The organism is Mesorhizobium sp. B3-1-9, assembly GCF_006439595.1.
In the GTDB taxonomy this organism is placed as follows: Bacteria; Pseudomonadota; Alphaproteobacteria; order Rhizobiales; family Rhizobiaceae; genus Mesorhizobium.
In genome coordinates this window covers 227,280-283,468 of sequence record NZ_VFTJ01000008.1, presented here as the reverse complement: position 1 = coordinate 283,468, position 56,189 = coordinate 227,280, and the positions used below count along the sequence as shown (strand labels likewise).

53 protein-coding genes (2 of these 53 cut by a window edge) are annotated in these 56,189 nt (G+C 62.7%); 31 read left to right on the top strand and 22 right to left on the bottom strand.

Annotation, left to right across the window (positions count from 1 at the left end; all coding sequences use genetic code 11):
- Positions 1 to 1,302, top strand: partial view of a sugar ABC transporter ATP-binding protein gene (locus tag FJW07_RS17455; protein ID WP_140857796.1) — the 3' portion only. 219 nt of this gene lie to the left of the window's left edge; 1,302 of the gene's 1,521 nt are visible here — the last part of the coding sequence; its start codon lies off the left edge, out of view; it ends in the stop codon at positions 1,300 to 1,302.
- Positions 1,299 to 2,318: an ABC transporter permease gene (locus FJW07_RS17450; protein WP_140857794.1), complete on the top strand. Its 1,020-nt coding sequence runs from the start codon at positions 1,299 to 1,301 to the stop codon at positions 2,316 to 2,318. Before FJW07_RS17455 ends, FJW07_RS17450 begins: the two co-directional genes overlap by 4 nt.
- 58 nt (positions 2,319 to 2,376) lie before the next feature.
- Here the strand turns inward: FJW07_RS17450 and FJW07_RS17445 are convergent, their stop codons facing one another.
- Positions 2,377 to 3,222: a helix-turn-helix transcriptional regulator gene (locus tag FJW07_RS17445; protein ID WP_181181490.1), complete on the bottom strand. Its 846-nt coding sequence runs from the start codon at positions 3,220 to 3,222 to the stop codon at positions 2,377 to 2,379.
- A gap of 189 nt (positions 3,223 to 3,411) precedes the next feature.
- On the opposite strand from FJW07_RS17445, the gene FJW07_RS17440 reads away from it, so the two are divergent.
- The 9 genes from FJW07_RS17440 to FJW07_RS17395 all read left to right on the top strand — a co-directional run bounded on the left by FJW07_RS17440 (position 3,412) and on the right by FJW07_RS17395 (position 10,876).
- Complete coding sequence (locus FJW07_RS17440; protein WP_140640604.1) at positions 3,412 to 3,819, top strand: nuclear transport factor 2 family protein; 408 nt, start codon at positions 3,412 to 3,414, stop codon at positions 3,817 to 3,819.
- Between the two features lie 47 nt (positions 3,820 to 3,866).
- The gene (locus tag FJW07_RS17435) at positions 3,867 to 5,363 is read left to right on the top strand and encodes a nuclear transport factor 2 family protein (protein ID WP_140857792.1); all 1,497 of its coding nucleotides are present in this window, start codon (positions 3,867 to 3,869) and stop codon (positions 5,361 to 5,363) included.
- Between the two features lie 30 nt (positions 5,364 to 5,393).
- A complete protein-coding gene (locus tag FJW07_RS17430) occupies positions 5,394 to 6,800 on the top strand; it encodes an aldehyde dehydrogenase family protein (protein ID WP_140857790.1) in 1,407 nt (468 codons plus the stop codon).
- 483 nt (positions 6,801 to 7,283) lie between these two features.
- Positions 7,284 to 7,790 (top strand): ferritin-like domain-containing protein, encoded by a 507-nt coding sequence (locus FJW07_RS17425; RefSeq protein WP_140703688.1) that lies wholly within the window; start codon positions 7,284 to 7,286, stop codon positions 7,788 to 7,790.
- Positions 7,791 to 7,896: 106 nt separating this feature from the next.
- Entirely contained in the window at positions 7,897 to 8,085 is a 189-nt protein-coding gene (locus FJW07_RS17420) for a hypothetical protein (RefSeq protein ID WP_140703686.1), read from the top strand.
- 367 nt (positions 8,086 to 8,452) lie between these two features.
- Positions 8,453 to 9,019 (top strand): sigma-70 family RNA polymerase sigma factor, encoded by a 567-nt coding sequence (locus tag FJW07_RS17415; protein WP_226892236.1) that lies wholly within the window; start codon positions 8,453 to 8,455, stop codon positions 9,017 to 9,019.
- Positions 9,020 to 9,199: 180 nt separating this feature from the next.
- Complete coding sequence (locus tag FJW07_RS17405) at positions 9,200 to 9,415, top strand: hypothetical protein (protein ID WP_140857785.1); 216 nt, start codon at positions 9,200 to 9,202, stop codon at positions 9,413 to 9,415.
- A gap of 10 nt (positions 9,416 to 9,425) precedes the next feature.
- The gene (locus tag FJW07_RS17400) at positions 9,426 to 10,022 is read left to right on the top strand and encodes an isochorismatase family cysteine hydrolase (protein WP_226892177.1); all 597 of its coding nucleotides are present in this window, start codon (positions 9,426 to 9,428) and stop codon (positions 10,020 to 10,022) included.
- Between the two features lie 194 nt (positions 10,023 to 10,216).
- Positions 10,217 to 10,876: a DUF6766 family protein gene (locus tag FJW07_RS17395; protein ID WP_140784335.1), complete on the top strand. Its 660-nt coding sequence runs from the start codon at positions 10,217 to 10,219 to the stop codon at positions 10,874 to 10,876.
- Positions 10,877 to 11,118: 242 nt separating this feature from the next.
- Here the strand turns inward: FJW07_RS17395 and FJW07_RS17390 are convergent, their stop codons facing one another.
- Positions 11,119 to 13,425 carry an FdhF/YdeP family oxidoreductase gene (locus tag FJW07_RS17390; protein ID WP_140857783.1) on the bottom strand — a complete coding sequence of 769 codons (2,307 nt, stop codon included), beginning with the start codon at positions 13,423 to 13,425 and terminating at the stop codon, positions 11,119 to 11,121.
- Between the two features lie 160 nt (positions 13,426 to 13,585).
- Here FJW07_RS17390 and FJW07_RS17385 point away from each other — a divergent pair, with 160 nt between their 5' ends.
- Positions 13,586 to 14,392: a nucleotidyltransferase family protein gene (locus FJW07_RS17385; protein WP_140857781.1), complete on the top strand. Its 807-nt coding sequence runs from the start codon at positions 13,586 to 13,588 to the stop codon at positions 14,390 to 14,392.
- Positions 14,385 to 15,134 carry a metallophosphoesterase gene (locus FJW07_RS17380; protein WP_140640592.1) on the top strand — a complete coding sequence of 250 codons (750 nt, stop codon included), beginning with the start codon at positions 14,385 to 14,387 and terminating at the stop codon, positions 15,132 to 15,134. The genes FJW07_RS17385 and FJW07_RS17380 overlap by 8 nt, the downstream gene beginning before the upstream one ends.
- Positions 15,135 to 15,152: 18 nt before the next feature.
- Here the strand turns inward: FJW07_RS17380 and FJW07_RS17375 are convergent, their stop codons facing one another.
- Positions 15,153 to 15,434: a hypothetical protein gene (locus FJW07_RS17375; protein WP_140640590.1), complete on the bottom strand. Its 282-nt coding sequence runs from the start codon at positions 15,432 to 15,434 to the stop codon at positions 15,153 to 15,155.
- 136 nt (positions 15,435 to 15,570) lie between these two features.
- On the opposite strand from FJW07_RS17375, the gene FJW07_RS17370 reads away from it, so the two are divergent.
- On the top strand, positions 15,571 to 16,782 hold the full coding sequence (locus FJW07_RS17370) for an FAD-binding oxidoreductase (RefSeq protein WP_140640588.1): 1,212 nt from the start codon (positions 15,571 to 15,573) through the stop codon (positions 16,780 to 16,782).
- 33 nt (positions 16,783 to 16,815) lie between these two features.
- Here the strand turns inward: FJW07_RS17370 and FJW07_RS17365 are convergent, their stop codons facing one another.
- The 3 genes from FJW07_RS17365 to FJW07_RS17355 are packed head-to-tail and all read right to left on the bottom strand — an operon-like array spanning position 16,816 to position 18,745.
- The gene (locus FJW07_RS17365) at positions 16,816 to 17,829 is read right to left on the bottom strand and encodes an ATP-dependent DNA ligase (RefSeq protein WP_140857779.1); all 1,014 of its coding nucleotides are present in this window, start codon (positions 17,827 to 17,829) and stop codon (positions 16,816 to 16,818) included.
- Positions 17,823 to 18,254, bottom strand: coding sequence for a GFA family protein (locus FJW07_RS17360; RefSeq protein ID WP_140857777.1), 432 nt, complete (start codon positions 18,252 to 18,254; stop codon positions 17,823 to 17,825). Before FJW07_RS17360 ends, FJW07_RS17365 begins: the two co-directional genes overlap by 7 nt.
- 47 nt (positions 18,255 to 18,301) lie before the next feature.
- Positions 18,302 to 18,745, bottom strand: coding sequence for a PPC domain-containing DNA-binding protein (locus tag FJW07_RS17355; protein ID WP_140857775.1), 444 nt, complete (start codon positions 18,743 to 18,745; stop codon positions 18,302 to 18,304).
- A gap of 258 nt (positions 18,746 to 19,003) precedes the next feature.
- Here FJW07_RS17355 and FJW07_RS17350 point away from each other — a divergent pair, with 258 nt between their 5' ends.
- From FJW07_RS17350 to FJW07_RS17340, 3 genes are read left to right on the top strand one after another with little or no spacing between them, the layout of a single operon-like run.
- Entirely contained in the window at positions 19,004 to 19,573 is a 570-nt protein-coding gene (locus FJW07_RS17350) for a (2Fe-2S)-binding protein (RefSeq protein WP_181175250.1), read from the top strand.
- A gap of 1 nt (position 19,574) precedes the next feature.
- Positions 19,575 to 20,597, top strand: a complete 1,023-nt coding sequence (locus tag FJW07_RS17345; protein ID WP_140857773.1) for a xanthine dehydrogenase family protein subunit M — start codon at positions 19,575 to 19,577, stop codon at positions 20,595 to 20,597.
- Between the two features lie 2 nt (positions 20,598 to 20,599).
- Positions 20,600 to 22,879 (top strand): xanthine dehydrogenase family protein molybdopterin-binding subunit, encoded by a 2,280-nt coding sequence (locus FJW07_RS17340; protein ID WP_140703674.1) that lies wholly within the window; start codon positions 20,600 to 20,602, stop codon positions 22,877 to 22,879.
- 223 nt (positions 22,880 to 23,102) lie between these two features.
- Here the strand turns inward: FJW07_RS17340 and FJW07_RS17335 are convergent, their stop codons facing one another.
- Entirely contained in the window at positions 23,103 to 25,556 is a 2,454-nt protein-coding gene (locus FJW07_RS17335; protein ID WP_140857771.1) for a membrane-bound PQQ-dependent dehydrogenase, glucose/quinate/shikimate family, read from the bottom strand.
- Positions 25,557 to 25,752: 196 nt separating this feature from the next.
- Between FJW07_RS17335 and FJW07_RS17330 the strand changes: the two genes are divergently transcribed.
- Genes FJW07_RS17330 through FJW07_RS17275 form a run of 12 tightly spaced genes read left to right on the top strand, consistent with a single transcriptional unit; the run spans position 25,753 to position 37,558 of the window.
- Entirely contained in the window at positions 25,753 to 26,409 is a 657-nt protein-coding gene (locus FJW07_RS17330) for a cytochrome c3 family protein (RefSeq protein WP_210239889.1), read from the top strand.
- Positions 26,393 to 29,383 carry a TAT-variant-translocated molybdopterin oxidoreductase gene (locus FJW07_RS17325; RefSeq protein WP_140857769.1) on the top strand — a complete coding sequence of 997 codons (2,991 nt, stop codon included), beginning with the start codon at positions 26,393 to 26,395 and terminating at the stop codon, positions 29,381 to 29,383. Before FJW07_RS17330 ends, FJW07_RS17325 begins: the two co-directional genes overlap by 17 nt.
- Positions 29,376 to 30,734, top strand: a complete 1,359-nt coding sequence (nrfD, locus tag FJW07_RS17320) for an NrfD/PsrC family molybdoenzyme membrane anchor subunit (protein WP_140857767.1) — start codon at positions 29,376 to 29,378, stop codon at positions 30,732 to 30,734. The genes FJW07_RS17325 and nrfD overlap by 8 nt, the downstream gene beginning before the upstream one ends.
- On the top strand, positions 30,731 to 31,258 hold the full coding sequence (locus FJW07_RS17315) for a DUF3341 domain-containing protein (protein WP_140857765.1): 528 nt from the start codon (positions 30,731 to 30,733) through the stop codon (positions 31,256 to 31,258). Before nrfD ends, FJW07_RS17315 begins: the two co-directional genes overlap by 4 nt.
- Positions 31,255 to 31,797, top strand: a complete 543-nt coding sequence (locus tag FJW07_RS17310) for a cytochrome c (protein ID WP_140857763.1) — start codon at positions 31,255 to 31,257, stop codon at positions 31,795 to 31,797. The genes FJW07_RS17315 and FJW07_RS17310 overlap by 4 nt, the downstream gene beginning before the upstream one ends.
- Positions 31,794 to 32,906, top strand: a complete 1,113-nt coding sequence (locus tag FJW07_RS17305; RefSeq protein WP_140857761.1) for a hypothetical protein — start codon at positions 31,794 to 31,796, stop codon at positions 32,904 to 32,906. The genes FJW07_RS17310 and FJW07_RS17305 overlap by 4 nt, the downstream gene beginning before the upstream one ends.
- Positions 32,899 to 33,345 (top strand): hypothetical protein, encoded by a 447-nt coding sequence (locus FJW07_RS17300; protein WP_140857759.1) that lies wholly within the window; start codon positions 32,899 to 32,901, stop codon positions 33,343 to 33,345. The genes FJW07_RS17305 and FJW07_RS17300 overlap by 8 nt, the downstream gene beginning before the upstream one ends.
- Entirely contained in the window at positions 33,342 to 34,094 is a 753-nt protein-coding gene (locus FJW07_RS17295; RefSeq protein ID WP_140857757.1) for an SCO family protein, read from the top strand. Before FJW07_RS17300 ends, FJW07_RS17295 begins: the two co-directional genes overlap by 4 nt.
- Entirely contained in the window at positions 34,091 to 35,044 is a 954-nt protein-coding gene (gene coxB / locus FJW07_RS17290) for a cytochrome c oxidase subunit II (protein WP_140857755.1), read from the top strand. The genes FJW07_RS17295 and coxB overlap by 4 nt, the downstream gene beginning before the upstream one ends.
- On the top strand, positions 35,041 to 36,681 hold the full coding sequence (gene ctaD / locus FJW07_RS17285; RefSeq protein ID WP_140857753.1) for a cytochrome c oxidase subunit I: 1,641 nt from the start codon (positions 35,041 to 35,043) through the stop codon (positions 36,679 to 36,681). The genes coxB and ctaD overlap by 4 nt, the downstream gene beginning before the upstream one ends.
- Positions 36,678 to 37,313 (top strand): cytochrome c oxidase subunit 3, encoded by a 636-nt coding sequence (locus FJW07_RS17280; protein WP_140857751.1) that lies wholly within the window; start codon positions 36,678 to 36,680, stop codon positions 37,311 to 37,313. Before ctaD ends, FJW07_RS17280 begins: the two co-directional genes overlap by 4 nt.
- Positions 37,310 to 37,558, top strand: coding sequence for a cytochrome C oxidase subunit IV family protein (locus FJW07_RS17275; protein ID WP_140640549.1), 249 nt, complete (start codon positions 37,310 to 37,312; stop codon positions 37,556 to 37,558). Before FJW07_RS17280 ends, FJW07_RS17275 begins: the two co-directional genes overlap by 4 nt.
- 10 nt (positions 37,559 to 37,568) lie before the next feature.
- Here FJW07_RS17275 and FJW07_RS17270 read toward each other — a convergent pair whose 3' ends face one another.
- Together FJW07_RS17270 and FJW07_RS17265 are read right to left on the bottom strand one after the other, a co-directional pair.
- A complete protein-coding gene (locus tag FJW07_RS17270; RefSeq protein WP_140857835.1) occupies positions 37,569 to 38,192 on the bottom strand; it encodes an NAD(P)H-dependent oxidoreductase in 624 nt (207 codons plus the stop codon).
- A 607-nt stretch (positions 38,193 to 38,799) separates the two neighbouring features.
- Positions 38,800 to 39,117 carry a hypothetical protein gene (locus FJW07_RS17265; protein WP_140784278.1) on the bottom strand — a complete coding sequence of 106 codons (318 nt, stop codon included), beginning with the start codon at positions 39,115 to 39,117 and terminating at the stop codon, positions 38,800 to 38,802.
- Positions 39,118 to 39,323: 206 nt separating this feature from the next.
- Here FJW07_RS17265 and FJW07_RS17260 point away from each other — a divergent pair, with 206 nt between their 5' ends.
- Entirely contained in the window at positions 39,324 to 39,818 is a 495-nt protein-coding gene (locus FJW07_RS17260) for a hypothetical protein (RefSeq protein WP_140857749.1), read from the top strand.
- An 854-nt stretch (positions 39,819 to 40,672) separates the two neighbouring features.
- Here FJW07_RS17260 and FJW07_RS17255 read toward each other — a convergent pair.
- The 6 genes from FJW07_RS17255 to FJW07_RS17230 form a co-directional block, all read right to left on the bottom strand.
- A complete protein-coding gene (locus FJW07_RS17255; protein ID WP_140652681.1) occupies positions 40,673 to 40,876 on the bottom strand; it encodes a DUF2934 domain-containing protein in 204 nt (67 codons plus the stop codon).
- Between the two features lie 178 nt (positions 40,877 to 41,054).
- On the bottom strand, positions 41,055 to 41,258 hold the full coding sequence (locus FJW07_RS17250; protein WP_140640539.1) for a hypothetical protein: 204 nt from the start codon (positions 41,256 to 41,258) through the stop codon (positions 41,055 to 41,057).
- Between the two features lie 153 nt (positions 41,259 to 41,411).
- Positions 41,412 to 43,403, bottom strand: a complete 1,992-nt coding sequence (locus tag FJW07_RS17245; protein WP_140857747.1) for a protein-L-isoaspartate(D-aspartate) O-methyltransferase — start codon at positions 43,401 to 43,403, stop codon at positions 41,412 to 41,414.
- Positions 43,404 to 43,415: 12 nt separating this feature from the next.
- Entirely contained in the window at positions 43,416 to 45,176 is a 1,761-nt protein-coding gene (locus FJW07_RS17240; RefSeq protein WP_140857745.1) for a thiamine pyrophosphate-dependent enzyme, read from the bottom strand.
- Between the two features lie 412 nt (positions 45,177 to 45,588).
- The gene (locus tag FJW07_RS17235) at positions 45,589 to 46,554 is read right to left on the bottom strand and encodes a complex I NDUFA9 subunit family protein (protein WP_140857743.1); all 966 of its coding nucleotides are present in this window, start codon (positions 46,552 to 46,554) and stop codon (positions 45,589 to 45,591) included.
- Between the two features lie 62 nt (positions 46,555 to 46,616).
- On the bottom strand, positions 46,617 to 47,165 hold the full coding sequence (locus FJW07_RS17230) for a DUF6496 domain-containing protein (protein ID WP_140857741.1): 549 nt from the start codon (positions 47,163 to 47,165) through the stop codon (positions 46,617 to 46,619).
- 276 nt (positions 47,166 to 47,441) lie between these two features.
- Between FJW07_RS17230 and FJW07_RS17225 the strand changes: the two genes are divergently transcribed.
- Positions 47,442 to 47,879, top strand: a complete 438-nt coding sequence (locus FJW07_RS17225; RefSeq protein WP_140640531.1) for a DUF2267 domain-containing protein — start codon at positions 47,442 to 47,444, stop codon at positions 47,877 to 47,879.
- 46 nt (positions 47,880 to 47,925) lie between these two features.
- On the opposite strand, the gene FJW07_RS17220 is transcribed toward FJW07_RS17225, so the two are convergent.
- The 7 genes from FJW07_RS17220 to FJW07_RS17190 form a co-directional block, all read right to left on the bottom strand.
- The gene (locus tag FJW07_RS17220; RefSeq protein WP_140652691.1) at positions 47,926 to 48,366 is read right to left on the bottom strand and encodes a CBS domain-containing protein; all 441 of its coding nucleotides are present in this window, start codon (positions 48,364 to 48,366) and stop codon (positions 47,926 to 47,928) included.
- A 644-nt stretch (positions 48,367 to 49,010) separates the two neighbouring features.
- Positions 49,011 to 49,553, bottom strand: coding sequence for a sarcosine oxidase subunit gamma (locus FJW07_RS17215; protein ID WP_246680789.1), 543 nt, complete (start codon positions 49,551 to 49,553; stop codon positions 49,011 to 49,013).
- Positions 49,546 to 52,494, bottom strand: a complete 2,949-nt coding sequence (locus FJW07_RS17210) for a sarcosine oxidase subunit alpha family protein (protein ID WP_140857739.1) — start codon at positions 52,492 to 52,494, stop codon at positions 49,546 to 49,548. Before FJW07_RS17210 ends, FJW07_RS17215 begins: the two co-directional genes overlap by 8 nt.
- Positions 52,495 to 52,498: 4 nt before the next feature.
- The gene (locus FJW07_RS17205; RefSeq protein WP_140857737.1) at positions 52,499 to 52,756 is read right to left on the bottom strand and encodes a sarcosine oxidase subunit delta; all 258 of its coding nucleotides are present in this window, start codon (positions 52,754 to 52,756) and stop codon (positions 52,499 to 52,501) included.
- An 11-nt stretch (positions 52,757 to 52,767) separates the two neighbouring features.
- Positions 52,768 to 54,030, bottom strand: a complete 1,263-nt coding sequence (locus FJW07_RS17200) for a sarcosine oxidase subunit beta family protein (RefSeq protein ID WP_140857735.1) — start codon at positions 54,028 to 54,030, stop codon at positions 52,768 to 52,770.
- Between the two features lie 3 nt (positions 54,031 to 54,033).
- On the bottom strand, positions 54,034 to 55,182 hold the full coding sequence (locus FJW07_RS17195; protein ID WP_140857733.1) for a Xaa-Pro peptidase family protein: 1,149 nt from the start codon (positions 55,180 to 55,182) through the stop codon (positions 54,034 to 54,036).
- Between the two features lie 37 nt (positions 55,183 to 55,219).
- On the bottom strand, positions 55,220 to 56,189 hold the 3' portion of the coding sequence (locus FJW07_RS17190) for a M24 family metallopeptidase (protein WP_140857731.1). The gene runs 212 nt beyond the window's last position; the window shows 970 of its 1,182 coding nt (coding positions 213-1,182); its start codon lies off the right edge, out of view — the gene reads right to left on this strand; it ends in the stop codon at positions 55,220 to 55,222.

Sequence of the window (56,189 nt, the reverse complement as noted above, 5' to 3'; positions counted from 1 at the left end):
TCCACTTTTTCGGCGGCAACGGCGAAGAAATGCTCGATCCACGTCGTGCACCAACATTCCTCGACATTCCCGCATCTGTCGGTGGCAGAAAATCTTTCAATAGGCAGGGGCTTCGAGACGGCCGGGTTTGGACGCATTTCCTGGTCGAGTGTCAGGCGGAGGGCCAACAAGGTGCTCGAGCGCTTCGGCATCGAGGCAGATCCGGATCAACTTCTCTCGAATTTGCGCCCGGCGGCCCAAATGATGGTGGCGATCGCCCGAGCCCTGCAGGATCAGGAGGGCGAATCGAGCGGATTGCTGGTTCTGGACGAGCCCACTTCGGCGCTGTCGGCGGCGGAAGCGGACAGGCTCGCCGCAGCACTCCGCCGCTTCTCGGCGGCCGGCCAGACCATCATCATCGTCACCCATCATCTTCAGGAGGTCATGGATCTTGCCGACCACGTCACGGTGCTGCGTGATGGAAAGGTCGCGGGGAATCTTTCCGGCGATTCAATAACCAAGGCGATGCTTGTCCAGCTCATCGCGGGCCCCAACCACACTGCTGCTAGCAGGCCGGCGGGTGTGGTCCCCGGCGCGATGCTGCTGGAGACAAGAGGGCTTAAGGGCGGGCCGCTTCGCGGCGTCGACCTGTCGGCACGAGCCGGCGAAATCATCGGTATCGCCGGACTGTTGGGCAGTGGCCGAAGCGCGCTGCTGCGTACCCTCTTCGGCATAATCAGGCCGACCGGGGGTGCAATACTGCTCGACGGACATCCGTATACCGCGGTCGATCCCAGGGCCGCTGTGCGTGCCGGCATGGCCTTCGTTCCCGAGGACCGGATGGCAGACGGAATATTTGCCAGCCTGTCGGTCATGAACAATTTCAGCGTTGCAAGTCTTGATCGATACTGGTCGGGATTGCGCCTGCGCTTCGACGCCGAAAAGCGGGAGGCGCTCCGCCTTGCCGATCTGGTCGGTCTCAAACCGCGTCGCGTCGATCTCGCCGTCGACAAACTATCCGGTGGCAATCAGCAAAAGGTAGCGATCGGACGATGGCTGTCGCGCAAACCCCGCTTGCTGCTTCTCGATGAGCCGACGCAGGGTGTCGACATCGGCGCCAGGGCGGAGATCCACCGACTGATCCGCGCCGCCGCGATGGAAGGCGCGGCGGCCATTGTCGTCTCATCGGATTTTTCTGAACTTGTCGACCTGTGCGATCGCGCCCTGGTGCTGAACGGTGGCAGGATCTGCGCCCATGTGTCCGGAAACGAACTCACGACACAACACCTCCATGAACTCACCCAACTGCGAGTGGCAGCATGACCGAACCAGCTCTCGCCGCAACCGGCACGAACAATGCAAAGCCCGCGCCGCGGGAGTATGGCGCCCGTAGGTTCTTCCGCCTTTATGGCGAGGCCTACGCTCTTGTGGCACTCCTGGCTCTGATCGCGATTTTCTTCACGCTCTTGCCGGCGACACGCGAGACCTTCCCGACGTCGGCCAATCTGCGCATCGTGATCGCCAATCAGGCGGTCTTGGCGATCGTAGCGCTGGCAGCCTTCGTCCCGCTGATCGTCAACGAGTTCGACGTCAGCGTGGGCGCAAATCTCGGGCTTTCTTCTATTTTTGCAGCGGTCGCGATGTCGGCAGGCATGCCCTGGTTCCTGGCGCTGTTGCTTGCGGTCGCGATCGGCACATCCATCGGTGTCGTAAACGGCGTCCTGGTCACACGCGCCGGAATCAACTCGTTGATTTCGACACTCGGCATATCGATCATTATCCATGGAATCGTGACCTGGAAGACTGGCGGCGTCAGCATCGTCAGCAACATTCCGCCGATCCTGTCCAAATTCGGATCAGGCACCCTGTTCGGGATTCCGCTGCCCTTCTTCGCTCTTCTCATCGTCGCGCTGCTTCTCGGATATGTGATCATCTTCACGCCGTTCGGCCGCTATCTCTATGCGATCGGCTCAAACATCTCGGCAGCCAAACTCGTCGGCATCAATACGACCCGCATGGTGATCCTCAGTTTCGTGATATCCGGTGCCCTGTCGGGCTTCGCCGGTTTCATCCAGATCGCCAGGACGGGCGGCGCAAACCCGCGTGTCGGCGAATCCTTCACCTTGCCGGCCCTCGCGGCGGCGTTTCTTAGCGCCTCCGCAATTCTGCCGGGCACCTACAACGTCGCCGGAGTTATCGTCGCCGTATTCTTCCTGGCGACCATCAACAGCGGTCTCAACCTTGCCGGCGCCGAGGTCTACGTCAACGATCTGGTCAACGGCTTTGCCCTCATCCTCGGTGTCGGTCTTTCCAAGTTCCTGGGTCGCAACCGCGCCTGAAGTGCCGCCGCCCTCAAGGGAGCTTGGCCGTCTGCGGCGCGACGCGGCTCAACTTGCCTCAAACGGCGTCCTCCCGAACGTCACTCATGATGTGGTCGAGAAAGAGCCGGAACAGTTCGCGCTCGGAGGTGATGTCCAGTTTGTCATAGACCATTCGCTTGCGGTTCTTGACCACCTGATGGCTGATGCCCATGGCCTTCGCGATGGCGGCATTGTGATAGCCTCGAAGGGATAGATGCACGATCTGGAGTTCACGCGGGGCAAGGTTAGCAGGACTGTAGGTTTCGACCGCGACATCGAACAGAAGCGAAGGCGGCGCGCCGCGCGTGGCGGACAAGCCGTCTGAGACTTGGTCTGTTTGAGCCGTCGGGTTCGCGTTGGGCGTACCGAGATGCGTCTGATGAATCGAGTTTGCCAGCGCCAGATAGGTGCGCAGCAAAAGCACCGTCCGCATGGAGAACTGCCCCTCGGCGCGATCCCAGCAGAGAACCAGGGTAGCGCCATTCGAATCCGGAAGCATGACGACGATATCGTCGGACACGCCTTCCGATGTCAGCAGGTCGTGATAGGTCTGAAATCCTCTTTCGGCAACGGTGTGGTCGCGGAACAGCTCAACGCCGAGTTGGGGGCCATTCAGGCACAGCCGGTAGAACGGATCGAACCGGTAGAAACCGCTCAGGTAAACATCGAACGAATGAAAATCGCCGCCTTCTCGAAACAGGCAAACTGGCGGCTCGTTGGGGCCATAGCGGAAAATATAGCGATAGTTCCAATGCAGCAGGGAGCTCAACGCTTCCAGGAGTTGGAACTGGAAGTCAGCCTCGCCCCGGTGGTCGAGTGCACGCGATAACAGTCCCAATGTGACTTCCGAGGATCGCGTCACCATTTCCCTGGCTTTCGCCAAGCGCTCCCGCCTGGATCGGCGTACACGCCCGCGTCTGAAAAAGCCTCCTTCCGCATAGGTCGTGGTTCCTCCGACAAACGGCGCATGGGTACTGGGGTCATCATGCATTTTGCCTGTCTTCTCCATAGCTTAGTCAAGACCCGAGAGCGTCGCAATTGCGCGCCGCAAGAAGATAGCGAGGAACGCTGGATGGCTGTGAAGACAGAAGCTTTTTCCAACCCCGGAGACGCGCTGCAAGCCTACGTGCGCGCCTTCGCGCGGAAGGATATTGGCGCGATCATGGAGCTGTTTTCCAATGGCGGACTCGTCGAGATTCCCATGCTGAAGCCGAACCGGCTGTTCGGACAGACAGAACTGCGCCGCGGTCATGAAGCGATTTTCGAGGCCGTCTCTTCGTCACGCTTCGAACTGTCTGAGCCAGCGGTCAACGATATCGTTGCCATTGCAAGCGGCAGGCTGAAAACGGAGCGGGGCGGCGTCCAGCACGTGCATCCCGTCGCCGTTGTTGCGGAAGTCGATTCGGAGCGCCTGATGCGTCTCAGTCTCTATATGGACGGCCGCAATCAGCGCCTCTGGTCAGACAAGGCGATCCTTTAGGCTCCCGCACTTTTCACGTCGAAAACGCATCGAAAGCACCAATAGCCATGACCCCCACACAAGCGTTCCGCAGATATTGCGACCATTTCATCGCCGGCGATGCCGAGGCGATCGCTTCAATGTTCACCGATGATGGGGAGTTCATCGTACCCATGGCCGACAAGCCGGCTAAAGGCCGCGCCAGCATCGAAAAGGAGATGCGGCAGGCGGCCCTCAGCCAAAAGAACATACAGGTGGAGGTCACTGCGGCGATCGACGCCGGTGCGACCGGTTTTGTTGAGGCCAACTACTCCGCAGAGGTTGTCGGGACCGGCGGCAAGCTTGATGGCACGCCGCATCGCGTCGATTTTCGCATGGTCGGCGAGATCACGCTCGTCGACGGCAAGATCAAGCGGCTTGCGGAGTACCTGGACCGCCGACCGATCTTCCCCGAAGAGCGCCAGCGGGTCTTCACCGTCAATCGACTCTCGCCCTATTTCGGTAAGTCCGTGGAAGAGGGCTGCATGGAGTGGATGGTCTACAACAACATGCATTTCCCGATGATCTACGGGCGAATGCCCTTCCAGGAATACGACACCCTTCTCAATGGCGTTACGCTGTGGGATGTCGGCCTTGAGCGGCAGACCCAGCTCAAGGGTCCCGACGCGCTGCGGTTCATGGACTATCTGTCATGCCGGGACATGTCCACCATGAAGGTCGGCCAATGCCGTTACACATTGCTGACCGACGAGAACGGTATCTGCTTGTGCGATCCGGTCGTGCTGCGTCCATCGGAAGACACGATCTGGATCTCGCACGGAAACACCGACATCACGCTTTGGGCGCGCGGCATCGTGATGGGCTCGGACTGGAAGGTGGAAGTGTCCGAACCGGACATCGCCCCCATGCAGATTCAGGGCCCGCTCTCCATCGAGGTCATGAAGGCGATATGCGCGGACCCGGTCTGGGAGTTGAAGAACTACACATGCATGCGGACAACGGTGCTCGGCAAGGATGTGGTCGTTTCGCGCACGGGCTGGAGCAGCGGCGAAGGCTTCGAAATCTATCCCCTGTCGTCCGTGGGCGCGACCGACATCTGGGACGCGGTCAAGAAAGCGGGCGAGCCTTACGATATCATGGTCATGGGCCCCAACATCTTCCGCGCGCTCGAGCGGGGCGTGACCGACATCAGCTACTACACCAATTCGGGCATGAACGCGCTTGAGGATCTTGGCAACAAATTCGTCCATCTCGACGTCGAGGCCGATTTCATAGGCAAGGATGCGCTGAAACGGATCAGGGCCGATGGCGTCAGGCGCAAGTCGGTTGGCCTGTTCATCGAAGGACCGGTTCCGCGCATGGAGTGGTTCTGGGATGCCAAGGACGCGAGAGGCAATCCCGGCGTCGTGCGATGGGCGGCGCACTCATTCGCGCTCGACCGCAGCCTCGGTATCGCGCTGGTCGATGCCTCGGTCGAAGTCGGCGATGTGATCGAAGTCAGCCACCCGCTCGGCGTCGTGAAGGCCGAGGTCACCACGGTTCCGTTCGTTGGCAAATCGTCCTGAGCGCACAGGCATCGTACCCGGGAGAGAGCGATGAACGATTTCTGTCACATCATAAACGGCGTGCAGGTCACGGCGCGCAACCATTTCAACGTGTACAACCCGTCGACGGCGGCGATCGCAGGCAGAGCTCCTGAGGCAGAGAAAACGGATATCGACAACGCAGTCTCGGCGGCGCGGGCGGCGTTCGAAGGCTGGAGCAGGACGTCGAATGAAGTCCGCAAGAAGGCCGTTCATGATGCCGCCAATGCCATCGAAAAGCATCTGGAAGAGCTCGCGACACTGCTGACCCTGGAACAGGGTAAGCCGCTTGGCGGGATGGGCTCACGCTTCGAACTCGCAGGCGCCATGGCCTGGACCCGTTACACCGCGGACCTCGAACTTCCGGTGCAAATCCTTCAGGACAACGATGAAGGCCGCGTCGAGCTCCATCGAAAGCCGCTCGGCGTGGTCGGCTCTATCACCCCCTGGAACTGGCCGCTGATGATTGCTTGCTGGCATATCATGCCGGCGATCCGCGCTGGCAATACCGTCGTCGTCAAGCCGTCGCCCTACACGCCGCTGTCAACCATCCGTATGGTCGAAATTCTTAACGGGTGCCTGCCGGCTGGCGTGGTCAACGTCGTCGCCGGCCAGGACAATGTCGGCCACCTGATCTCCGAACATGCCGGCATCAGCAAGCTTGTCTTCACGGGCTCGACATCGACCGGCAAGAAGGTGATGCGGTCGGCCTCTGATACGCTCAAGCGCCTGACTCTCGAGCTTGGAGGCAACGACGCGGGCATCGTCCTTCCAGATGTCGATCCGGCCGCGATTGCCGAAGGGCTTTTTTGGGGCGCCTTCATCAACAGCGGACAGACCTGCGCTGCCATGAAACGGCTTTATGTGCACGCCGACGTTCATGACGCAGTCTGCGAGAACCTGGTTTCCTTTGCCGCAAAGGTCACGATGGGCGACGGCATGGACGAGGCCAACTTGCTGGGACCAATCCAGAACAGGGCCCAGTTCGACAAGGTGACGCGGCTGGTGGAAGACGCCAAGACGCGTGGCGGGAAAGTTCTGCTCGGCGGAAGCGCCAAGGAAGGCCCAGGCCACTTCTATCCGATCACCCTTATCTCCGGCCTCGCCAATGGGGATCCATTGGTCGATGAGGAGCAGTTCGGCCCCGTCCTGCCGATCATCCGCTATGCCGACGTCAACGATGCGATCCGAGAGGCCAACAACAGTGTGAACGGCCTTGGTGGCTCGGTATGGTCCAGGGATGTCAGGGAAGCCAAACGGATCGCATCGCACCTCGAATGCGGCTCGGTCTGGATCAACAAGCACGGCGCCATCCAGCCGAACGCACCGTTCGGGGGCGTCAAATCTTCCGGCATCGGCGTCGAATTTGGCCAACTTGGACTTGAGGAGAACAGTTCGGTCCAAGTCATCTTTTCATGACTGCAGCTAAAGATAAATCAATAAAATACGAAGAGTAATCTCCCTATCAATTCAAACCAGCTGAAGCGTAATCGAATTGCCAAGTATAATGGCGGAATTTTTGGGATTTATGGCATTCCAGACCTCTGGTCGAGCGGGTAAAGTCAGGCTGAGAGCTTGTTTCGCTCGCTGGGCGGAGGCGCGGCGCCTTCACATTACGCCCACGACTCACCCGCGGATCAATCATGCCGAGCGTCGCTCGGCGGCGACCTTCCCCATAATTGCTCCATTGTCGTTATTTTATCAATCGTTACGAAGGGCTTGGCCAAGGCCCGCGCCGAGACATCTCATCCGCCTGCGAACCCGGCTTGTGACTCCTCACGGCCGAGCCAGTCGCTCAATCGAGCCTGGGGAACATTCAGCAGACCTCGTGATTAGGCGGCTTCCGGGCCCATCACGGTCTGGAAGTCCAGCAATTGCGGTCACAAACGAAAGGCGGCCATCATGGGTTTTTTCTCGAAGGACATCAAAACGTTGGACGACCTGTTCGTTCACACGCTTCAGGACATCTACTATGCGGAGCAGCAGATCCTAAAAGCGCTGCCAAAGATGATCGAGAAGGCTTCAGACGGCAATTTGAAGGCTGGGTTCGAGAAGCATCTTCGCGAAACGGAGGGCCATGTCGCGCGGGTCGAAGAGGTCTTCGAGATGCACGGCCAGAAGATTAAGGCGGTCGATTGCCCTGCGATCGACGGCATTCTCGAGGAGGCCGACGATGTCAGCGCCGATGTCGACGACAAGGAGGTTCTCGACGCTGCTTTGATCGCGTCGGCTCAAGCCGTCGAGCACTACGAAATGACGCGCTATGGAACGCTGATAGCGTGGGCCAAGCAACTCGGCCGAGACGACTGCGCCGCTGTCCTGGCCGAGACCCTCAAGGAAGAGAAAGCGGCTGACGACAAGCTGTCGGAAATTGCCGAGCGCAAGGTCAATGCCATGGCGGCGGAATGACAGGCCACGCGGCTCCGCCGCTCAACTCTCCGAGGAAGGCAGGAAGGGAACTTTGCTTTGATTGCCGGTTACGCCGGGTGTGTTAACATTTGTTATGAGCAGGCCCGTGCGTCGACACACCGTGATCCCGATAGAAACCCAAACCGCGGCTCCAAAGCGTTCAACGCTCGATGGGGAACTGCTTGCCGCGTTTGAGATCGTCGCAGACGAGCCAGCGCCTGAGCGGCTGGTTGAGTTGGCACGGGAATTGGAAGCGGCTGCTCGGATGGCGAAAGCCGACGGCAAGCTGCACTGACAAAACTTCAAGGTCGCACCGCCAGCCGGGTTAAATCCCGTCTGGCGGTGTTGGAGGCTTCTGGCGTCAAAGCTTGAGAGCATAGATGCCCGCTTTAAAAATCTGCTTGCCGAGCTCACGCCGAAATGGATGCGCAAACTGCGGCGGCCGGCTGGTGCTATGTCGCGCAAGCCGCGAGAGATTGCACACGGCGTCAAGCGCGATCCTGGCTTCGAGGGCGAAGATCGATCGCCAAGTAAAGACAGCCCTCGAAATTTTTACAGCGGCTGAACATCGATTGAGGCCGCAACAGGAACCTACCTGTTCGCGGCGCATTAGCCTTGATCATCCAATCCAAGCTATCCTCCAGGAGGCGTTTTTGCGGACGATGAATTCCGGCTCGTCAGCCCTCCAAAATGAGGCGACGATCCTCGATCTGATCCCAGCTTTGAGAGCTTTTGCGCGCACCTTCTGTAGAGACAAGACCGACGCAGACGATCTCGTGCAGGAAACTCTCCTCAAGGGCATAGCGCATATCGATCAGTTCGAACCCGGCACGCGAATGAAGTCCTGGCTGTTCACGATCATGCGCAACACCTTCTACACAAAGCACAAGGTCTATATGCGCGAGGCGCCAGGAGCGACCGACTGCGCATCGGCCCGTTCAATCAGCTATGGCGACCAGGAATGGCATATCCGCAGCCAGGAGGTTCACGCCGCCATCGGCAAATTGCCGCCCCAGCAGCGCGAGGTCCTGGTGCTGATCGCCATCCTGGGCGTGAGCTATGAGGAAACAGCGAGCATCTGCGGTTGCGCCATCGGCACGATCAAAAGTCGGTTGAACCGAGCACGCATGTCATTGATTGAAGACCTGGGGGAGACGTCTCCAGCCGCCGCCGTGGATACTTCGTCCAATGTTGCGGTGCCTTCCTGGTCGTCCTCCAGCCGGCGCTAGAGCAATTTCCAAGAAAAGTGCGCAGCGGTTTTCTGTCCGGAATTGCGTAAAAACAATGAGTTGGAGCAGTTCGGCGATTCTATCAAACGCTGAACTGCTCCAAGTGCAAGAATGCATTACGCTTTGTGGAACAGACCGCCTTCCATCGAGTTAGTCGCAGACACACGATTGGAAACCCCAATGGCATACGCTGCCGAAACTCCCTCACCGGAAATCGTCGAACGGGAACGGTGCGCGGCCATGGCCGAGGCACAGGCAATGGAATTCGAACGCATCAAGATGTACCCGGTGGCGCGCGCGATGCGTGCCTTGGCGCGTCGCATCAAGGAGTCCGGCTTGCCGATGCGCTTCCAGTCGCAAACTGCTTCCGGCAGCATCGAACGTGCCGCCATTTGATGGCCGTGACTTGAGCGACCTCGCACCGATTTCGGCGAAGGCCATACACATTTGCGTCGACATGCAGCGGATGTTCGCGCCGCCGGGTCCTTGGGCGGTCGAATGGCTGCCCGCGATCCTGCCGCAGGTGCAGAGGCTGGTTGGCAAGCGGCCCGAAGCCACCATCTTCACCAGGTTCATCCCCGCGAGAAATCCCGGCGACGGCCACGGCCAGTGGAAGCAGTATTATGAGCGTTGGGCGCAAATGACGATCGCAAGGGCAGGCAAGGAAATGATCGAACTGTTGCCCGAGCTTGCCGTTCATCTGCCGCCGGCGCGCTTGTTCGACAAGCCGATCTATTCGCCATGGCTAAGCGGCGAACTGTCGGGCGTGCTCCAGTCCGAAGGCGTCGAAGAGATCATCGTCAGCGGTGGCGAGGCCGATATGTGCGTTCTGGCCACGCTGCTGGGCTCGATCGATCTGGGTTACCGCACCATCCTTGCCGAGGACGCCATCTGCAGCACGTCGGACGAGGCGTATGAGAACATCCTCAAGCTTTTCACCAAGCGCTACTCGCATCATGTCGAGGTGGCGCCGGTGGAAGCCATCCTCGAATGCTGGCAGTAGGCGACCCATTGATAGGCCGCGCCGTCTGAACGGCAAGCTCCATTTCCACCCGGGAACATTTCGCGGCGACCTCAGTGGTCGGACTTGAGCATGCCGACCCGAAAGAGATTAAGGTGAAGCTCGACCGTTGGAAAAGGAGACGGGACTCGAGAGTTGAAGAGAGCAGGCGGCGAGAAATCAAGGAGTTATGGATGATGCGTTTTTTTCGAAATAACGGCCTGCTGATCACCGTCTTCGCCATCTTCGTTGCATGTCTGGTCGGCCAGGCAATCTCGGGCTATTTCGCCAGCCAACAGGACAGGGCGATGCATGGCTTGGCGAACCAGTCCTTTGCCTCGTTTCTCGGATCCGGTGAATTTCAGGAAAGCGTTTTCGAGAACTGGGAAAGCGAATTCCTGGAAAAATGGGCCTATGTTTTCCTCACCGCTTATCTGGTGCAGCGCGGTTCGGCAGAGTCCAGGGATCCCGATGCGGACTCACCGGAAAACGAAGATCCCGCCAGACATCGCGAAGAGCCTGATGCCCCCTGGCCGGTAAGGCGCGGTGGGATCATTCTCTGGCTCTATTCGCATTCGCTTGGAACAGCGCTCTTTCTGATCTTCGTCGCGACCTTCGTCTTCCATCTTTGGCAAAGCACGCGCCACGCGGCAGAAGAAGCCGCGCTGCATCACCAGCCGGCGGAGACCATTCTGGCGCATCTCGTTTCCGGGCAATTCTGGTTCGAAAGCTTTCAGAACTGGCAGAGCGAGTTTCTGTCGACGGGCGTCCTGGTGCTGCTGGCAATCTGGCTGAGGGAGCGCGGCTCCCCGGAGAGCAAGCCTGTGCACGCGCCGCATGCGAAAACTGGCCATTGACAGCAGCGACCATCACTCGCCCCGATCGGCTGGCTGTCTAAGCTGGCGACGGTCTTATCGACTGAATGGACATGCCGCTGGCCTCAACAACCTATGTCAAGGCAGGGCCTCAATTGCCGTGCAACATAGGCTGGCCTTTGTGCCCTCCCTTGGGATAGGCCCGGCCTGCATTCCTGTGTCACAAATGAGATCGCAGGCCGGGCTTTGCGCCAGCTTCATCCGCGTGGGCTCATGGGCGAGCGTCATCCCGGTATGACCACCCGAACCGGAACCGATTTCGCCGCTGGCACGTGCGCCTTTTCGGCCCGATGCCAGAGCGGGATGAGCGGATTGAGCTCGGGATAATAGCCGGCGCAATCGCCGCGCGGAATTGAGTAGGGCGTAACGCGAAGACCGCGCACCCGTCGTTCGACACCGTCATCGGCCGCGGACTCCAGGTCGATCACCTCGCCGTCATGGAGGCCCAGACGTTCGATATCGTGCGCGTTCATCAGCAGCACCATCCGCGTCCCGCTGATGCCGCGAAGGCGATCCCGGTAGCCGTAGATGGTGGTGTTGAACTGGTCGTTGGAGCGAACCGTGATCAGTGTCAGCGCATCCGACCGCGAGACGTCGATGTCGGGATCCGTTTCGAGCATCGTCGGCGGCTTGAAGTTCGCTTTCTTGTTGGGGGTCTGCCACACCCGCTTGGAGGCCTTGATGTCGCGATGAAAACCGCCCGGCACCAGGAAGCGTTTGTTGAAGTCCTTGAAGTGGTCTGGATAACAACGTTCGATTTCGTCGCGCACGCGCGAATAGTCGGCCACCCATTCATCCCAGGGAATTGAACTCCTTCCCGCGACCGTCGCCTTGGCGAGCTCGGCGACGATCTTTGGCTCGGAGAGCAGACTGGGTCCGGCCGGCGGGCGATAGCCGAAGGAACCGTGGATGCAGGCTGTGGAATCCTCCATCGAGACATGCTGCTCGCCGGTAGCCTGCAAATCCTTCTCGATGCGTGAGAGACAGGGCAGCAAATAGGTGACCGCTCCCGGTATCAGGTGACTGCGGTTCAGTTTCGTGGCGATCTGGACATGCAATCTCAGGTGCCGCCAGGCGTCTTCGACAAGTCCGGTTTCCGGAACGGCCCGCACGAAGTTGCCGCCCAGTCCGATGAACCCCTTCACCGAGCCGTCGATCACGCCTTCGCATGTTTCGACCGTGTCGCGCCCTTTCTCGCGCGGCGGCTCGAAATTGTAGAATTCGGCGAACTTGTCGAGGGGGACAAGTTCCGGCTTTTCGGAGATGCCGACGGTGCGTTGGCCCTGGACGTTGGAGTGGCCGCGAAGCGGCGACACGCCGGCGCCGGGCTTGCCGACATTGCCGCGCATCAGCAGCAGATTGCAAAGCATGTGGACGTTCTCGGTCCCGTGCCGGTGCTGCGTAAGGCCCATGCCGTAATTGCCGATGACCGCCGATGCCTTGCTGTAGATCTCAGCCACATGCTCCAGATCGGCGCGCGCAATGCCCGAACGCGCTTCGATCCTGTCCCAGGATGTGCGGCGCAGATAGGCTTCGAACGCATCGAAGCCGTGTGTATGTTCCTCGATGAAAGCCGTATCGAGGACACGCGGCGCGCCAGCATTCTTTGCCGCGTCGTCGAGCGCCAAAACGGCCTTCGCAATGCCCGTCATGGCGGCGATGTCGCCGCCGCCGCGAATCTGGAAGAAGTCGCTCGACATCCTGGTGCCGGCGCCCGGCGAAAGCATTTCAACCGGGCTCTGTGGATTCTTGAAGCGCTTCAGGCCGCGCTCCGGCAGCGGATTGAAGGTGATGACGGGTATGCCACGCTGGCGCGCCTCCTCGATCGGGTGAAGCAATCGCGGCGCGCTCACGCCGGTGTTGTGGCCAAAGAAGAACATCAGGTCGCAATGGCTGAAGTCCTCCAATTGCACGGTGCCGACCGGCGAGCCGATGGACTCGGGCAGGCCGACCGAAGTCGACTCGTGGCACATGTTGGAGGAGTCCGGCAGATTGCCTGAGCCGTAGATGCGCGCGAAAAGCTGATACATGAACGACGCCTCGAGCGAGGCGCGGCCCGAGGTGTAGAACACGACCGATCTCGGATCGAGCTTGCGGAGCTCCTCGCCGATGTCGCGGAACGCGGCCTCCCACCCGACCGGCTCATATTTGTCGGTGACCTCGTTGTAGCGCATCGGTTCGAGCAGCCGGCCCTGCTTCTCAAGGTCGTGATCGGGCCAATCGAGCAGCTCGTTGACGGAGTGGGCAGCGAAGAACTCCGGGCCGCAGTGCCGTTTCGTCTGGTCCCAGATCGTGGCCTTGGCGCCGTTCTCGCAGAATTCAAACGGGCGCGGCTCGGCGGGCTTCGCCCAGGAGCAGGAGACGCACATATAGCCGTCGGCCTTGTTCTGCTTGAGCAGCGTGCTCCAGATGCCCGACATCAGCAAGCCTTCGCCGCGTGCCTTGCGGATCAATGATTTGAGGGATCCCCATCCGCCGGTCGGATGGTTGTACTTGCGGATTTCGACATGATCGGTGGTGGAGGGATTCATGGTGGTGCTCGGCTCGTATTTGCTTTGATCTCCAACCCGCACGGTTTCACAATGTTCCAGCCTCCACCGCCATGAAGATGCCGCTGACGGCGGAACAACACCGGATCGCCGCTGTTTACCGAAACAGGTGGAAGAAGATAAAAAGCCGGAGCGACGGTTGATGGCCAATGACGAGTTGCCGGGAGTGCTGGCGACGCTGCCTGTGATCGACGCAAAGGCGGAGCCGACGCTGAAGAGCGCCGAAGCGGAAGCCTTCTATACGCACGCGATCCGCGAACTTGCTGCCACCGACATCCCTTTCCTGGTCGCCGGAACCTACGCCGTCAGCGCCTATACCGGCGTCGTGCGCCAGACCAAGGACCTCGATATCTTCTGCAAGGCCGGCGATTGTCCGCGTATCCTCGCCCATTTCAAGGATATCGGCTACGCGGTCGAGATCGAGGACGACCGCTGGCTGGGGAAGGTCTTCGAAGGCCCGCATTTCTTCGATGTGATCTTTGCTTCCGCCAACGGCACCATGCAGGTCGAGGACCAGTGGCTGGAGAATGCCCGCCAGGTCGAACTCTTGGGCAACCGGGTCCGCATCATCGGGCCGACCGAGCTCATCTGGTCGAAATGCTTCATCCAGGACAGGGGCCGGCACGACGGCGCCGACATCGCCCACACCATCCTCAAGGCGCATGAGCAGATCGACTGGCAAAGATTGCTGTCCTATCTCGACACCCACTGGGAGGTGCTCTTGATGCAGGCGCTGAATTTCCGGTGGATCTATCCCAGTGAACGCGACCACATTCCCGACTGGCTGCTGGACAATCTGGTCGAGCGGCTCGCCAGGCAGCGGCAATTGCCTCCGCCGAGGATGAAGATCTGCCGTGGCCGCCTGCTGTCGCAGGTCGACTATGAGATCGACGTCAAGGAATGGGGTTTTGCGGGCGTCGGCGGCGTTGGAGAATTCCGCGATGGCTGAACGAAGCAAGGCAGATCGCAAAGCGAGCGGCAACGGCAAAGTCAAAGTCGCTGCCGTGGGCGATCTGCATGTCCAGGAAGATGCGCAGACGTCCTACCGCGATCTGTTCGGCGAGGTTTCGCGCGAGGCCGACATTCTCGTGCTTACCGGCGATCTCACCAACCTCGGCAAGCCCAAAGAGGCCGAGCTTCTCGCCGAGGACCTGCGGGCCTGCTCGATCCCCGTCGTCGCCGTACTCGGCAACCACGATTACGAATCCGGCTGTGTCGACCAGATCGCGGCGACGCTCCGCCAGGCCGGCGTCTATCTCCTCGACGGGCAGGCGACGGAACTGATGGATGTCGGCTTTGTCGGCGTCAAGGGTTTTGTCGGCGGCTTCGGCTCGAGGATGCTCGGCTCTTTCGGCGAGCCGGCAATCAAGGCCATGGTGGCCGAGAGCGTCAATGAAGCGATGCGGCTGGAGAACGCCATGCGACAGGTCCGCGCCAAGCGCACGCTGGTGGTTCTTCACTATGCGCCGATCCCGGAGACGGTCGCCGGCGAGCCGCCGGAAATCTTCCCGTTCCTCGGATCATCCCGCCTTGCCGAAACGATCGACCGGTTCAAGGTGAGCGCCGTTGTGCATGGCCATGCGCATCGCGGCAGCTATGAGGGCCAGACCCCCGGCGGTGCCAAGGTCTACAATGTCGCCATGCACATCACGAAGCCGACGGGCCGGCCCTACGCGCTGCTCGAAATCTGAACTGGCTGGCGACCGCACCTAGACCTCGTCGAAACGACTGCCTTCCTTGGAAGGATCCTTCGACAGGACGCGTTCCTCCTCGTCGTCGGGCAAGGCTTCGTCGCTGTCCTGGAAGGGGTTGTCGTCATCTTCCTCGGGAAGATCTCCTTCCGCTTCGGCGTCATCCTGCGGGTCGCCGTTTACGGCAACGCTGTCCGGCAGGATTCTGCCACCCTCAAGAGCGTCCCAATCCTGCTGCTCGATGGTCGGGGCTTCGGTTTCTTCGGTCTTTGCCGGCCGCTGTTTGTCGCGCGGGTCCATGACGTTCTCCAATACTGAGCTTCGACTGGAGAACCCGCCGCAAGACGAGTTGTTCCGCTTCTTGTTCGCCGCGGAACGCCGTCGACCGGGAACGGCAGCGCGCCTTGTGACTTATCGTGCGGAACCGGGAACTTTCATGCCTCGCAAGCTCGATCTCAGAAGCGGCACACCTATCTGGGCTGCCTATCGCTCAACTGCGGTGCCGGCAGACCGCCTGACCCGAGATGTAAAAACCGACATCCTGATCGTCGGCATGGGCATCAGCGGCGCGATGATGGCCGAAGCGCTGACCCGCGATGGCCATTCCGTGATTTGCATCGACAGGCGCGGGCCGCTGAAAGGGTCGACGGCAGCCACGACGGCGCTTGTCCAGTTCGAGATCGATCAACCGCTCATCAGGCTGTCCCGGATGATCGGAGGCGATGCCGCTCGACAGGCTTGGCGACGCTCGCGACTGTCGTTGCTCAACCTGCGCGGACGCATCGCGGAACTCGATATCCGCTGCCGGGCGGCGGATACGCCATCGCTTTACCTGGCCGGCAATAGGCTCGATGCGTCGGACCTGCGCCGCGAGGCGGAGGCACGCCGCGAGGCGGGCATTGGAGCGTGCTTGCTAACGCGAAAAAAACTGAGAGAGGATTTCGGGATAGGTCGCGCCGCAGCAATTCTGAGCCATGGCAATCTGGCGCTCGATCCGCGCCAATTGACGTCCGGACTGCTGAGCGCGAGCCTGCAACGCAAGGCGCGGTTCTATGCGCAGGCGGAAGCGACTGCGATCAAGGACAATCGGCTCGGCGTGACGGTGGCGACCCGAGATGGCCCTGTGATCAAGGCGCGCCATCTTATTCTCACAACCGGATACGAACTGCTCGACATCGTGCCGAATACCGGCCATCGCATCATCTCCACATGGGCGATCGCGACGCGCCCGCAGCCGAAAAAACTCTGGCCGCTCGCGGCCATGATCTGGGAGGCTTCCGATCCGTACCTCTATCTCAGGGCCACATCCGACGGCCGCGTGATCTGCGGCGGCGAAGACGAGGAGTTCACCGACGAAGAACGGCGCGACGCCCTGACCGCGCAAAAGACGGATCGTCTTGAGCAGAAACTCGGGAAGATGTTCCCGCAACTGGACACAGCGGCGAACTTCGCCTGGGCAGGCTCATTCGGCGCCACCGGAACCGGACTGCCGATCATCGGCGGCGTGCCGGGGCATCCGCGCGTTCATGCGGTGATGGGCTATGGCGGAAACGGGATCATCTTTTCCCAGATCGCGTCCGAGATCATCTCGGCGTCCATCGCCGGCAAAGATGACGCGGACGCAAGTCTGTTCGCGTTCAAGACATGATCCTGCAGACTTTGTAGCCGCCGGCAGGTTAGGCTACTCGATCTGCTCGAACGTGCACTGGCGCGGCGCTTTGTCGGGCCGCCAGCGCAAGAGCCTGGTGCCGTGGCGGAAGCGGTCGCCGGTGACATGGTCGAAACGAACCTCGACCACCAGTTCCGGCTTCACCGCCTCCCATTCGCCGCTGCGCTCTGTGCTCCAGCGGCTCGGTCCGCCGGGGGCCTTGCCGGTGAAGCCCGGCCCTCCGCGCAACGCCTCGAGCTTCGTCGTGAGCGCGGCGCGGCTCTCATTGGCAATGGTCGATGTGAAGCCGACATGATCGAGCTGCCCTTGGTCGTTGTAGAGGCCGAGCAGCAACGATCCGACCTGCCGCTTGCCGTTCAGATAGCGGAAGCCGCCGACCACACAGTCCGCCGTGCGCAGCCGCTTGACCTTGACCATCGCGCGCTCGCCTGGCCGATAAGGCTCGTCGAGCATCTTGGCGACGACACCGTCGGTCGAGCCGTGGCCGGCGCCTTGCAGCCATTGCCTGGCGGTGGCGACACTGGTGGTGGATGGCGACAGCCGGAGCCTGGCAGAGGGTACTTTGGCCAGGAAGGCCGCCAAAGCGTTACGCCGATCGCCCAAGGGGCGTTCGAGCGTGATCTTGCCGCCCGGGGCGACGAGCATATCGAAGAGGATCAACTGCGCCGGTGTCTCGATGCTCAGCTTGCGGATGCGGCTCTCGGCCGGGTGCAGCCGCATCTGCAACGCGTCGAAGGAAGCGCGACTGTCGATCTCGATGACGATCTCGCCGTCGACGACGAAATCCCCGGCATCGAGGCTTTGCATCGTCGCGATCAATTCGGGAAAGTAGCGGCCAAGCGGCTTGCCCGACTTCGCCCTTAGATCGACCGCCTTGCCGTCCTTGAAGGCAAGACAACGAAATCCATCCCATTTCGGCTCATAAAGCCAAGGGCCGTTTCCCTCCGGCAACACTTCCGCCGTTCGCGCTTCCATCGGTGGCGTGTCCAAGGGCAACGGGAAGCCGCTGTCTCGTGCCGTTACCATCGCTCTTCCGTGTCATGGTGTGGCAGGTCGATGCCGCAGCAGACCCAGCCGAGCCGCTGCGAGGAACCGTAATTGTGTCGTGGCTCAAGCTCGGCCGGATCGTCGAAGGTCCCGATATGCATCGCGATTTCCTGCGGGTTCGCGTCATAGGCAAGGGTAAGAGGCGTACCGCAGGATTGGCAGAAACTTCTCCGGGCGATTGGCGACGAGCGGCGACAGGTCGGTTCCACGGTCAGCCACGAGAGGCCGGCGACAGGCACCCAGCCAAGCACGGCGAAGGCGCTCCCGGTCGCGCGACGGCACATATCGCAGTGGCAATAATGCACGCGCGGCTCGCTCGTCAGGCGGTAACGGATATTCCCGCACAGGCACCCGCCATATCGCTCGACGGCTGCGTTTCGCGTAAAGACGTCCGGTTGTTCCATCAAGTCTGAACGCCTGATCGAAGATGCGGTTTCGGTAGCGCAGGATTTCACGCGTCAAGATCGATCAGGGCGATGCCGAGGGCTGGTCGTTTCGTGCGCCGCAAATGCACAGGCGATTCCGTGATCGTGACTTCCAGTGTCGGCTTCACCATGCCTTCGAGCAGATGTCCGCCGCGGGTCGATCCATCGCTCAGGCCAAGAACGGCATGGACATGCAAGCTCGCCTTGCCGCTGTCGTCGACGGCAACGTCGCCGATCGCGCTCAGCACCTCGCATTGTTCGGCGACCGGGATCTTGCGATAGGATTTCGATTGGAAGTCGAACCAGCCAACCGTCGCTTTTTCAAACGCGCCGATCGCCGTCAGGGAGGCGCCGGCAATTCCCTTCTGACCGGCAAATTCGGTGAGAGAGGCGAAGGCTTCCTCGCCCGGATCGAGCACGACCACGAATGTCCTTTGCCCGGGGGTCTCTGCGACCAGTTTCGATTTCATGATGCCCTTTGGATGTGCCGGTGGCTCTTGGGCAAGAACTCCTAATCAGGACGCATGTTCCAGTCTGTTGAGAGACCCAAGCGACGATCCAGCCGTCAACGGCGGAGTCACGCTTCCGTGAAGTGCCGCGGGTTTTGGGATGGCCAATTGGAACATTGGCTTCGTTGAAAGGTTAGCGCACGGACCCAGCCAGCCCAGGAGCGAGCCATGTCCCAGCCCTCAGCCCTATCCAATAATGGTCTCAGTCGAAGGCGTTTCATGGCAGGTTCGGTGTCGGCGGCCGCCACTGCGCCTTTGCTTGCTTCGCATGCACGGGCCGAAGCGCCGAGCGCAGCCCAGCCGAAACTGAGGCAACCAGCCGTCACGTCGTTGCGGATCAACAGGCAGGCTTATGAGTTGTCGCTCGATACGAGAACCAGCCTGCTCGATGCGTTGCGGGACCATGTCGGACTGACCGGCACCAAGAAGGGCTGCGACCATGGCCAATGCGGCGCGTGCACGGTGTTGGTCGACGGCAAGCGCGTGCTGTCCTGTCTGAGCTTCGCCGTGATGAACGACGGCAAGGACATCACGACGGTCGAAGGGCTCGCCTCCAGCGATGGCAAGTTGCATCCGATGCAGCAGGCCTTCATCGACCATGATGCTTTCCAGTGCGGCTATTGCACGCCGGGACAGATCCTGTCGGCGATCGGCTGCGTGAATGAGGGTCACGCGGAATCCGAGGATGACATCCGCGAATATATGAGCGGCAACATCTGTCGCTGCGCCGCCTATCCCAACATTGTCGCCGCTGTCCTGCAGGCACGCGATCAGATGAAGGGAGCGTGACATGCAGCCCTTCGTCTACGAACAGCCGACCGACATTTCCGCTGCGGTCGCGATCGCCTCACGCTTCACCACCAACAACGATCAGCCGACACGCGCGAATGCGCAGTTCATCGCCGGCGGCACCAATCTTGCCGACTATATGAAGCTCGGCGTTGCCGAGCCGAACCGGCTGCTCGATCTCAACCGGCTTGCCGATCCTGGTCTCAGGCAAATCCGGGTCACCGATAATGGTATCCGCTTCGGCGCCCTGGTGCGGATGGGCGAGGCCGCCGACCATGCGGAGGTCAAGCGCCGCTATCCGGTCATTGCCGACAGCCTGCGGCTGGCCGCGAGCGGCCAGATCCGCAACATGGCGAGCCTCGCCGGCAATATCCTGCAGCGCACGCGCTGCGAATATTTTCGCGAGACGTCCTGGCACTGCAACAAGCGCGTGCCCGGTTCGGGTTGCGCGGCAATGGAAGGTTTCAATCGGCAGCACGCGGTGCTCGGCGCGAGCGACGCCTGCATCGCCACCTATCACGGCGATTTCGCCCAGGCGCTGATCGCGCTCGATGCCGTCGTTCATGCCGAAGGCTCGCGCGGGTCGCGAAAGCTACCATTCGCGAAGTTGCATCGGCAGCCCGGCGACACGCCTTATATCGAGACCGACCTTGCGGCCGACGAGATCGTCAGCGCCATCGAAGTACCCGCTATCCCATGGGCGCGGCGCTCGCTCTATCTGAAGATTCGCGACCGCGAATCCTATGCCTTTGCGCTGGCTTCAGCCGCCATTGCGCTCGACCTCGACGGCGACAATGTTCGTGAAGCGCGCATCGCGTTGGGCGGCGTGGCGACGGTGCCTTGGCGCGCCCGCGCGGCCGAAGAAGCCCTGCAAGGCAAGAAGCTGGACGAGGCATCGGCAGGAGTTGCGGCGGATGCCGCCTTCGCCGAAGCACAACCGCGCCAGCACAACGCATTCAAGATCGAACTCGGCAAGCGAACGCTGGTGCGCGCGCTGCTCGAAGCCCGCGACATGGAGGTGTGACCATGGACACAGCTGCTCCAAGACCCAAAGAGAACCAGGGCGCACCGCTGCCGCGGGTCGATGCGCGCCTGAAAGTCACCGGGCAGGCGCACTATCCCGCCGACTTGCCCACCGCCAACATCGCCTATGGCGCGCTGGCCGCCAGCAGCATCGCCAAAGGCAAGGTGACGAAGCTCGATCTGGACAAAGCCCGCGCGGTGCCCGGCCTGCTCGACATCGTCACCTATGGCGACATGGACAAGGTCGATAAACCGAAATTCGGCAATTCCGGCGCCACCTCGATCGGCCCATTGCACGACCGTACGATCTTCCATGACGGGCAGATCATCGCGCTTGCCGTCGCCGAGACTTTCGAAGCGGCTGAAGAGGCGGCGCAGCTGATCCGCGCCGAGTATGAGGACGACAAGCCAACCGCGAGCTTCGACAGCCCTGGCACGAAAACCGTCCCGGCGGCCGGCAAGAGCCCATTGTTCAAGGAGGACGTCAAGGCAGGCGATTTCGACGCGGCTTACGCCGCCGCAGCGGTTAAGATCGACCAGCGTTATTCGACGCCTACCCAGCACCACAATCCGATCGAGTTGTTTTCAACGACCGCGTTCTGGGAGGGCGACCAGCTTGTCGTGCACGAGGCCTCGCAGAACGTCACCGGCTGGAAAGTCGAGCTCGCCCGGCAATTGAAGATCGATCCCGGCAAGGTGCGCATCGTCAGCCCTTTCATCGGCGGCGCCTTCGGCTCGAAGGGACCGATGACGCCTCGCACCGCGATCGTGGCCGTTGCCGCCAAGCGGCTCGGACGTCCGGTGCGTTGCGTGACCAGCCGCATGCAGGCTTTCGGCATTCAGACCTATCGGGCCGAAACGCGGCACCGCATCCGCATCGGCGCCGGCAAGGACGGCCGCATCACCGCTTTCGCGCATGAGGGCTGGGAGGTTACGTCGCGGCCGGACCTTTATGTCGTCGGCGGCACCTCGGCGACTGGCCGGATGTATGACTACGGTTCGGTGCTGACGCATGTCTCGCTGGTGCAGGCCGACCGCAACACGCCTGGCTATATGCGCTCGCCACCCGAAACCCCGTACGTCTACGCGCTGGAGAACGCCATGGACGAAATGGCGGTGGCGCTCGGCATGGATCCGGTCGAGTTCCGTCGCATCAATGAGCCGAAGACGGAGCCGATCGGCAAGAAACCGTTCTCCAGCCGCTCGCTGACCCAATGCTACGATCAGGCGGCGGAAGCGTTCGGATGGGCCAAGCGGGATCCCAAGGTCGGCGCGATGCGCGACGGCGACTGGCTGATCGGCATGGGCTGCGCCACGGCCATCTATCCGACTGCGGTAGCGCCATGCGCGGCACGCGTGCGCCTCACAGCTGACGGCGAAGTTCGGGTGCAATGCGGTTCGCACGAGATCGGCACCGGCGTGCGCACCGTGGCCGCTCAGATGGCGTCGGAGCGCCTCGGCGTCGGCATCGACAAGATCAGCGTCGAAATGGGCGACAGCAGCCTGCCTCCGGCTCCGGTCTCGGGCGGGTCGATCTCCACGGCCAGTGTCTGCTCGGCGGTGCTCAAGGCATGCGACGCGATCCGCACCAAGCTCTATGCCGCCGCGACCGCCGAGGGGGGTCCGCTGGCCGGTTCCCATAACGAGGAATTCGACCTCGCCGACGGAAAGATCATGGCAAAGGGCGGTGCGTCGGCCAAGGTCGAGGACGTCCTGAAGACCATGCAGGTCGGCGCCATCGAGGAATATGTCGAGTTTGCGCCGAAGGGCGCGACGCCCGAGGCGCTGAAGAAGCTCTATGCCGGCACGCCGGAGTTCCATGGCGCGGACCAGGACGAGGACTCCGTCAAATACGCCTTCGGCGCCGAATTCGTCGAGGTCCGCATCAACCGCTATACCAGGGAGATCCGCGTGCCGCGCATCGTTGGCGCCTTTGCCGCCGGCCGCATCATGAACACGCGCACCGCGCGCAGCCAGTTGATGGGCGGCATGATCTGGGGCATCGGCCAGGCGCTGCACGAGGCGACCGAAGTCGACAGTCGCTATGCCCGCTATGTGAACCGCGACCTGCAGGACTACCTCGTCCCGGTCAATGCCGACATCAAGGACCTGCAGGTGATCCTGGTGCCGGAGGTCGATCACGCCGTCAATCCGGCCGGGGTGAAAGGCCTCGGCGAGCTCGGCAATGTCGGCACGGCCGCGGCCGTCGCGAGCGCGGTCTACCATGCGACCGGCAAGCGCATCCGCGACCTGCCGATCAGGATAGAGCAACTGCTCGCCTGACCACGTCGGATGAAGATCTCCCCGGGAGAGACCAATGTTTCACATTGGCATATGGATGCTGCCTGTCGCGGGCATCCCTCTCATCCTCATTCTGATGTGGATGTATTTTCTCGCCAGGCGCCGAAGCCGACGGTTGGCGAGGAACAGGAGCGAGCCGTCGCAGGCGACGGTGCGGAGCAACGATGGGGAAAGCTAAGGCTTTAGAGCCTGGCCCCAAACCTATTCAGCTCGCAGGCAGGGCATAGGCGATGACTTCGTCGCCGACTTTCGTCTCCATGAAATGATGCCCGCCGGGCGCGATGACGATGTATTGCCTGCCATCGACCTCATAGGTCATCGGCGTCGTCTGGCCGCCGGCAGGAAGGTCGGCGTGCCATACTTCCTTGCCCGTCTTGATGTCGATGGCGCGCAGCTTGTTGTCGGTGGTCGCGGCGATGAAGATCAGGCCGCCCGCCGTGACCAAAGGACCGCCATTGTTCGGCGTTCCAATGGTCAGCGGCAGCATGGAAGGAAGGCCGAAGGGCCCGTTGTTGTCGGCGCTGCCGAGCGGCTCGTCCCACAGCGTCCTGCCGGTCTTGAGATCGATCGCGCGGATATGACCATAGGGCGGCTTCGAGCACAGCAGGCCCGTTGGCAAGCGCCAGCCGGCATTGACGGCAATGGCGTATGGCGATCCGGCCTGCGGATCGCCGATGTCCTTCACCTTTTTCGGGCTGCCGCCCTTGTCTATCGGCTTGAAGCCCATCTGGTCGGCCTTTTCGCGCGGGATCAACTGATTGTAGTTCGGCATGTCGTTGTAATTGGCGATCAGCACCCCGCTGTCGGTGTCGACGGCGATGCTGCCCCAGTCCGAGCCGCCATTGTAGCCGGGATATTCGATGAAGGGCCGGTCGACCGTCGGCGGCGTGTACTCGCCCTGATAGGAGGCGCGATGGAACTGGATGCGGCAGTAGAGCTGGTCCAGCGGGCTCATGCCCCACATGTCCTTTTCGGTCAGCGCCGGTTGGTCGAGATGCGCGTAGCCTGAATAGGGCTGCGTCTTGGAGAGCTTGTCCGGTTCGACGCCGCCCGAGGGCACATTACGCTCCTCGACCGGGAAGAGCGGCTTGCCGGTCTTGCGGTCGAGCACGTAGATCTGGCCCTGCTTGCTGGGCACGATGATGGCGGCGATCTTGCCGGTCACGGTCGGGAAATCGACGAGCGTCGGCTGTGAGCCGAGGTCGTAGTCCCAAAGATCGTGGTGCACCGTCTGGAAATGCCAGGCCGGCTTGCCCGTGGTGACATCGACGGCGACGATCGATGAGTTGAACTGGTTCTCGAAATCCTTGCGATCGACACCATAGTAGTCGACGGCGGCATTGCCGAGCGGCAGATAGACATAGCCGAGTTGCGGATCGGCGGCCGCGACGGTCCACATGTTCGGGGTGCCACGCGTGTAGGTGTCGCCGGCAGGCGGCGCGCCCGTCCGATCGGGATGGCCCATGTCCCATGCCCAGGCGAGCTTGCCGGTGGTGGCGTCATAGCCGCGGACGACGCCCGAAGGCGCGTTCTCGGCCTGGCCATCCTTGACCTGCGCACCGACGACCGCGATGCCGCGCACGATGGTTGGCGGCGCGGTAACAGAATACCAACCGGGTACCGTCTCGCCGATGCCTTGCGTGAGGTCGACGACGCCCTGCTGGCCGAAGTCCGTGCAGGGTTTGCCGGTCTTGGCATCGATGGCGATCAGGCGCGCGTCCAGTGTTCCGACGAGAATCCTTGTCGCGCAGGCTTGATCCGCCTTGGCGCCCGGCACGGCGAAATAGGCAACACCGCGACAGCTCGCGCCATAGGGTATGGCGTCGTCGGGGACCTTCGGGTCGTAACGCCATTCTTCCTTGCCGCTGCGGGCATCGGCGGAAATGATGATGTCCTTGGCCGAGCAGGCATAGAGATGGCCGCCGATCTCGAGCGGCGTGTTTTCGGGCGAGTAGAGGTCCTTGGTCGCTTCGTTCGGCATGTCGCCGGTGTGGAAGGACCAGGCGCGGGTGAGCTTGGAAACATTGGCCGCGGTGATCTGGTTCAGCGGCGAATAGCGCGTCCCCAGTTCCGATCCGCCATAGACCGGCCAGTCATTGCCGGCCTGATGGGTCGCGGTGTCCTGCGAGGCCGGCGTTCCGTTCGGCGCGGGCTGCGCGGCAGGCGCCGGCGGTTGCGCCGGTGACTGCGCCAAGGCATCGATGTGCAGGAAGGTGAACGCGCCCAGCGCAATGACCGGCAGCAGCAGGCTTGTCACATAGGCGGCGTTCCTGCTGCCTCGGCTGCCGATGTCGCGGAAGGCTGGAACGGCAAGCAGGACGAAGATGAGGATGATCGTGGGAGCCAAGACGCGCGGCATCAGCGCCCAGCCGTCGAGACCGACCTCCCAATAGGCCCAGGCAAGCGTTGCGAGCCATGTCAGGACGTAAAGCCAGACACCGGCCATATTTCCTGCGAGCAGCAGAATGCCCGCGAGCAGCAATGCGATGCCGGCGGGCAGATAATACCAGGAGCCGCCGAGCGCGACGAGCCAGGCGCCACCGCAGCCGATCAGCAGGCCGAGAACGACCAATAGGATGCCGACCAGCCCTCTCCACCAGTAGGCGACACCGCGATGGCGCAGAGGACGATGGGGGTTGTTTGCAGCGGCGTCGGTCATGGCATTTTCCAGCGTGAAACAGATCGTGATATCTGGCGAACGCATGCAGCCGGCTGTGGTTGCGGATTAAATTCGGGATCCGCCGTCGCTGCCGGTCACCATTCTGTGATCCTTTTGCGGCTTCGGAACCTTCGTGGCGAAAGCACCGTTAGGTGTCGTCAACTCTGAGTTTGCCTTCAGCAGAATCGGCGAGGGGATGCCGCAGATCTTCTCGAAAAACGCCAATGGCGTTGCGCGCTTTGTCATCTGGGGAAGTTGTGCAGTTCTGCTGATCGCCGCAGCGATCGGGACAATCCTTCCCCGTTCGGACCTGGTAACGGGAGTAGGTGAGCCATTGGCGCAGCCGGTGCCGTTCAGTCACAAGCACCATGTCGGCCAGCTCGGCATCGACTGCCGCTATTGCCACAACGGTGTCGAGACCTCGTCTTCGGCGGGTCTGCCGGCGACCGAAGTCTGCATGACCTGTCATTCGCAGCTTTTCACCAACGCCGAGATGTTGGCGCCCGTGCGCGCAAGCCTGGCCAGCGGCAAGCCGATCGAATGGCAGCGCGTCAACAGCGTACCCGACTTTGTGTTCTTCAATCACGCCATACACGTCAACAAGGGCGTCGCCTGCGAGACCTGCCATGGCGAGGTCGACCAGATGCCGCTGACCAGGCGAGCGCATACGCTGAGCATGGAATGGTGCCTCGGCTGTCATCGCAATCCCGGACCCAATCTGCGTCCGCCACGGGACGTGTTCCTGATGCACTGGCAGCCACCTGAGGACATCGCCGAGATCAGGCGACAGCTTATCGGCATGCTCGACATCCATCCCGAGACGATGACGGATTGCTATGTCTGCCATCGCTGAAGGAAAGGCGCAGCCCGCTATCGACATCGCAGCGTTGCGCCGACGGCTGACGAGCGGCCGCGACATGTGGCGCAGCCTCGACGAGATTGCCGGCACCGTGGAATTCCGGCGCTTCGTCGAAGCCGAATTTCCGGCAATCGCGGAGCGCCTGCCGGCCAGGCCGAACCGGCGCACGCTGCTGAAGCTGATGGGCGCTTCGCTGTCGCTTGCCGGGCTGGCCGCCTGCAGCAGGGCGGAAGGCATCGTGCCTTATGTGCGCCAGCCGGAAATGCTGATCCCCGGCAAGCCGGCCTATTACGCGACAACATTGTCGAGCGACGGCTTCGGCATCGGCGCCATCGTCGAGAGCCATGAAGGGCGGCCGACCAAGGTGGAGGGCAATCCGGATCATCCGGCGTCGCGCGGCGCAACCGACGCGGTGATGCAAGCGGCGGTGCTGACGCTGTTCGACCCTGATCGCTCGCGCACCCCGCTCAAGGATGGACAGCCGGCATCCTATGGCGATTTCCTCAAGGACATGGCGGCACTCGTCTCGCGCTGGACGGCCTCACAAGGACAGGGCGGAGCCCTGCTGGTTGAAGCGACTACCTCGCCGACTCTTGCGGCGCAGTTGGATGCGCTGCGGGCACGCTATCCGAAACTGAAAATCCATCGTCACGACCCGTTGGCGATATCTGCGGCGGCGGAGGCGTCACATGCACTGTTCGGATCGGCGCTGACGCCGGTCTACCGCTTCGATCGTGCCGAAACGATCGTCAGTCTCGACGCCGATTTCCTGGGCGAGGGGCCGGGGCGGCTCGCCTATGCGCGCGACTTCGCCGCGCGGCGACGCGTGCGCAGCCCGAACGACGGGATGAGCCGGCTTTATGCGGTGGAATCGACGCCGACGATCACCGGCGCGGCGGCCGATCATAAGATAGCGATACGGCCGAGTGAGGTCGAAGCCGTGGCTGCCGGGCTTCATGCCACGCTGGAAGGCCAAGCCGGGGCGCCCGTAGCGCCAATCGACCAGACTCCGATCGACGCGCCATGGATGAATGCGCTGGTCGATGATCTGAAGGCAGCCGGCCGCAACGCACTGGTCGTGCCGGGTGCGCATCAGAGCGTGTTCGTTCACACTGCCGCGTTTGCCGCCAATGCGAGGCTTGGCGCGCTCGGCAATACGATGGAGTTTATCGCGGCGCCGGATGCGCTGCAGGTCGATGGCGATCTGGAGGCGATGTGCGAAGCGATTGGCCACGGGGCGATCGACGCGGTCATCGTGCTCGTCGCAAATCCGCTGCACACCGCGCCGGCAGGCCTCGATGTGCGCAAAGCCTTTTCCGGCCTGAAGCTGCTTGTCCATCAGGGGCTCTATCGCGACGAGACGGCATTCCTGGCGCATTGGCATGTGCCTGCGGCGCATGAACTCGAGAGCTGGAGCGACATCCGAGCCTATGACGGCACGGCCTCGCTGGTGCAGCCGCTGATCAGGCCGCTTTACGATGGCAAGACCGGGCATGAGCTGCTCGCCGTGCTTGGCGGCCAATTCCAGACTGATCCGCTGTCGCTTGTCCGGCAGCATTGGGCAGAGCTCGATGATGACACGTGGAGAAAGGCTCTGCGCGACGGTGTTATAGCGAACAGTGCCGCCAGGCCGGCATCCGTTACAGTGCCGCCGGATCTGGCGGGACTGAAGACGGCGGCAAACGCGGGCAATGGCATCGAGGTCCGCTTCGTCGCTGATCCGTGGCTGCGTGACGGCCGCTTTGCCAATGCGTCGTGGCTGCAGGAGCTGCCGCGACCGCTGACCAAGATCGTGTGGGGCAATGCTGCGCTCATATCGCCCGCCACTGCCGAGCGACTGAAAATCGAAAACGGCGATGTCATCAATGTCGCCTCAAATGGCGCGGACGTCGATGGACCGGCCTGGATCGCGCCCGGCCATCCGGACGAAACGATAACGCTTTCCTTTGGCTTCGGGCGAAAGGTCGGTTCCGTTGCCGCGCTGTCGGAAGGCTACGACGCCTTCCATTTGCGCCGTGGTTCGGAATGGTTCGCGACCGGCGCGGCGATCGCACCCCGCAAGAACAGCATGCGCGTCATCACCACGCAGCAACACCAGGCGATGGAAGGTCGCGCCATCGTGCGCCACGCCTCGCTCGACGCATTCCGGCAGAACCCGGATTTCGTCCGCAAGGATGTGCCGCCGGCGCCGACGGAATCGCTCTATCCCGATTGGCGTTACGACCAGGAAGCCTGGGCGATGGCGATCGATCTTTCGGCCTGCATCGGGTGCATGGCCTGCGTCTCGGCCTGCCAGGCAGAGAACAACATCGCGCCGGTCGGGCCGGAGGAATGCGAGCGCGGCCACGAGATGCACTGGCTGCGAGTCGATCGCTACTATGCCGGTCCGCTCGACGCGCCCGAGACCTTTTTCCAGCCGGTGCCGTGCATGCATTGCGAAAAGGCGCCCTGCGAAGTGGTGTGCCCGGTCAACGCCACCGTGCATACGCATGATGGGCTGAATGCGCAGGTCTACAACCGCTGCATCGGCACGCGCTATTGCTCGCAGAACTGCCCCTACAAGGTGCGGCGCTTCAACTTCCTCGACCACCAGTCGTTCGACAAGGACGAAGCTGGGCCGGAGCAGGGCGTGCACAATCCGAACGTCAGCGTGCGCTCGCGCGGCGTGATGGAGAAATGCACCTACTGCATCCAGCGCATCAGCGCCAAGCGCATCCAGGCGCAGATCGAAAATCGCGACATCGCCGATGGCGAAGTGGTCACCGCCTGCCAACAGGCCTGCCCAACCCAGGCCATCACCTTCGGTGATCGCAACAGGAAAGACGCAAAGGTCGTTCGGGAGAAAAGCGCGCCGCAGAACTACGCGCTGCTGGAGGAGCTGAACACACGGCCGCGCACCTCCTATCTCGGCAAAATCTCCAATCCGAACGGCAGGCTTGCCAGACCAAGCGAGGCGACCGATGGCTGAAGCCGGCGCGAACAGCTCGGCTGTCCTGCGCGGCCGTCACGACTTTCCCGAGATCAGTGGGCGCATCGGCTCGATCGTGCTCAACGGCCGCCTGCCGCGTCATTTCTGGACGGCGTTCTTCCTTTGCTTCCTGCTCGTCCTGCTGCTGCTCTATTCGATCACTTACCTGATCGCCGTCGGTGTCGGCGCCTATGGTATCGACATTCCGGTGGCCTGGGGCACGATGATCTCCAACTTCGTCTGGTGGATCGGCATCGGCCATGCCGGCACGCTGATCTCGGCGGTGCTCCTGCTGCTGCGCCAACCATGGCGCGCCTCGATCAACCGCTTCGCCGAAGCCATGACGCTGTTTGCCGTCGCCATGGCCGGCTTGTTCCCGATCCTGCATCTCGGCCGGCCGTGGTTCTTCTACTGGCTGCTGCCGCTGCCCAATGTGCATATGCACTGGCCGCAATGGCGCAGCCCGCTCGTCTGGGATTTCGCGGCGATCGCGACCTATGCGACCGTCTCGCTGCTCTTCTGGTATATGGGTCTGCTGCCGGATCTGGCGGTGCTGCGCGACCGCGCGAGAGCAAGGCCGGCGCAGCTCTTCTACGGCATATTGGCGCTTGGCTGGCGCGGCTCGGCCTATCATTGGTCGCGCTATCAGGTCGTCTATTTCCTGCTAGCCGCCCTGGCCACGCCGCTGGTCGTTTCGGTCCACTCGATCGTCTCGCTCGACTTCACCTTCGCCATCACGCCCGGCTACCACTCGACGATCTTCCCGCCCTATTTCGTCGCCGGCGCGCTGCTCTCAGGCTTCGCCATGGTGCTCACCATTGCCATTCCGCTGCGTTGGGCTTTTTCGGTCGAGGACCTGATCACGGTCAGGCATATGGACAATGCCGCCAAGCTGATGATCGCCGCCGGCATGGTCGTCGCCTATGGCTATGTCTCCGAAGCATTCTTCGCCTGGTATTCGGGCGAGCCCTACGAACGCGCCATGATGGCGCAGCGCGCGCTAGGTCCCTATGCGCCGCTGTTCTGGACGATGCTCGGCCTGAACTGTGGCGTGCTGCAGTTGCTGTGGTTCAGACGCATCCGCCGCAACATGCCGCTGCTGTTCGCGATCGCCATTGCCATCAACATCGGCATGTGGATCGAACGCTACATCATCGTCGTGACGGGGCCGAGCCGCGACTACCTGCCGTCTGCCTGGGGCGAGCAGTCGCTGACCTGGCTCGACTTCGGCATCCTCTTCGGCTCGATCGGCACCTTTTTCGCGCTGGTCTTCCTGTTCATCCGCATCCTGCCGGCGATCACCATCTTCGAGGTCGAGGAACTGGCTGAGGAGGAGGGCAAGCTCAGATGAGCCTCTACGGTCTCGTGGCTGCGTTTGCCGCACCCGAAGCGCTTGTCGAGGCAGCCCGCGGCATGCGCGAGCGCGGCTACCGGCGCATGGATGCGTTCTCGCCGTTTCCGCTGAAGGAATTGGATGAGATACTGGAAATTCGCGCCACGCGCCTGCCTTGGGCCGTGCTCGCCGGCGGCATTGCCGGTGCCGCTCTTGTCTATGCGCTGATCTGGTACTCCGTCGAGATCGACTATCCCATCAATGTCGGCGGCCGGCCGCTGCATTCCTGGCCGCCTTTCGTCGTCATCGCCTTCGAGGCCGGCATTCTCGGCGCAGCCTTCGCAGGCTTTCTGGGTGTGCTCGCGGCCAACGGCCTGCCCCGCTACCATCATCCGGTCTTCAACGCCGAGAGCTTCAGCTATGCCCGCGGCGGCAAGTTCTATCTGCTGATCGAAGCGGCCGACCCGAAATACCGCAAGGGCGTGACCCGGGGCCAGCTGACGCGGCTCGGTGCCGAGACGGTCGAGGAGGTCGAAGCGTGAGCCGTCTCGGCCTAACGCTTCTGCTCGGTGCGCTGGCGGTCGCCGGCTGCCGGCAGGACATGGAGGACCAGCCGCGCTACGATCCGCTGGAGGCGAGCAACCAATTCGCCGACGGCATGTCGGCACGCACGCCGGTCACGGGCACTGTCACACGCGACGCCGATCTTTCGCCTGTCCCGGACAAAATCCCCTATCCGATCACGACCGAGCTGCTACAGCGCGGCCAGCAGCGTTTCGACATATTCTGTTCGCCCTGCCACGGCCGCACCGGCGACGGCCACGGCATGATCGTCCAGCGCGGCTTTCCGGCGCCGCCAAGCTACCATCAGGATGCGCTGCGCAAGGCCTCGGACCGCCACTTCTACGACGTCATCACCAACGGCTACGGCGCGATGTACTCTTATGTGGCGCGCGTGCCGCCGCAGGACCGCTGGGCGATCGTCGCCTATATCCGCGCGCTGCAATATTCGCGCGCCGCTCCAGTCGCCGAACTTCCGCAAAGCCTGCGCGCGCGGCTTGAAGCGGAGGCATCGCCATGAGCCGCCTCGAGCAGGGTTTTGTGGCGGTCGGCATCGCGGGACTGGTCCTGTGCGTTCTTGGCGCATCGCTTGATGCCAAAGCGATGCTGGGCGCCTGGGTCGCGGCAGCTATCTTCGCGATCAGCCTGCCGCTCGGCGCGCTGACCATATTGATGGTGCACGGGCTGACCGGCGGACGCTGGGGCGAGGCGGTCCGCCAGCCTTTGCGGGTCATGATCGCGATGCTGCCATTTGCGCTCATCTTGCTCCTGCCGGTGCTGATGAGACTCGACCTTATCTTCCCATGGGCCGGCGCGGATTCCGCGACGCTTTCTGAGAAGGTTCGAGAGAAGCTCACTTATCTCAACGTGCCGTTCTTCCTGCTGCGCTTCGCTGTCTGCGCGGCGATCTGGCTCGTTCTCACATGGGTGGTGCTCGGCTCGACTTCAGAGGATTCCGAGAAAGCTGGCAATGGGAGGAAATATGCTCTTGGCCTGATCCTCCACGCGCTTGCCGTCAGCGTCTTTGCCATCGACTGGATGCTTTCGATCGAGCCGGAATTCACCTCGACCATCTACGCGCTTTGTGAGGCCTCCGCCGAAGTCGTCGGAGCTTTCGCCCTGGCGATCCTTGTGCTGGCCGCAAGACGGGCAGTGGAGGTCATACCCGGTGGCGAGGAAGATGTCGCGCTCAGCGAGGACCTTGCCAACATGCAGCTGGGCTTCCTGCTGACCTGGATCTACCTCGTCTTCATGCAGTGGGTTGTCGTCTGGGGCGGCGACCTGCCCGACGAGATCGGGTGGTACATCATTCGCGCGACGGGGGGCTGGCGGTATCTGCTGTGGCTGCTGATTGCCTTGCAGGCGGCTGCGTTCACAGGCTCGCTCAGCCGACGGCTCAAGCGCAGCCATGACGGCCTGGTCTGGCTGGCGGGGGCAGCGCTTGCAGGCCATTTCGCCGATGTGTTCTGGCGTATAAGGCCACCGCTCTTTTCCGGCGGTCTGCTAGCGCTCTGGCATGATGCGGTCGCCTGGATGGGACTGGGTGGGCTGTGGCTTGCGCTGTTCCTCTGCCTGCTCCGCCGGCCAGACAGGATCGTCTGGTGGAGGCCGGAGGTCGCCCATGGCTAAGGCGCACCGCCATCCCGAGACGCGCGATGTCCAGCCGCGGGTACTGCTCGCTTTCGGTGGCGGGCTGCTGCTGTTCATCGCTTTGGCCGCGATCGGCATGAAGCTCGCCTTCAACACCACGCCGACATGGCTGCCGGTTCCGACGGAAACCAGTCCGGAAAGCCCCGATCTGCAGACCGCGCCAAGGCAGGACATGGCAAGTCTTCGCGCCGAGGAGGATCGCCAGCTCAAAATGCTTGGCTGGGTCGACCGCAATGCCGGCATCGCCCGTATTCCGATCGACGACGCCATGTGGGCAATTGTCAGCAACGGTTTGCCGGATTGGTCGCAGCAACGATCCGCGACCACTGGAGCCGATGACTGCGCCCTGGTCACGGCGGCCGTTCCCCGCGCTCCGCAGGCCCAGAATTGCCGACAGCAAAGCGGGGCAGGGCGATGAGAAGCTTGTTAGCCGCCCTTTGTCTGTTCGTTGCCGGCGCGGCCCCTGCCGCCGAGCGACCGACATTCGATCCAAAGCTCGGCGCACAGTTGACGCTGGACCGCGAACTGATCGACGCCAGCGGCCGGAAGCTGACGCTGGGCGAAACTCTGGGCGGCCATCCGGCGCTTGTCATCTTCGGCTACGACAGATGCCCGAACCTGTGCGGCGTCACCCAGCAGGCCGTTGCCTCCGACCTGAACAAGACATCGCTTCGGCCAGCAGACTACCGCGCGCTGTTCATCTCGATCGATCCCGAGGAGACCCCGGCCGACGCGGCCACGGCGCAAGATGACATCGCTTCCGCCGCCGGTCCGGCAGGCCTGCCCGCCTGGCGTTTCCTGACCAGCAGCGATGGCGCAGGCGCAGCGCTTGCCAGCGAGGCAGGCATCACCTTCGACCGGCGCAAAGGCATCGATCAGTTCGTCCATCCGATCGCGGTTATAGCACTTACGCCGTCTGGCCGGATTTCACAGGTGCTGCCGGCGCTGACCTTCACGCCGCGCGATCTCAAGCTCGCGCTGGTCGAAGCGTCGGAGAACAGGCTCGGATCGATCGCCGATCACGTCTTCCTGCTCTGCGCCGGCTTCGACAGTTCGAAAGGCCAGTACACGCCGGCGATCTGGGCGGCGCTGAAAGTGGCCAGCCTGGCAACGCTGCTTGGCCTCGGCGCAACCGTGCTCTGGCAGAGCTGGGGGAGGACCAGGTGAGCTTCGGCATTCCCTTCTTCCCCCAGGAGGCTTCCTCGGAAGCAGGCCAGGTCGATGTGCTGTTTTACACTTTGCTTGCTTTTTCCGTCGTTCTCGGACTGGCGCTGACCGGACTGGTCGTCGGCTACGCGGTGAAATACCGCGTCGGCTCAAAGGCGGATCGAACAGGCAAGCGTTCCCGCAGCCTGCCGCTGGAAATGAGCTGGACGATCGCCAGCCTGATCGTCGCTTTCATCTTCTTCGGCTGGGGCGCGACGTTATTCGTTCGCCGCGACCATCCGCCGGCGGACGCGCTCGAGATCACCGGACTCGGCAAGCAATGGATGTGGGAGTTCAGGCAGCCAGGCGGCCAGCGCGAGATCAACGAATTGCATGTTCCCGTCGACAAACCTGTCGTGGTGTCGCTCGCCTCACAGGACGTCATCCACTCCTTCTACGTGCCGGCGTTCCGTATCAAGCAGGATGCGGTGCCGGGCCGCACGACGCATATCTGGTTCATCGCCACCGAGCCAGGCCGCTACCACCTGTTCTGCGCCCAATATTGCGGCACGCAGCATTCCGAAATGGGCGGCTGGGTGACCGTGATGGCGCCCGAGCAATATGCCGCGTGGCTGAACAGCCAGGGCGAAGGCGAGACGCTTGCCGCGAGCGGCGAGAAACTGTTTCGCGCGCTGGGCTGCTCGGGCTGCCATGGCGCGAGCAGCAAGGTGCGGGCGCCGTCGCTTGACGGCATCTTCGGCCGGCCGGTGGCGCTCGACAACCAGCAGACGGTGATCGCCGACGAGCGTTATCTGCGCGACTCCATCCTCAATCCGAAGAAGGAAATCGCGGCGGGCTATGAACCGGTCATGCCGAGCTTCGACGGCCTGATCGACGAAGGCGAACTGCAGATGCTGCTCGCTTATCTGAAGTCGCTTTCGCCGCAACCAACGGCTGGAGCCAAGCCATGACCAACGTGGCGATGCAGGGCACGTATTTGGGGGAGGGGAGCGGGCCTCGCGCTTGGCTGCTGACCACCGACCACAAGCGCGTTGCATGGCTCTACCTGATCTCGCTGACTGCCTTCTTCTTCCTCGGCGGCGCCATGGCGGTGCTGATGCGCATCGAGCTTGCGACACCGGCCGGCGACCTCGTCTCCGACGATGTTTACAACCGGCTGTTCTCGCTGCATGGCATCATCATGGTCTGGTTCTTCCTGGTGCCGTCGATCCCGGCGACATTGGGCAATTTCCTTTTGCCGCTGATGATCGGCGCGCGCGACCTCGCGTTCCCGCGGCTGAACCTCGCCAGCTGGTATGTCTTCATCTTCGGCAGCTTGTTCGCGCTGTTTGCGGTGGTGGCCGGCGGCGTCGACACCGGCTGGACGTTCTACACGCCGCTGTCGACGCTCTATGCCAATGGCTGGGTCTCGACCGCGGCCTTCGGCGTCTTCATCGTCGGCTTCTCGACGATCATGACCGGCATCAACTTCATCGTCAGCGTGCACACGCTGCGCGCGCCGGGGCTCACCTGGTTTCGCCTGCCGATCTTCGTCTGGACGCTTTACGCCACCAGCCTGGTGATGGTGCTGGCGACCCCGGTGCTCGCCGCCTCGCTGATCCTGATCGTGCTGGAGCGCGTGTTCGGCATCGGCATCTTCAATCCCGATCTCGGCGGCGATCCGCTGCTCTTCCAGCATCTCTTCTGGTTCTACTCACACCCGGCGGTCTACATCATGATCCTGCCAGGCATGGGCGTGGTGTCGGAGGTGCTGCCCTGTTTCAGCCGCCGGCCGCTATTCGGTTACAAGGCCGTGGCGATGTCGTCGATGGCGATCGCCGTCTTCGGCTTCCTGGTCTGGGGCCACCACATGTTCGTCAGCGGGCAATCTTCCTATGCCGGCGTGGTATTCTCGTTCCTGTCCTTCTGCGTCGCGATCCCGTCGGCGATCAAGGTCTTCAACTGGAGCCTGACGCTGCGCAAGGGCGAGATCAGCTTCGAGACGCCGATGCTTTACGCGCTGTTCTTCCTTGCGCTGTTCACCTTCGGCGGGCTGGCGGGGCTATTCCTAGCGTCGCTCGCGGTCGACGTGCATGTCCACGACACCTACTTCGTCATCGCGCATTTCCACTACATCATGGTCGGCGGAATGGTGACCGCCTATATGGCCGGCCTGCATTTCTGGTGGCCGAAGTTGACCGGCCGGATGTATTCGGAAACGGCGGGGCGGATCGCGGCGACCGTCACCTTCGTCGGCTTCAACCTGACCTTCTTCCCGCAATATGTGCTGGGCTTCGACGGCATGCCCCGGCGCTATCATACCTATCCGCCGGAGTTCCAGTTCTGGAACGTGCTGTCCTCGGCTGGCGCGGTGGTGCTGGCGATCGGCTATTTGATGCCGTTGTTCTATCTCGGCTGGTCGCTGTTTCGCGGCGCTCGCGCGACCGACAATCCGTGGAACGCCACCGGGCTCGAATGGCAGACAGGCTCGCCGCCGCCGCCGCATAATTTCGAGACGATGCCGGTTGTGACCCGACCGGCCTATGCCTACGACATGAAGGGGCTTGAGCACGAACGCTTCAGTCCGCATCTGGAGGCAGGCGGATGAGCGGGACCGAGAGCGTCGCCTTCGACACCCCCCAGCGCGAACGGCGCGCCGACAATTTTGCCATGTGGGTGTTCATCGGCTCCGAGGCGATGCTGTTCGGCGCCATCTTCCTGGTGTTTCTTGTCGCGCATATCGATTTCGGTCCGGCTTTCGCCGCGGCGTCGAAACACCTTTCGCTGCCGCTCGGCACCCTCAACACCGCCGTGCTGATCACCAGCAGCTTCACCATGGCGCTGGCCCACATGCTTGCGCTTCACAGACGCTGGCGCGCTACGGTTTGGGCGCTGGCCGCGACATCTGCGCTGGGTATTTGCTTCCTGGCCGTGAAAGGCATCGAATATGGCAAGGAAATCGGGGAAGGCCTGGCGCCGCTCCTTGGCCTGCCGTTTCGCTATGCCGGGCCGGATCCGACCCACGCCGAATTCTTCTTCGGCCTCTATTTCGCGATGACCTCGCTGCACGCGCTGCACCTGATCGGCGGCACCGTCGTCATCGCCGGCATGGTCGCGCTCTGGCGGACCGCCAGCCCTGCCAACCGGCTGCGCCGGGTCGTGGCCGTCGGCCTCTACTGGCACTTCGTCGACATCATCTGGGTGTTCATGTTCCCCGTTCTTTACCTGATCAACCGATGAGCGAACTGCGCAAACTCACCTTCGGCTATCTAGGGCTGCTCGCGCTGCTGGCACTGACGGTCGGCTCGTCCCTTTTCGACCTTGGCGGTTTCAATGTCGCCCTCAACCTGGCGATCGCCGCCGCGAAGGCGGTCCTGATCGCCATGTTGTTCATGCATTTGACAGGCATGTTGCCGCGGCTCGCCGTTGCGGCCGCCGGGCTTTGGCTCGTCATCCTCTTCGGGCTGACGCTGATCGGACGATAAGAGAGCGATATCAATCGCCCTCTGGCACGCCGACATAGTTTTTCGTCTTGAAGAGCCCGGCCAGATGAGCGGCATTGGATGCCGCCATCTTGATCATGCCGACGACTTTTTCAGGCGCGCCGGGAAGATCGACGAAGTTGACGTCACCCATCGCTTCTCCAACCCAGTACACGCCGCCATTGGCGGGAACGGTGAAACCGACGTCGTTGAGCGCCTGATAGCACTCAGCATGGCAGTGATGCGCGCCATCCTCATTGCCGACGATCGCCACCAGCGCCACCTTTCCGGCAGCCGGCATGCGTCCGCTGTCGTCGGTCTCGGACAGGAAAGCGTCCATCCGCTCCATCACGCGCTTGGCCACGCTCGACGGCTGCCCCATCCAGATCGGCAACCCAAGGATGAAGATGTCGGCGGCCAGGATCTTTTCCCGCAGCTTCGGCCAGTCGTCGCCTTCGCCCATATCGGAAAGCACGCCGGGCTTGATGTTGTGGGCAAGAGCGCGGGCGGTTTCGCATGCGATGTCATGCGCGGCCAGCGCCTTCGCCAACTCCGCCAGCATTCTGTCGGTGGAGGATTCTTCCCCGTCCGTCGGCATTTTAAGCGTGCAATTGAGCGCGAACGCTGTGAGCGACATCATATCCTCCTGCCGGCTTCGGGCGACCGTCTCGCCCTGACGATCCGAGCCTTGGATGGTGGCGCTTTCGTAGGAGGGAAGGTCGGTCGGGTCATCAAGTGTCCAACCGCGTGTGCTCCGATATGTTCCTGCGGTTGTCCCGCACCTTTTCGATCTCTTCCGGTTCCTTTTTCGTCGATACCCGCGACAGCCTCGCTCGCCGTTCGACTTGATGTGATCAACTCGTCCCAGTTTGGCTTGAAGAGCCTGCGTGTCGCGGTGCTCGGCGCGCTGTATCAATAGGGTCATTGCCCAAGTCGCAAGGGTGGCGATACCGTGCCAGTCCAAGGTCTTCGGTTCGAAGACGAGCCACGCCGCCGGCTTTGTTGCCGGTCCGCTCAAGTCAGGCCGCCCGCAATGTCAGCCTCAATCCTGATACCTGGTGCCACCCGCGCCGCTCTGCTTGTTTGCGTCCCGCAGCAGGCGGACAATGGCATCCACGGGGGACGGGTCGGTTGCGGGTTGGGCTTTCCAGCGCCACAGATGGCGAAACAAAATCCTCAAGCTTGGCATCGCAACAGCCTCCTGCACTATCAACCTGGAACCGGGAGCGATGTTCCTTTCGCGGCTAGCGGAAGACCGCGGCGACGAGAAATGCGACGGCGGCCACGACAACCAGCGCCACTACGACCAGAACCGGGCCGCTTCTGCGCGGCTGCAGGTCGGGCGCGTTCTCCGGCTGTCGCATCGCGTTGGCAAAACTCGCCTGGTTGGTGAAGTTCGATTTGCGCGCCTCGGCCGGCTGAGCGGAAGTCGCGACATCGCCGGCCTCGGCATCTGTCTCCTGCGGCGCCGCCGCCGGGTCGAATCCGGGCGTCTTGTCCTGGGTCCTGCCGGCCTGGATTTCGCCGCGTGCTTCGGCGGATGTACGTTGGTTGGGTGACATTTTGCGCCTCCGTTGTTCCCAAACCTGCTTCCGGCCCCGCTGTTCCAACCGGGCGTCAAGGCAGGAGGGGGGATCAAGCAAGCGCCTTCGACTTCATTGCCTGCGCGACGTCAGGCGCACGGTTGCCGAGATCGGTTCTTGAACTCGGACGGAACTTTCGGGTCAAGGGAGCCTTGTATCCTCGATAGCAGGACAACGAGGCCGGAATGCAAGTTCTCGACACAGCGATACATGCCGATCCCAAAGGCGCGACAGTCGAGTTTCTTGGCGAGGGCGGGGAAACGATCGCTGTCACCATGATTGTGTCCGACCCGTTGCTTGGCGACGCCGCGCTTATCGATCGCGCCAGAGAGATGATGCTTCAGTGCGCGGCATTCAGCTACCCGGCAGAACGAGACGAACCGGACGGCAAGGTTGACGCAGGCCGGCCTGGCGTCGAGCGGCAAAGCGATATGGGCCAAGGTCCGTACACATTCGAATATCGCGACGGCGGCAGTGTGAGGCGGGTCGAAGGCGTTGAATTGCCCGACCTCGAAGCTGCTCGCCATGAAGCGGTGCGCTCGGCGATCGATCTGCTCGACGATGCGGCTGAACCGCGTCAGGACGGCTGGGCGGTTCGGGTTTGTGGCGACGGCGGTGATGTCCTCTTGTCCGTCGATTTCGAAAAAGCAAGGCAGGAAAGGGCAACCACCGCGATGTGAGGGAAGGCGGCGTCTGTGAAAGGTATGATGATGCATCCCTTCATGTCACTGCATAGGCTTGCAAATTCACGGGGCGATGGGCTCAGACCGGAGTTTCTTCGTCTCTTCGAGGCGCGCGCCGCCTTGTCGAGCCCTGACGTGATAGAACTCCGTCTCGGCAAGGAGCAGGCTGGTCCAAATCCCATCGGCAGTGCCGCAACCGCGGCGCAGCAACACATCCCGCGCTTTCCTGGCGGGCACGCTGAGAACAATCGCGAGCCCGAGCCAAGGAGGGCACGGTAGGCTAACGGAGGCCGAGATGCGGACACCCTTGGCACTGATCATCCAAGATGAATATCTGATCGCTCCGGACGAGGCGCTTCTTTGAATTGTCCGATTGGCAACTGCATGATGTCGTCTGCAGCTGTCATGCCGGCGCCACGATGCAGGCGAGTTGGGCCGCCGCGCGAGTTCGCAGGATCGTAAAGGCAATCGGGTTCTCGCCTGGCTCAGGAGCCGTTTGGTGCATTGAAAAGCCGTGTCGTCCGGCGAGCACGGGGTCGCCGGACGACACGGCTGAGATCAGTGCAGGCTCCGCGCGAGCGCGCTATTCCAAGCGGGGTGGCGCCGATCCGGAAATACGGCAACGATCCGGACATGCTCGATCGCGAGGCTGCAAAACTGAAACGCGACACGGCGGCCGGTGAGGCTGGCCGTACCTCAGCCATCTTGGTCGATAGCGTGCGGCGACGGCTGCTGGGCGCCGCCGCTGGGGCGTCCGCTGTTCTGGTCAGCCCAAAGCCAAAGGGCGATCAGCACGATCAGCAGAGCCGCGACAAGTGTACCGATACGACGCATTGCTGGTCGCCGTGCCTTCAGCCGCCGGGCTTGTTGGTGGCCGGATCCGAGCCGACGCCAACCGCGGGATCCGGTGTCACCGGGCCGCGCTCGGCTTCCGAGCCTTCCGATTCGATCTCCTGGACGGCCTGATCCCAGTGCTCCTGCTCACGCCCATCGGGGCGGCCTTCGCGTTCCCAGATCTCGTGGGCGCGTTGCCTGATGCGTTCTTCCCGGTCCATGCTTTCCTCCTGTCGCGCCTGACGTTGGCGCTTGTCTGCCCCAATCGAGCGCTGAGAGGTTTGTTCCATTGGATTCGAATGGATTAAGTGCGTTTGCAAAGCGTCGGGGAACGTCGCCTTTGGAATCCCGCCCATGCCGATGGCCGCTGGCACGGTCGGGTGCGAGGGCGAAAACAGTCTACTTGTTCGTGCGAATTTTCTGACGCGGGTTGATTCCGCCCGTTGAGGTGGTGTCGTTCTCGACATCTCCCTCGACCGTGTTCTCGCCATGCTCCAACTCGTCACCTTCCTTGATGGTGCCCTTGGAGGTTCCAATGCCGGGATCGTTCTCCATATCGGCGTCGCTCGGTCTTTTCGATTTCGGGTGCTGGTTTCCGCTCATGGCCGTTCCTCGATTAGTGCGTTTCACCGTTTCACGGAAACGGTGAAACGCACTACCTCTTTGATTTACGCAATTCCGGACGGAAAACCGCTCACGCTTTTCCTGGAATTGCTATGGCCTCCCAAACTGGAAGGGATGCCGAATGTTCCGGCGTCAGACGCCGAATGGATAGGTTTCCGGCACGCCTTCGGCAGCGTGCTCGGGTCCGAGCGGCGTGACCGCGTTGGTTTCATCGAACCACACAAAGGCATCGAACTGCCGCGCCAGCGAGGCGTCGGCATAGTGGCTGTGCAGTTCGGTTTCCGGCCGGTAGATCACCCCGATGAATCGTTCCAGCCGGCGCTCGGTCAGGCGGTCGCGCAGGTCCGGGTCGTGCCCGAGGTCAAGCAGGAACCGGTGAATGCCGGCGTCGTGGCAGAGCCGCTCGTAGCTGTCTTCGCGAGAGGGCCGCACCGACTTGATTTCCATGTCTCCGTCCCAGTCGGTCGCTGCCGCGACGGTGCCTGCATGCGTGCCTAGGCCGATGAGTGCCACGGCATCGCCAAACTTCTGCCGGCAGAGCTGGCCGATATTCACTTCGTCGCGCGAGATGCCCATTTCGGTGTAGCGCGCGTCGCCGATATGCGAATTGTGCGCCCAAACGACAGCCTTCGCGTTGGGAGCCCGCGCATCGAGGATATGCTCCAGCGTTTCGAACATATGGGTATCGCGCAAATTCCAGGATTGCGGGCCGCCATAATACATGGTGCGGTAATAATGCTCGGCGGAGGCGACGAGACGGGCATTCTGCGCGGCGTCGAAGAGGTCGTCGCCGTCTTGTCCGGTATCGTCAAGCTGCCTCGCCAGCATCTCGCGGCATTGTTCGAGAACCGCTTCCTCGCATTCGCGATAACCCCTGGTCAGCGCGGCGCGGCCATAGGTCGACGGCTCGGTCTGCCAAGGCGTCAGGCAGCCATAGCGCTCGCGCGCAACCTTTGCCGCTTCCGGGTCTACGCGGTCGAGATACTCCAGGACGGCGGCGATCGAGCCGCGCATGTTGTAGATGTCGAGGCCATAGAAGCCTGCTTGCGGCTGGAGTGCCTTGACCATGTCATTGTGCTCGCGCAACCACTCCACGAATGCCGCGACGTCGGTGTTGCGCCACATCCAGGTCGGAAAGCGCAGGAAGGGTCGCTCGGCGCCAGCGGAAGTGCTCTTACCGCGAACATAGCGGTCGATCGCAACCGCATCGGGCCAATCGGCCTCCACCGCCACGATGGTGAAGCCGTGTCTCTCGATCAGCCTTTTGGTGATTGCCGCGCGCGCCCGGTAGAATTCGGATGTGCCGTGGCTGGCTTCGCCGAGCAAGACGATCCGCCGGTCAGCGAAGCGGTCGAACGGTTCGGCAAAGCCGGGATCGTTGAAGTCGGGCAGCGGCTCGGCGGCCGCGGCGATCATTTCCGGGAGGCTGCGCTGGCGCGCCAGTGGAATCGCGCGGACAGTCGTCGCGCGGCTTTCCTCCCGCCAGCCCTGTTCGCCGATGAGCGGGACGAACCGCACCCCGCCGAAATCCTCCTCGCTGTAGGTCGAGGCGCCCGTGCGGGTTACCTTTAGCAGGCGCTGCTCGTCGGGATCGTCGCCCACCGGGATGACCAGCCTGCCGCCGACGTCGAGCTGTTGCTGCAAGGCCAGCGGCGCGCCCGGCCCGCTCGCCGCGACCACGATGGCATCGAAGGGCGCCGCTTCCGGCCAGCCTCTGGTGCCGTCGCCGGTCCGAACTTCGATGTTGCCGTAGCCTAGTCTTTGAAAGCGGTGCCGTGCGGTTTCGGCCAGCGCTGTGTGGCGTTCGATCGTGTAGACATGGTCGACGATCCGGCTCATGACGGCGGCTGCGTAGCCCGATCCTGTGCCCACCTCGAGCACCTGGTCGCCCGGGCCGATTTCCGCCATCTCCAGCATGAAGGCAACGATGTAAGGCTGCGATATCGTCTGGCCTTCCGCGATCGGCAGCGGTCCATCCTCATAGGCGAATTCCTCGTAGCCGGGATCCACGAAGACTTCGCGGGGGACCTCGCGCATCGCCGCCAGGATTTCCCGATCATGGATGCCGCGGCGGCCGAGATGAACATCGACCATCCGACGGCGCTCGCGGGAAAGATCGAGCATCGGAATTCCCTCCTATTGTCCTGCCTCCATCATCGTCTTGGCTGGCTCCCGGGCGACGTTTTCCTCGATCTCACCGCGACCCGGAGTCCGAGGCAGCGCCTTGCGGAAGTTCTTGGCGTAGTCGGGTGGCATTTTCGGCGGCATCATCGGCTCATAGGCGTCGACCAGCGCCTCGATGATCACTGGGCCGCTGGTGGCGAAAGCCTGGTCCAGCACGCGCTCGATCTCCTCCGCCCGCTCGATGCTGAAACCTTTTCCGCCCATCGCCTCGGCGGCCTTGGCGAAATCGATCGGCTGCAATTCGCAGCCGAATTGCGGGTTGCCGAGAAACATCATTTGCTCCCAGGCGATCTGGTTCAGCATGTTGTTCTTGATGACCAGGATTTTCAGCGGGATGCCGTAGCGCACCGCCGTGGAAAACTCGCCGAGCTGCATGGCAAGCCCGCCGTCGCCGACGATCGCCGCGATCGGCCGGCCGGGAAAGGCGATGCCGGCGGCGATCGCATAGCTGAGACCGCAGGACATGGAGGCGAGGGCGCCCGAGACGCCGAAGGCCTGCCCAGCGCGGAGATCGACATGGCGGGCGGCAAGCTCGGTGTTCTGGCCGGAATCAGTCGCCAGTACCGTATTCTCGGCGAGGCGTTCGCCGAATGCCCGTGCGACGTGCTGAGGCTTGAGCGGATGCGCCGAGCCATCTTCGGATTGACGCATCATCTCGCGCCATCTTTGCATCGAGCTTTGCGCCGTCGCCAGGAATTCCTTACTCGCCCTCTGCTTCAGCCGCTTGTTGAGGGCGCGCAATGTCTCGGCCGCATCGCCGACCAGGCCGGCCTCGACCGGAAAGCGCAGGCCGATACGCTGCGCGTCGCAATCGATCTGGACGCCACGCGCTGTGCCCGGCTGCGGATAATATTCGATGTAAGGGAATGTCGAGCCGACGATGAGGATGGCGTCGCACGTCTCCATCGCCTCCTGTGATGGCAAGGTGCCCAGAATGCCGATGCCGCCGGTGGTGTAGGGATGGTCGTCCGGCAGCACCGCCTTGCCGAGCAGCGCCTTGACGATCGGCGCCTGCAGCAGCCGCGCCGTTTCCTCGAGCTCCACCGCCGCGCCGATGGCTCCGCGCCCCGCTAGGATCGCCACGCGCCCTGCATCATTGAGGACGGCCGCGGCTTTGTCCAACTCCGCATCTTGCGCGAGACAGTGAGGTGCGAACATGTCCTGCGGCGTGTGCGCCGGGCGGTTGCGCTTGGATCGCTTGGCCGCGTCGGCGGGCTGTTCCTGGATATCGCTGGCGATCGAAAGATGGGCGACGCCCTTGCGGGCAAGCGCTGTGCGGCAGGCGAGGCTTGCTACGTTCTCCATATGCGCGGCGTCCGAGACCCGGACGTTGTAGACGCTGACGTCGTTGAAAACCCGAGTAAGATCGACATCCTGCTGCGTGAAAGTCTCGATCAGGTCATGGAACTGCATGCCGGTGATTGCCAGCACCGGCGCCTGGTCGAGCTTGGCGTCGTAGAGGCCGGTGAGAAGATGGGTGCCGCCGGGTCCGGATGTTGCCAGGCACACGCCGAGCCTGCCTGTCCATTTGGCGTAGGCGCAAGCCATGAACGCGGCCGATTCCTCGTGTCGCACCTGGACGAAGGATATCCTGTCCTGGCTTTTGCGCAGCGCCTCCATGACGCCGTTGATGCCGTCGCCGGGGAGCCCGAACACGACTTCGACGTTCCAGGCAATCAAGGTGTCGACGAGAATTTCCGCTGCATTGGGCATGGCGAGGCTCCGCTGTTGGCTTCCGAACCAGCAAGGCTGCGGTTGGTTCCCTCGCCGGATCGAGGCGGCTCATGGCCAAAAGGAACAAACCCGATTGCGCAGGGTTGGGCGGCCGCTGCAGTGTGGTGTCCCTTCCCTAATGTGTTGCCCCTGAGTAGGCTTCCATGGTTCGACGATGCGCTGTTCGAACGGGTAGCGAAGTCCTTCGAGCTAGCGCGCAAGCAGGTTGAGGCGGAGGTCATCTCGGTGCCGACGCCGACGTTGCACGGCGATGACGACCGCGTCATTTTGCGGCCAGTTGTGAACGTGAACTCTTGCCGGGTGTCGGTCATTTTCCGACCCGGGAGCGCTGGAGCAGGTTCCTGCTTGCCTTTGGCAGGGAATATCCAGGGACAATTGGTAGCGAGCGGGGCTAGCGGCGGCTGGCGCGCGTTCTGCCTGCCGGCACGATTGCAGATCGCAGCACCTGGTCGATGTCATGAGGTTCTATTCCGAGGTCGCGAAATCCCGGCAGCTGGGTGTCCGCAACGGTGTCGATCTGCATGAGGTCGACCTGATTGCGTGTCAGCGGTGCGCCGGGGATGAACTCGCCGAAAGTGGCAAGAATGCGCCATAGGACAAATGGAACCGGCACCAATCGTGTCTTGATGCCAAGCAATTGAGCGACTTCCAGCACCAGGGTTCGATAAGTGTAGACACGCGGTCCACCGAACTCGAACAGACGGGCGTCGGCGCCTCCGGAGGCGATCCGCGCGATGGCTTCGGCAACGTCTTCAACGGATGCTGGCTGGAGGCGGGTATCGCCATCGCCGAACAGCGGATATGCGGGAAGGATGGGCAACAATCTCGTGATCGTTGTCAAAAACCTGTCGTCTGTTGCGGTCATCACCGCAGGGCGGACGATAGTCGCGCCCGGAAATCCGACGTTGACGGCCTCCTCACCTTGCCCTCGCGCCCTGATGTAACTGGACTGCGAACGTGAGTCGGAGCCGATGCCGGATATCTGTATGTATCGTTCGGCGCCACCTTCCCGCGCTGCGTCCGCTAATTGGGAAGCGGCCTCGACGTGGATGCGTTCGAAAGTAACGTCTCCATGTTCGGAATAGAGGCTGACTGCGTTGACTACCGTTGCTGCATCCGAAACGGCCGCTGCAACTTGGCTTCGATCGAGGATATCGGCTTTGACTGCGCTAAAGGACTTGCCATTAGCCCACCCCGGTCGTGCATGCGCGGGATGGCGGGAGGCTGAACGAACGATAAGCCCGTGATCCAAGAGATGCCTGACGATCCTTCGCCCAAGAAAGCCGGATCCTCCGAACACGGTGACGCACCCCGACCGCGGTCGAGTGTTTGATGACGAAGTTTGTGCGATGGCCATACCCGTCAACGGTTCTTGCAAAGGTTCTTCGTCCAGCAGGCGTCCGTCAAGGCAATCTGTGGCTAACTGCGGGTGGCACGCGTTCTGGCTGCCTTCTTCGCCGCTTGCTTCCTGCCTTGAGCGCCTTTGGTCTCCACAGCTTTCCGCGCGGCCGCCGAGCGCCCGGCTGCGCCTTTCGTCGCGGCCGCTTTCTTGGCAGAGGCCGATCGCTCTTCAGCGGTCCGTTGCGAAGCCGCTTCCCTGGTTTGTCGCGACAGCGCCTTGCGAGACGCACTGCTTTTCGGTTCGTGCTGGAGGACCTCAGACACGGCCTTAGAAACCTTCGGCCGGGGCTTGGGTTTGCGTTCACCTTGGCCGACTTCGTGGGCATATTCAGCGCTTTTTCGCGTGCTCTCCTTGACCTTACCCTTCTTTGGCGGAGGTAGGTCGACCCCGGCGCGGCGCGCTTCGGAAAGGCCGATGGCGATCGCTTGTTTTGTGGAACGCGCGCCGTGCTTGCCACTGCGAATCTCATCAATCTCCTCACGCACGAACTCGCCCGCTTGCGTGCTCGGCGACTTGCCTTGGCGCTTATCCCGTCGCGCCTTTTCGATGGTTTTCTTGTCGGGCATCGCTTTCTCCCTTCTCGGATAGGGGACCCAACTGATCCGCGCCCCAAAAGGCGGGAACGCGTCAGAGACGCAATTGATCCTTGATCCAATGATCTTGATCCAAAAGTTCCGACGGCGCCTGCGGCAGCGTTTGGTCCTTCGCCACTTGGGGCCACCCCGATCGCGCTACGGGCAACCGCGCTCGCACACCCGGCCCGGAGAACGAAACAATAGTTTCAGTCGGACGTTCCAACTGAAGCAGGGTGCGCGGGGCGCGCTTTTATCCGGGAGATTACGATGAGCGCAAATGGCCTCGACGTTTTCGACAAAACCGTTCAGATCACCAATATCTGGTTGAACGAGATCATGGACGATCTCGGCCCGGATCGACAACTCGCATGGCATGCGCTTGGTGTGGTTCTGCGCGCCTTACGCGACAGGCTGCCCGCGGAACTGGGTGCCAAGCTTGGTGCGGAGCTGCCGCTTATGATCCGTGGTGCATATTACGACCAATACCAGCCGTCCAATGTGCCGAACCGACATCGCTCTGTCGAAGAGTTCTTCGACACCATAAACGAAGGCCTGAAGTCCGGACGACCGGTAAACGCCGGCGACGCGGCCAGAACAGTATTCAAGGCACTTGCCCATCACATCGATCTAGGCCAGTCGGCGAAAGTGCGCGATGGCCTGCCCAAGGATGTCAAGGCGTTGTGGCCCGAAAGCATCGGGGCGTAGGCGGCGTGACAGGATTGCAGCAACGCCGGCCCACACTCCGCGAACTCTAATGGGCGGTTTGTGAATGTTCTCCGCCTGGCATTGATATGCCACCCAAAGCCTCCCCAGCCTCCGCCGCTTCTCCATTCTTCGCGAGGTCGCCAAGGGAGATGATGCCGACAAGCCGTTTGTCGCGGTTGAGAACGGGAAGCCGGCGCACCTGCAAGTCGCCCATGTTCGCAAGGACATGCTCGATATCCTCGTCATCGAAGCAGTATTTGATGTCCCCAACGCTCATGACGTCGCGCACCTTGGCATCCGGCCCATTGCCCAACGCTACGCCGCGGACCACGATATCACGGTCGGTGATCATGCCAACCAGCCGATCGTTGTCGCCGACGGGCATCACCCCGGTATCGAGGCTGCCCATCATCTGGGCTACATCTCGAATCGAGTGTTCAGGATTTGCGATTTTGACGTCCCTCGTCATGCAGTCGCCGACTTTCATGGCAATCTCCTATCGGTTTGCAAAAGACCCCCGCCGGATCGCTGTGACGACGGAACGAACTGTTCAACGATAACGTTCCACCAATTCACCTGCGGATCCGCTTTTCGCGGCGTTCCGCATCGGGAAGTCGACCCCCGCGCATCGCGCCTATCCAGCCGCAGACGTAGGTCGCGCGCGTCCAGATCGACCCGCCGGAACCAGAAAGCAGCCTAATTGCTTGGTGTGAACTTACGGGTGCGGCGTGATTGGGCCATGCGTTTGCGCTAGATCAAAGCCTGTTCGCGGTTTGCCGGGTAGTCGGCCGGTTTCGCAACGACCGGAATGAACCGGTGCAGGCATCGACGCGTTGTGCTTCAGCCGGGGCTTGCTTGTCAAAGCGGAGCGTAAGGCAGCAAGTGCCAAGGGTGTCTGGAGCTGTCGGGACAAGGCATCGCCAACGGCAATCGTCGGCCGAATACGCGCTTACGAAGATGAATGAGATGGCTTGGTGCTCCAAAGCATCGGCGACCGGTGCGGCGGCATCTCTTTCCGCCACCAGCTATTCGTCATCGGCCACCAACCGCCGGCGGGCGCCGACACCCGGGCCTCGTGCTGCTTGAGTGGACGGGTTGAGAAACGGTTCCATCTTGTCGGCCAGCGGGCAGTTAATTGCGCGCTTTAATTCCATGCGAAGAACGCTTGCTGGCGCCGTCGGCGATCCAGTCCGCAAGGCTGCGCGCAAAGCTTCGCGGCACGATCATGACGCAGCTGGTCTCGCTCGTGCGCAGGACAAGCACCGGTACGTGATGCAAGGCCGTTTGAATTGCGCGGCCCGGCGCTGCGCTTGGCGCGCGCCAGTCGACTGCGATGCAGCCGGAGAGGATTTCCAGGATGCGCGCGCCGCTCAAGCTGAAGCGCACGCGTCCCTCGCCGAGGGGAACCGAACAGCCCAGTTCGGGATCGATCGCGGGCTGCGGCGGTTTTGCATCCGTCTCCATCATCAGCCAGAGACGGCGGGGGGAGACCCGAACGATGAGCGTGTCGGCATGGCGGACCGTCTCGCCGACCGAGACCGGCAGGGCAGTGCCCAGCATTTGGGAAACGTTCAGCTCAAACCGGGCCAGCATCCCGTCCCAGCCCTCGACCTGAACGATCGGGCAGTCGGACCTCGACAGGGTGAAATCTTTCGATACCAGAGCCTCAGCCATGCAGCCGCTCTCCTTTCGGATCCAGGAAGACGGGCGAGACGATGCGGGCGCGAACGGTTTCAGCCTTCATCGGATAGGTGGCGAGGACTTCGCTTCCCTCCACCGCGACATCGCCTGCCAGCAGGGCGAGGCCGACATAGCGGTCGAGCTCCGGGCTGAACGTCACCGACGTTATACGGCCGCGTCCATGCCCGGCGACGGTATCGCCGGGCATGAACAATATCGCGCCGCCACGAAGGCGCTTGCCCTCTTCGGTGCATTCCAAGCCAACCAGGCGCTGACGGTCGGGAGCTTGAAATGCCGGACGCCGTCGCAAGACATCACCGACAAAACCTGCGCGTTTTCCGACCATACGGCCAAGACCGAGACCGTCGAGTGTGGTGCGGCCATCGATTTCGGGTCCGGCGACATGGCCCTTTTCGACCCGCAGCGCGCCCAGCGCCTCGACACCGTAGGGTCTCAGGTCGAAGGGCGCGCCCGCCTCAAGCAAATGGCGCCAGACCGTGTCGCCGGCAGTTGCGCCGACATAGATCTCGTAGGCGCGTTCACCCGAATAGCTGAGGCGCATGATCCGCAACGCCCGGCCGCCGAACTCGCCTTCGGCAAGGCCCATATGCGGCAGTGCATCGTTTGAGACGTCGAGTTGCGGAAAGGCGGCGGCAAGGATATCGCGGCTCCTCGGTCCGGCGACCGACATCGCCGCCCATTCGTCGCTGACCGAGGTGACGGCGACGCGCAGATCCGGCCAGGCGGTGTCGAGCAGGAATTCCAGCCGCGACAGGACATCCGCCGCCTTGGCGGTCGAGGTGGTCATGAAGAACCGGCTTTCCGACAGCCGTGTGGTAGTGCCATCATCGAAGACGATGCCATCATCGCGCAACATGACTCCGTAGCGGGCGCGGCCGACCGGCAGCTTGGCAAAGCCGTTGGCATAGACACGGTCGAGGAAAATGGCCGCGTCCGGTCCTTGCACGTCGATCTTGCCGAGGGTTGAAATGTCCATCAGCCCCGCGGCCCCGCGCACCATGCGGATCTCGGCGACATAGGCTTCGTTCACGTCGCGGCCGGCGGCGCGGTAGAAATACGGACGCATCCACAGCCCAACCTCGAGCATGTCGGCGCCATTCGCCACATGCCAGTCATGCATCGGCGTAAGGCGAAACGGCTTGAGATGGTGGCCGACGGCGCGGCCGGCGAGCGCGCCGATGGCGACGGGCGCGTAGGGTGGTCGAAAGGTCGTGGTCCCGGTTTGCGGGATCGTCTCGTGGCGCAGCGCCGCCATGGCCGAAAGTGCTGCAAAATTGCTGGTTTTGCCTTGATCGGTGCCCATGCCGAGCGTGGTGTAGCGCTTCAGGTGCTCGACCGATTCATAGCCCTCGCGATGCGCCAATTCGATGTCTTTGGTGGTCACATCCATCTGGAAATCGACAAAAGCCTTTCCGTGGCCGACAAAGGGGATTGCGCGGAACGCGTTGGCTGCGGCTTCGCCGAGATCGAGCCTCGCGGGAGCCGGTGCGGCTGCCGATTGTCCGCAGAAAGCTGCGGCTTCGATACCGGCATGGTGTCCGCCGTCGATGGCGTCGGCGGTCGAGAAGCGGCCCATCATTGCGCCGGCGCCAAAATGCCCTGCCGGAAAGCCGCCGGGAATGAAGCCGTCCACGTCGTCGCGATAGACGGGTTTGACGCCGAGATGCGCGGTGAGATGCACCGTCGGTGACCAGCCGCCGGACACGCAGAGGAGGTCGCAAGCGATCTCTGAATTGCCACCCGGCCCGGCGAGCTTTACGGCTTTGACTGCATGGCCGCCACGCAGATGGGTAACTTGGGCTCCGGATCGGATCGTTATGTTCAGGCGCCTGGCTTCCGCGGCCAGAGCGGCGGTCGGGTCGCCGCGCTGATCCGCGACCGTCACTTCCGCACCGGCGGCAGCAAGATCGAAGGCGGTCCGATAGGCGCCGTCATTGGTGGTGGCAACCAGGATCCGTCGGCCGGACAGAACGGCGAAGCGGTTGAGGTAGGCCCGGGCGGCCGATGCCAGCATGACACCAGGCCGGTCATTGTTGGAGAACACCAGCGGTCGCTCGATGGCACCCGCCGCAAGGACGATGGAGCGGGCGCGAAGCATGGTGAAGACCTGCCGCGCAGCACCTTCCTCGGCCGGATCGTCGTTTCGTTCGATCAGACCTAGCGTGTTGCCGTCATAGGTGCCGAATGCCATCGTCTTGCGCAGCATAGCGACGTTGGGCAGGCCCATGAGTTCGGCCTCGGTCGCCTTCAGCCAGGCTGCCGCCTCGCCATCGGGACGCTCCGACAGCAGCTGACCGCCAAGCAGGAAATCCTGCTCGATCAGCGTGACGCTTGCCCCAGCGATGGCTGCGGCGCGCGCCGCCGACAGGCCAGCGGGACCTCCGCCGACGATCGCCACGTCGGCAAATGCGTGGCGCATCTCGTAACGGCCAGGATCGGGCTCGGCGCCGGCTCGGCCCAGGCCTGCCGCCCGGCGGATGAAATGCTCATAGAACATCCAAGCGCGCCGCGACGGCCCCATGAAGGTCTTGTAGTAGAAGCCGGCGGAAAGGAACGGTGCAAACAGCCCGTTGATGCTCTGCAGGTCAAAGCCGAGCGAGGGCCAGCGGTTCTGGCTTTCGGCGATCATGGCTTGCGCCAGTTCGAGCGTAGTTGCCGGCATGTTGGGTTCGCGTCGTCCACCAGCCCCGAGCGTGACCAGCGCGTTCGGTTCTTCGGGTCCGGCCGAAAAGATGCCGCGCGGCCGGTGATACTTGAAACTGCGTCCGGTGAGTGTGACGCCGTTGGCCAGCAGGGCCGAAGCCAGCGTGTCGCCTTGATAGCCATATAGCTTGCGGCCATCGAAGCTGAAGTCGATCGGTTGCGCACGATCGATACGGCCACCGGCCGGCAAACGTCTGTCGCTCGAGTTCATGCTTCTATTTCCTGGCGAAGCCGACGGAGAGGATGGAATGGTTGCGGGTGTCGCGTTCGACGACCAGCCATTGCCGGCAGCCGGTCACATGTTGCCAGAACTCGCTATGTGGCCCGGGCGGGTTTTTGCGTACATAAACATAACGGTACCAGGCCTCCGGGTCCGGATCGTCATGACGCGGACGCATAACCGAAGCGTCGCCGCCATAGCGGAACTCGTCATGATCGCGCGGGCCGCAGCACGGACATTCGATGCGAAGCATTCGTCTTGCTCCTATTGCAGCCAGGCCGCGGGGCCGGCTCCAGCCTCGTCGAGCGTGTGGCCGGTACGGAAACGGTCGAGCCCATAGGCGGCGATCAATGGATGCGGCTTGCCGGTCGCCAGCGTGTGCGCAAAACACCAGCCAGAAGCCGGTGTCGCCTTGAAGCCGCCATAGCACCACCCACCGTTGAGATAGAGCCCATCGATCGGCGTCGGGCAGATGATCGGGCTGGCGTCGGGCGTCATGTCCATTACACCGCCCCAATGGCGCAGCAGCCTGACGCGCGAGATGCAGGGCATTAGCGCGATCGCGGCCTCGGCCACCTCGCGCACGACGCCGAGATTGCCGCGCTGGGCGTAGGAATTGTAGCCGTCGAGATTGCCGCCGAAGACAAGCCCACCCTTGTCGGACTGGCTGACATAGAAATGATCGGCGCCGTAGGCGACGACATGGTCGACCAGCGGCTTCAGCGGTTCGGTGACGAAAGCCTGGAGCACGTGGCTTTCGATCGGCAGTTCCAGGCCGGCCTTCTGTCCGAGCACTGAGGTGTGGCCGGCGACTGCCAACCCGACCTTGCCGGCGCCGATGCGGCCCTTGCTCGTCTCCACGCCGACGATCCTGTCGCCATCGCGGACGAAGCCGGTCACCTCGCAGTTCTGGATGATGTCGACGCCATGGCCGTCGGCGGCGCGCGCATAACCCCAGGCGACGGCATCGTGGCGGGCGGTGCCGGCGCGGCCCTGCAGGATCGCGCCGTGGATTGGAAACCGCGCTGTGTCGGAGAAATCGAGATAGGGCACGAGCCGCCGCACCTCCTCGCGGTCGAGAATGTCGGCATCGATGCCGTTCAGCCGCATGATGTTGGCGCGATGGCTGAACGTGTCGAGCTGATCCGCCGAATGGGCGGTGACGATCTGGCCGCGCTGCGAAAACATGACGTTGAAATTCAGCGCCTGCGACAGGCCTTCCCATAGCTTGACCGAGAATTCGTAGAATTGGGTGTTGCCGTCGAGCAGATAATTGGAACGGATCACCGTGGTGTTGCGGCCGACATTGCCGCCGCCGATATAGCCCTTCTCCAGCACGGCGACATTGCGGATGCCGTGGTTCTCGGCGAGATAGAAGGCGGTGGCCAGCCCATGTCCGCCACCGCCCACGATGATCACATCGTAAGCCGGCTTCGGCTCTGCCGCGCGCCACGCGCGCTGCCAGTTCTTCTGGCCGGACAGGCCGTTACGGAAAATCGAGAACGCCGAATAGCGCGACGTGTTCATGGTCTAGCGGACGATCGAGCCGGCCGTAGTGCGGGTCAGCACTTCAGCGCCCGCGTCGGTCAGCAGCACGGTGTTTGAGATGAAATGGTCGCCGCGGCCGGTGCCCATCAGCCAGGAAAGGATATGGAAGCTCATCCCCGTCTCGATCTCGAGATCGGAATCGTGCCTCAGGCCGGTTACCGAGTTGCCGCCGGTCCAGGATGGCGGCTGGCCGATGCCGACCAGGTAGCCGCAATGGTGGCGGCGATAATGCGAGAGACCTGCTTCGTCTGCGGCGCCCTGCCAGGCACCATAGACGTCGCGCGCCTTGACGCCGGGCTTCAGCGCCTTGAGGACGGCATCGAAGGCTTTGGCTGTGACCTCGGCCATCGCCGCGTCTTCATCCTTGATGCTGCCGATGCGGATCAGCCGGCCGAGCGGCGCGTGATAGCGCGAGATGCAGCCGGACAGTTCGACGAAGACCGGCTCGCCGGCGCGGTAGATGCCGTCGCCCCAGGTCGTATGCTCTTCGCCAAGCCTGGCGGCGGGACGGATGAACGGCCCGAAGCCGGGCGCGTGGCCGCCGGCGCGGATCATCGCCGCCACGCATTGGGCAGCGACCTCCTGCTCGGCAGCCCCTTCGGAAATCGCCGCGATCGCTGCACCGGCAGCGGCATCCGTGACCTTTGCAGCGCGGCGCATCAGCGCCTGCTCCTCGGCGCTCTTCACCAGCCGCATCCTGTCGACCAGCCCGGAGACATCGCTCCATTTGGCGTTGGCCTGCGCCTCGAGCTTCAGGGCGAGGCCGTGGCTGAGGCCCGACGTCCAGTGCTCGAGACCGATGCGCCTACCTGTCAGTCCGAGTTCGGCAAGGACACGCGCGGCAAGGTCGGCGGCCGTCTCGCTGTCGGAATGGCCGCGGAAATCCGCCGCCTTCACCTGGTTCTCGATCGTCACCTTTTCCATCGACCGGGTGACTAGAACCGGTCGACCGCCGAGCGGGATGATCAGGAAGTGTGGCGCGAAGTAGCCCCAATGGTCGAGGCCCGTGAGGTAGAAGATGTTTTCCGGCGCAGAGAAGATAGCTGCATCAAGTCCGCGCTCTGCCAGCGCTGTGCAGACCTTCGACAGGCGGCCGGCGATTTCTGCTTCGGAAAAGGGATTGCGGTCCATTGGGTATCCTTGAACTTGTCGGTTCCCGGGCTGGTGGTCAGTCGATGATGATGAGGTCGCGGGCCACGTCGCAAAGCCGCTCGCCGCCGCTTTCGGTAACGACGAAGGATTCGGAAATGGCGACGCCGAAATCGTCGAGCCAGACGCCGGCCATGAAGTGGAAGCACATGCCAGGCTGCAGCTCGGTCTTGTCGCCAGGCCTGAGGCTTGCGGTGCGTTCGCCCCAATCCGGCGGATAGGCGAGGCCGACGGGATAGCCGACGCGGCTTTCCTTCTTCAGTCCGTTTCTGCGCAGCACCCCCTGCCAGGCGGCTTCGACCTGTTCACAGGTGTTGCCGGGCCGAGCCAGATCGAGGCCGGCATCGACGCCTTCGACGATCACCTTGGCCATGTCGGAGAGGGCGGCCGGCGGCTTGCCGAAATGCACGGTCCGGGTCAGCGCCGCGTGGTAGCGCCGTCGCACGCCGGCGATCTCGACGATGGCCAGCCCGCTGTCGGGGAGCGGCGCGTCCGACCAGGTCAGGTGCGGTGTGCTCGTGCCTTCGCCGACCGGCATCAGCGGACAGATCGCGGCGTAGTCGCCGCCGGCGCCCGGCACGCCCATGATCTGCGCATGATAGATTTCGGCAATCACGTGGTTCTGCGGTACGCCCGGGCGCATCTTTTCGATGGCGCGGTTCATGGCATTGCTGCAGATCGCGCCGGCCTGGCGGATCAACGCCAGTTCGGTGTCCGATTTCACCAGCCGGGCCCAGTTGACCAGGTCGTGGTTGTTGGCGAGGTTCGCTTCGGGCAGGCCGCCGACGAGATGGGCATGGCAGCGCGCCGTGTAATAGTGCGCATCCATTTCCACGCCGATCCGCGCCCGTCCCCAACCGCGTGTCCGGATCAGACCGGCGAGCTCGTCATAGGGATGCTCGACGGGCTGCTGCACCAGACGCTCCGAGAACGAAACGATGTTTTCTTCGGGCAGGCCGGTGGTCATGCAGGCGCTCCTGGCATCCTGC

What these genes read in the sequence shown, in the direction of transcription:
- FJW07_RS17355 (WP_140857775.1), bottom strand. Translation starts at nt 18,745, where the DNA reads ATGAAATCGAAACTGGTCGCAGAGACCCCCGGGCAAAGGACATTCGTG.
- FJW07_RS17315 (WP_140857765.1), top strand. Translation starts at nt 30,731, where the DNA reads ATGAGCCTCTACGGTCTCGTGGCTGCGTTTGCCGCACCCGAAGCGCTT.
- FJW07_RS17205 (WP_140857737.1), bottom strand. Translation starts at nt 52,756, where the DNA reads ATGCTTCGCATCGAATGTCCGTGCTGCGGCCCGCGCGATCATGACGAG.
- FJW07_RS17335 (WP_140857771.1), bottom strand. Translation starts at nt 25,556, where the DNA reads ATGACCGACGCCGCTGCAAACAACCCCCATCGTCCTCTGCGCCATCGC.
- FJW07_RS17390 (WP_140857783.1), bottom strand. Translation starts at nt 13,425, where the DNA reads ATGAATCCCTCCACCACCGATCATGTCGAAATCCGCAAGTACAACCAT.
- FJW07_RS17435 (WP_140857792.1), top strand. Translation starts at nt 3,867, where the DNA reads ATGACCCCCACACAAGCGTTCCGCAGATATTGCGACCATTTCATCGCC.
- FJW07_RS17215 (WP_246680789.1), bottom strand. Translation starts at nt 49,553, where the DNA reads ATGGCTGAGGCTCTGGTATCGAAAGATTTCACCCTGTCGAGGTCCGAC.
- FJW07_RS17385 (WP_140857781.1), top strand. Translation starts at nt 13,586, where the DNA reads ATGGCCAATGACGAGTTGCCGGGAGTGCTGGCGACGCTGCCTGTGATC.
- FJW07_RS17255 (WP_140652681.1), bottom strand. Translation starts at nt 40,876, where the DNA reads ATGGACCGGGAAGAACGCATCAGGCAACGCGCCCACGAGATCTGGGAA.
- FJW07_RS17440 (WP_140640604.1), top strand. Translation starts at nt 3,412, where the DNA reads ATGGCTGTGAAGACAGAAGCTTTTTCCAACCCCGGAGACGCGCTGCAA.
- FJW07_RS17425 (WP_140703688.1), top strand. Translation starts at nt 7,284, where the DNA reads ATGGGTTTTTTCTCGAAGGACATCAAAACGTTGGACGACCTGTTCGTT.
- FJW07_RS17415 (WP_226892236.1), top strand. Translation starts at nt 8,453, where the DNA reads ATGAATTCCGGCTCGTCAGCCCTCCAAAATGAGGCGACGATCCTCGAT.
- FJW07_RS17350 (WP_181175250.1), top strand. Translation starts at nt 19,004, where the DNA reads ATGGCAGGTTCGGTGTCGGCGGCCGCCACTGCGCCTTTGCTTGCTTCG.
- FJW07_RS17360 (WP_140857777.1), bottom strand. Translation starts at nt 18,254, where the DNA reads ATGGAACAACCGGACGTCTTTACGCGAAACGCAGCCGTCGAGCGATAT.
- FJW07_RS17305 (WP_140857761.1), top strand. Translation starts at nt 31,794, where the DNA reads ATGAGCCGCCTCGAGCAGGGTTTTGTGGCGGTCGGCATCGCGGGACTG.
- FJW07_RS17265 (WP_140784278.1), bottom strand. Translation starts at nt 39,117, where the DNA reads ATGTCACCCAACCAACGTACATCCGCCGAAGCACGCGGCGAAATCCAG.
- FJW07_RS17270 (WP_140857835.1), bottom strand. Translation starts at nt 38,192, where the DNA reads ATGTCGCTCACAGCGTTCGCGCTCAATTGCACGCTTAAAATGCCGACG.
- FJW07_RS17225 (WP_140640531.1), top strand. Translation starts at nt 47,442, where the DNA reads ATGAGCGCAAATGGCCTCGACGTTTTCGACAAAACCGTTCAGATCACC.
- FJW07_RS17325 (WP_140857769.1), top strand. Translation starts at nt 26,393, where the DNA reads ATGTCTGCCATCGCTGAAGGAAAGGCGCAGCCCGCTATCGACATCGCA.
- FJW07_RS17275 (WP_140640549.1), top strand. Translation starts at nt 37,310, where the DNA reads ATGAGCGAACTGCGCAAACTCACCTTCGGCTATCTAGGGCTGCTCGCG.
- FJW07_RS17210 (WP_140857739.1), bottom strand. Translation starts at nt 52,494, where the DNA reads ATGAACTCGAGCGACAGACGTTTGCCGGCCGGTGGCCGTATCGATCGT.
- FJW07_RS17430 (WP_140857790.1), top strand. Translation starts at nt 5,394, where the DNA reads ATGAACGATTTCTGTCACATCATAAACGGCGTGCAGGTCACGGCGCGC.
- FJW07_RS17195 (WP_140857733.1), bottom strand. Translation starts at nt 55,182, where the DNA reads ATGGACCGCAATCCCTTTTCCGAAGCAGAAATCGCCGGCCGCCTGTCG.
- FJW07_RS17345 (WP_140857773.1), top strand. Translation starts at nt 19,575, where the DNA reads ATGCAGCCCTTCGTCTACGAACAGCCGACCGACATTTCCGCTGCGGTC.
- nrfD (WP_140857767.1), top strand. Translation starts at nt 29,376, where the DNA reads ATGGCTGAAGCCGGCGCGAACAGCTCGGCTGTCCTGCGCGGCCGTCAC.
- FJW07_RS17300 (WP_140857759.1), top strand. Translation starts at nt 32,899, where the DNA reads ATGGCTAAGGCGCACCGCCATCCCGAGACGCGCGATGTCCAGCCGCGG.
- FJW07_RS17340 (WP_140703674.1), top strand. Translation starts at nt 20,600, where the DNA reads ATGGACACAGCTGCTCCAAGACCCAAAGAGAACCAGGGCGCACCGCTG.
- FJW07_RS17395 (WP_140784335.1), top strand. Translation starts at nt 10,217, where the DNA reads ATGCGTTTTTTTCGAAATAACGGCCTGCTGATCACCGTCTTCGCCATC.
- FJW07_RS17380 (WP_140640592.1), top strand. Translation starts at nt 14,385, where the DNA reads ATGGCTGAACGAAGCAAGGCAGATCGCAAAGCGAGCGGCAACGGCAAA.
- FJW07_RS17200 (WP_140857735.1), bottom strand. Translation starts at nt 54,030, where the DNA reads ATGAACACGTCGCGCTATTCGGCGTTCTCGATTTTCCGTAACGGCCTG.
- FJW07_RS17370 (WP_140640588.1), top strand. Translation starts at nt 15,571, where the DNA reads ATGCCTCGCAAGCTCGATCTCAGAAGCGGCACACCTATCTGGGCTGCC.
- FJW07_RS17365 (WP_140857779.1), bottom strand. Translation starts at nt 17,829, where the DNA reads ATGGTAACGGCACGAGACAGCGGCTTCCCGTTGCCCTTGGACACGCCA.
- FJW07_RS17250 (WP_140640539.1), bottom strand. Translation starts at nt 41,258, where the DNA reads ATGAGCGGAAACCAGCACCCGAAATCGAAAAGACCGAGCGACGCCGAT.
- FJW07_RS17235 (WP_140857743.1), bottom strand. Translation starts at nt 46,554, where the DNA reads ATGGCCATCGCACAAACTTCGTCATCAAACACTCGACCGCGGTCGGGG.
- FJW07_RS17405 (WP_140857785.1), top strand. Translation starts at nt 9,200, where the DNA reads ATGGCATACGCTGCCGAAACTCCCTCACCGGAAATCGTCGAACGGGAA.
- FJW07_RS17245 (WP_140857747.1), bottom strand. Translation starts at nt 43,403, where the DNA reads ATGCTCGATCTTTCCCGCGAGCGCCGTCGGATGGTCGATGTTCATCTC.
- FJW07_RS17450 (WP_140857794.1), top strand. Translation starts at nt 1,299, where the DNA reads ATGACCGAACCAGCTCTCGCCGCAACCGGCACGAACAATGCAAAGCCC.
- FJW07_RS17220 (WP_140652691.1), bottom strand. Translation starts at nt 48,366, where the DNA reads ATGAAAGTCGGCGACTGCATGACGAGGGACGTCAAAATCGCAAATCCT.
- FJW07_RS17375 (WP_140640590.1), bottom strand. Translation starts at nt 15,434, where the DNA reads ATGGACCCGCGCGACAAACAGCGGCCGGCAAAGACCGAAGAAACCGAA.
- FJW07_RS17230 (WP_140857741.1), bottom strand. Translation starts at nt 47,165, where the DNA reads ATGCCCGACAAGAAAACCATCGAAAAGGCGCGACGGGATAAGCGCCAA.
- FJW07_RS17280 (WP_140857751.1), top strand. Translation starts at nt 36,678, where the DNA reads ATGAGCGGGACCGAGAGCGTCGCCTTCGACACCCCCCAGCGCGAACGG.
- FJW07_RS17330 (WP_210239889.1), top strand. Translation starts at nt 25,753, where the DNA reads ATGCCGCAGATCTTCTCGAAAAACGCCAATGGCGTTGCGCGCTTTGTC.
- FJW07_RS17240 (WP_140857745.1), bottom strand. Translation starts at nt 45,176, where the DNA reads ATGCCCAATGCAGCGGAAATTCTCGTCGACACCTTGATTGCCTGGAAC.
- FJW07_RS17260 (WP_140857749.1), top strand. Translation starts at nt 39,324, where the DNA reads ATGCAAGTTCTCGACACAGCGATACATGCCGATCCCAAAGGCGCGACA.
- ctaD (WP_140857753.1), top strand. Translation starts at nt 35,041, where the DNA reads ATGACCAACGTGGCGATGCAGGGCACGTATTTGGGGGAGGGGAGCGGG.
- FJW07_RS17295 (WP_140857757.1), top strand. Translation starts at nt 33,342, where the DNA reads ATGAGAAGCTTGTTAGCCGCCCTTTGTCTGTTCGTTGCCGGCGCGGCC.